Source organism: Cytobacillus sp. BC1816, assembly GCF_051353635.1.
Classification (GTDB): domain Bacteria; phylum Bacillota; class Bacilli; order Bacillales; family Cytobacillaceae; genus Cytobacillus; species Cytobacillus oceanisediminis_C.
In genome coordinates this window covers 1,573,076-1,630,746 of record NZ_CP195611.1, presented here as the reverse complement: position 1 = coordinate 1,630,746, position 57,671 = coordinate 1,573,076, and the positions used below count along the sequence as shown (strand labels likewise).

Here is a 57,671-nt window from a genome sequence, read left to right as displayed (position 1 = left end):
TTGTAAAATGCGGGAATTATTCTTTCCACCTTCCGCCTTCTAAAGAGGATTTCTCAGAGCTTCCCCATTTGGGCAAACTCGATTCCTTCGTCAGAAATCCAAAATCTTCTCTATCTCTTAATGCGGCGAAAAAATTGCTTATGTCATATACAGAGCTAAAAGAGCTTAATAGCATGCCAAATGCAAAAAAGCACCGCTATGAAAAACCTGTATTTAAGAAATTAGGGGAAAGTTACTTTTAATCACAAAAAAGCTGGAATGAAAATTCCAGCTTTTTCTTTGTGGTGGTTCTATAATGCATGCTGATCTATCAAAAGCACCAATTCTGCAATTTCAGGCTTGCTCACCTGCGCATTGGCTCCAACCATATGGCCCTTGTGGCGAAGATCTTCGGTAATCAATGAAGAAAAAATAATAACTGGAATTTTTGCCAGCACAGGGTGATCTTTAACTTTTTTAGTAAGGTGATGCCCGTCCATTTGCGGCATTTCGATATCAGTGATCATGAGCTGCACTTCCTTAGTGACATCGCGCCCCGACTTGGCTAAGGAATACAAATATTCATAAGCATCGTATCCATTTTCAAAAAATTCAATTTGAGAAAAGCCAGCTTCATTTAAAGTATCATTCAAAAGCTTTCTTAGGAGTGGAGAGTCTTCTGCAATAAGCAGCTTCTTGTCAGACCTTTCACGCTTTCCAAGTTTCTGCACCTTCTGAATGCTAATCCCTGAATCCGGATTTATCTCTGTGACCATTTTTTCAAAGTCAAGCAGCAGCACCATCTCATCTTCAAGCTTTATAATTCCAATAATCTGGCTTTCCTGCCCCTGATACATTTCAGAAGGCTTTTCAATTTGGTTCCAGGAAATGCGGTGAATTTTTGAAACATTATGAACATGAAAAACTATTTTCTGCTGATTAAACTCTGTCACAATAAACTTATCCTGCTGAGGGCTTTCTGAGGCCGGCATATTTAATGATGATGCTACATCCACTACTGGAAGAACCTCTCCCCTCAGTTCAATGATCCCTTCAATATTACGATGAGAATGCGGGACAGGAATGACTGGTACAGGATTAATAATTTCCTTCACTTTAATAACATTAATCCCAAATTTATTCCTTCCTATTGAAAACTCAACAATCTCCAGTTCATTCGTTCCGCTTTCCAGTAAAATGCCTTTTTTCTGTTCCACTTTATTCGCCCTTCCTTTTTCATATGCTTATATCTAAGTTCGCGGCTTCAATTTGTATGACGCTTGTTTTATGAGCAGCAAGACAGCACCGAGTATGAATCATGAATCTTTTTCTCTATTAATATACCATGAATGGATAAAATTTCTTATGAAAATTTTAGTTCATTATGAAAAAAGTCCTTATTTTGGGAACAGGAAGTCAGCTGCTTTGCTAAAACAACAAGAAGCAAGCCATTGGGGGCTTGCTTCTTCCTAGCACTATTGATGGATACCTAATCAGGAATGCTGTCGTCCTTAATTTTCGAATGAACAAACAGGCCAATTATCGTTAAAATCATCAATGAACCTAAAGCAAGTCTGCTTGCCAGGTTTCCATAGCTGGCAAAGATCAAAGTTATGCTTCCATAAATAACAGGTCCGATTATCGAAGATACTTTCCCTGAAAATGCAAACAAACCAAAAAACTGCCCTCTTTTATCTTCTGGAGTCAATTCCACAATATAAGTCCTTGTGGTAACCCACATGGAGCCCAGAGCGACGCCAAACATGCTGCCCGCAATCCAAAACATGGTTTCATTGACAGCCCCAACCGCAATTGCCAGAGCAACAAGAAGAAGGATCCCTACGTACTTAACCGCTTTGTAGGGCCCTTTCGCCTTGGTAATATAGCCAAATACAAAAGAACCAATTATACTGGATAATGTTGAAGCAAGATATAATAAAATGAATTGGCCAGTTGAAAAGCCGACAATCGTTTTTGCGTAAACAGCCATCATGGCAATCGTTGTGGCAATTGCATCATTTAAGAAAAAATAAGCAATCATGAAAGTGAAAATCGCCTTATAATGTTTCATATCTTTAAAAGTCTGCCAAATTTCCTTATAGCCTGATAAAAATTTTTGTTTTTCTTTTGCCTGGTAAGGCTTATCTTTTACTAAGAAAAACAGCGGCAAAGAGAACAGCAGAAATAGTAAAGCAGTTGGTATAAAAGATTCGTGAAAACCGTCATCTCCTACAAATAAATAAACTGTGAGGCCTACAAGGGTTCCGATATAGCCAACTGCCACCCCAAAGCCCGAAATCAACGGTATATCCTGCTTTGTTCCCAGGTCTGAAATCATGGCATCGTAAAAAACCAGACTGGAATGGAAAAAAAACTTTGCAATAATAAAACATATAATAACGAGTGCAAGATAAACTGGAAGCCCAAATATTTTCCCGCTAATCTGGCTTGATGCAAATACCCCCATTAAAATGGTCGCCATTACAGTAATAAGCGTAAAGATTACTATATATTTCTTTTTTCTTCCTGTCCTGTCTATCATAACCCCAAACAATGGAGAGAACAGGACAAGAAAAAAGCTTGCCAGCGCATTAGAATAAGAAATAAAGGTACTAGCTATCTGATTTAAAACTTCATTCTCTCCTATTACTTCCTGCAGGTAAAAAGGAAAGAAAATGGTATTAATATTTGAGGAAAAAATAGTATTAGCAAAATCGTAAAGTGCCCATGATACAATGGGCAGAGTCATATATAGCCTCCAGGAATTGAATTTCCCCTGTTTCTGCAGCTCCGTTTTTTCTATTTCCATGTCATCAGCTCCTTCAGGTAAAAAACACCTTATTCCTTATTCAAGACCTTTCTTTAAAACCCTTTTATTTTACCAAATTTTATTCAATGCAACTTTTTTTATAATTTAATGAATATTAAAACAACCTTTTTTATGCAACAATAGCAGAAATTAATTTAAAGTGGGGAAAAGCGAAAAGGTATGAACAAAGAGAATATAAAGCAATTAATCTACTTGTCTGATTGGTGAAGGCCAAAACAGGGGGGAATTTAATGAACAGGCAGAATTTTCCCGCATTTCCGCAATGATGGTGCCTTATTTCTTTGGCATCTTGTTTTATTGGGTCCATCATCCCGATCAGGAGCCTCTGCCTGTTTTGCTGCATGAAGTTATAGCATCGTACATTACAGAAAAATAGACTGTCAGCCGGTGTTATACACTAATGCCTGCTGACTGTATTATCTGCTTTTTATGGTGAATGTCATGTCCTATAAAGTCTGCAAAATAATCGCGCACAGTTAAGCTAGTGCTGCCGATTTTAAAAGCTGTATCCAGTTTCTCTTCTGACATGCCCTCAAGCATCTGAAGAAATTGTCTCCGCACTGATAAAAGTTCTTCAATAATCTCTAATTGTGCATGCTTTTTAGCGTATTCCAGTGCAGCATTATTAACACTTTGAAAATCAGGAAAGTTCTCAAGTACTGCACCCTCTTTAAAAAATGGGAAACGCTGTTCAATAGAATATCTATCCCAAAATAACAGATGGGCAACTACTGCCGCAACCGGCCATTTTCCAGCCGAGACAGGCTTTAGCCAATTTTCCCGGTCAAGATCTTTTATCGACTCAAGCCATACAGAAAAAGATTCATAGTGACTAATAATATCTTGCTTCTTCATTTTCATCCTCCCTTCCTAAAAATATATTCTGCATTCAGATAATAAATCCTTTTTATTGCTGACCCACAAAAAAAAGCTGCATTGCAACTCAGTGCCTGCAGCCCAATTAAAAATTATTATTGGTCCATATCTGCATAGAATACTGTTTTGATCATGATACAGCCCGTTGATCTCAGCACGGGACACTTGCTTTCCACAGGGAGGAATGAGAGCCTCCTTGGCTCCGCCTGCGGTTCTCCCACTCCCTCTCCTTGCGAGGACATTGAATAAGCTTCCTCTTAGGAACACCGGACAAAGAAAATGCGGAAGCTTTTTCGACGTTCAAGTGCCCACAGCGAAAATCAACTCATTATTTTTAACTTATTATTCAGTGATAAAGTAACGATTTTACTAATATACCTTATTTTTTTAATACAACTGTGCTTGCGATTAAATCATGCAAAGCCTGTTTTTTCTCTGTAAAGGCCGCAATGATATAGCCGATAAGGAAAATACCAGACAGGATGGCCATGGCCAAATATCTTCCAAGCGCCCTCCAGAAAGAAATGCGGTTTCCATTTAAGTCAGTCACTTTTAATCCCAGCAGCTTTTTGCCCACAGTTCCCTGCCATTTGGATGCATGCAGGCCTGCAAAATAGGCAACAGCAACGACAAGATTGACAAGAAAGGTTACTCCAAGTGCGCCAAAATAAGATCCCATGAATGCAATTGCTTCTTCATTGGTCATTTCTGTTTCCATATAAGATGGGTCGCTTATCATCGTATTAAAAGCGTCAGAAGTGCCAAAGAAAATCATAAAGATAACAATGCTTAGAATTGCAAGCGGAATTCCAACAATAATAGAATCGATTAAATAGGCCGCAAATCGGAGCCAGAATCCGCCATATTCCTTAGTGATTTCATAAGGCTGCTTCTCTAAAGATGTCTCCACTTTAAATCCTCCTTTATTTATTCAGCTGGAAAACTAACAAACTAAAAATATAGTTTCCACTATCTACTAATGTTAATCTCTACATGAATTATATTCAACTATTTGTAAATTTTTACACTCATTTATTTTTAACAAAAATTTCTCTAAAACGTTTTCATCTTGACTTTTTTGTGAACAGTCTTATAACAGTGTAGACACTGTTTTTCCCAAGTCATAAAATAAGTTTGTAAAGCTGAAAGCAAGTTTTATATAAATTAAAAAAGAGGTGCGATCAGGCATGAAAGGTACAGCAATCCTTTACCATGATGAACATAAAGTTACGATTTTGGAAAATGTGGAGCATTCTGTGTTTGAGGAAATGAAAGATCAATGCGGCGACAAACATTGCCGATGCCATATAGAAAATAAAGTAATCGATTTTGGTGCTGTATCCCCGGTATTATGGCATGAAGACGAAGTCGATTGGGATTACGGATACTAATTTTATTTTTACAGGCTCTGAAATATAATTCAGGCCTGTTTTATTTTTTTCTGTTTGCTCCCGCATCAAAGTGATAGAATATACATTATGATTATGCGAGGTGAACACATTGGAACATTTAATTAATCAAAGAGTGAAGGACATTGAAATTTCCGGAATCAGAAGGTTTTTCAATATGGTTGCCGGCACCAAGGACATGATTTCTCTTACAATTGGACAGCCAGATTTCCCGACGCCATTACATGTTAAAGAAGCAGCTAAACAGGCAATCGACGAGAACTTTACCTCCTATACACACAATGCGGGCGATATTCGATTACGGGAAGCTGCAGCTTCTTTTGTAAAATCAAAATATAACCTTACATATAACCCTGAATTAGAAATTATTGTGACAACGGGGGCAAGTGAAGCTATCGATATTGCATTCCGTACAATTCTGGATGAAGGATCGGAAGTAATTCTGCCTGGTCCTGTTTATCCCGGTTATGAGCCAATCATAAAGCTTTGCGGTTCAGTTCCGGTGCATACTGATATTTCCAGAAACAAGTTTAGATTTACTGCGGATTTAATTGCAGAACAAATGAGTGATAAAACAAGGTGCATTGTCCTTCCATATCCGTCGAACCCGACAGGTGTGAGTCTGAATTTGGAGGAGCTTGAGAAAATTGCTGCTCTTGTTAAAGGCAAAGATATCTTTATCCTTGCTGATGAAATTTACAGCGAACTGATCTATGATCAAATACACCACTCAATCGCTTCCCTTTTGCGGGAGCAAACTATAGTAATTAATGGACTTTCAAAATCCCATTCCATGACAGGCTGGCGCATAGGTCTTTTATTCGCACCGGAAAACCTGGCCAAACATATCTTAAAGGTACATCAGTATAATGTGACATGCGCAGCTTCTGTCTCCCAGATGGCAGCTCTTGATGCGCTGACAACAGGAATAAACGAGGCCATACCAATGAGGCATGAATATGCCAAACGCCGTGACTATGTATATGAACGACTAATACAAATGAATCTGGATGTAGTCAAACCGGATGGTGCATTTTATTTTTTCATAAAAATACCAGATGTATCAATGAACTCCTTTGAATTTGCCCTTTCTCTTGTTAAACATGCAGGAGTTGCAGTTGTTCCAGGCAGTGCATTCTCCTCATATGGAGAAGGTTATTTCAGGATTTCCTTTGCCTATTCCATGGACACATTAAAGGAAGGTCTTGACCGGATCGAAAAGTATCTGAAGGGTATATTGTAGCGAATCACTCAGTCAACAGCCCATTTCCCTTTTTAGGAGGAATTGCACTGTTTGTATATCCATTACTTCTAATTTCAATCTAAGCAAAAAGGCAGGCTCCCTGCCTGCCTTTTTCACCCTTACTGTCCCTGATATTGACCGCTGTTTTTCGATGCCTTTTCCTTTTTGGCTTTATCCTTATGAACTTTATTCGTGTCAGCACTTCCAAATTCGTGGGAGAATTCAGAATCAATGACAGCGGAATCGAAGCCTTTTTTGTTCTTTTGCTGAGGATCATTTTTCTTATTTCTTTTAGCCACCTGTCTAACCCCCCTTTTCACTTTCTTTATTAGTTTGAAGTGAAAAAAGGGGCTTTATTCATTAACAGGTGCAAATTACTTATCCCAATATTTATATAATGCCTGTGTACCGCTGTTTTCTTCCCCTTTTTCAGAAAGCCCGGCATACATTTTTTTTGCAAGAGCAAGCCCTGGAGTCATAATGCCCATTGCTTCTGCTTCATCTAAGGCGATATTCATGTCCTTAATAAAATGTTTTATATAAAAGCCTGGTTCAAAGTTGCCATCAATTATCCTCGGTGCAAGATTTGAAAGTGACCAGCTGCCTGCTGCACCAGATGATATGCTTTGAAGCACTGTCCTAGGGTCCAAACCTGCTTTTTCAGCATAAACTACCGCTTCACACACACCGATCATATTTGATGCAATCGCAATTTGATTACACATTTTCGTATGTTGTCCGGCTCCTGCTTTTCCTTGATAAACGATATTTGTTCCGAGAAGGTTGAAAATCGGCTCTACAGCGAGAAATGCGTCCCTGTCTCCTCCGGCCATTATTGAAAGCTTTGCATGCCTTGCGCCGATATCTCCTCCTGAAACAGGGGCATCTATTGCATGCATTCCTTTTTTGCCTGCTTCTTCGTATATCCTTTTGGCCAATGTAGGTGTCGAGGTGGTCATGTCAATTACATATGTATTTTCTCTGCCATTTGTAATAATGCCATTTTCCCCTAGATACACTTCCTCTACATCTGCCGGATAACCAACAATCGTAATTATTACATTTGCTTTCTTTGCAACTTCCAAAGGCGTCTCAGCCCACTCTGCCCCATTTTCTATTAGTTCAGAAGCTTTTTCTTTGGTTCTTGTATAAACAACTAATGGATAACCCGCTTTCAACAGATGTCCCGCCATGCTTTTGCCCATAACCCCTGTTCCCACAAAACCGATAACTGTATTTTCAGGTGAAATCAACGTACCCACTCCCTTTAAATAAATATCTGAATTTTTTATATTAATTCTACCATTCCTTTTCTTAGATTAAAAATATTAGATGTCCAAATAAAGACAAAAGACCAGGCAAATACCTGGTCCATCCCCAATTTTATGCGCGTAATTATTAATACCCAAATTAGATTAAAACAAAACTCCAATCATCACATTTGATTCCTTTTAAAGCTGTGATGAAAAGTTATTCAAGAATGCTCTAGCAATCACTTCATCCTCATTTAAAATTTCTACAGATACTGCATCTTCATTCACGATCATTTCTTCTATTTCGAAAACATGCAGGTCCTGTGTAAGAGGAATGGGATTCATAAAAATATAGTTTCCCTTTTCATTATTGACTTCTATATATTCCCCGTCAATTATCGTGTCCTCCCCATAAACAAACTCATCCGTACCCAGGGCAGCGGCCAGTTTTTCATTATGTATGGAAACCTTTACTTTGTATAATTCTTCTTCTGAAAGGATTTTATCATTAATTTTAAACCGGAACTGCAGCTCATTGTTTTTAGTAAGCAAGGCTTCAGCATGACTATTGACGATTGAGTCCTGGGCCCCCTGAATGCAGCCTGACATAGACATGGCTAATATGGCGGTAAGGATTAGGCAAATGAGCTTTTTATTCATAAGAATTCCTCCTTTTTCATCACCTTTTCCATTCTAGCCTTAAGATAAACCCCAATTAGAAAACTAAAACGTTACTTCAATTTAAGCGCACAAAATACAAAAGAAGCCCTTCCTGGCTTCTTTAGTGGAGGACACGGCTTAAAAATGAGCTCTGTATCTCATATAAGTCGTTTTTCTGCTTTTCTTTAATACACCTATATCGATCATGAAAGAGAAAGCTGATTATCATGGTAATCATTTCCCATCTCTCCTTTTTAAGTTGTAGCTTCATTATAGGAGAGTTTTAGATTCCGGATAACAATCGTAAGATGTGATTTCCATCATGCTTAAGGCTGAATAGCAGTTTTGACTGGAGAAGGATAAAAAATAAACCGGCCATTATTGGCCGGCTTAAAAGGGGGGAAAATGAGAATGATCAGCTTACTTAAGCCTGACCTAAGTGCTTACTTCTTATTTACCCGGGAAATTATATTTAAAACTCTTTAATTGTTTCAATTTGATTACAGTTTTGCTGCTTCTTTTACAGCTTTAACTACATCTTCTGCTGTATTCATATGAAGCGCTTTTTCAGCCAGTGCTTCCATGTCTTTTTTGTTTAGGCGACTTATTTGAGAACGAGCTTTAAGAATCGACGTAGCGCTCATGGAGAACTCGTCAAGTCCTAATCCCATCAGCAAAGGAATTGCGGTTTCATCGCCAGCCATTTCACCGCACATGCCTGCCCACTTTCCTTCCTTGTGTGCTGCGTCAATAACCATTTTAACTAAACGCAAGATTGCTGGATTATACGGCTGGTAAAGATAAGAAACACGCTCATTCATTCTGTCTGCAGCCATTGTGTACTGAATTAAATCGTTTGTGCCTACGCTGAAGAAATCAACTTCTTTAGCAAATTGCTCAGCCATAACAGCAGTTGAAGGAATTTCAACCATAATTCCAATTTCAATGTTGTCAGCAACCTCTGAGCCTTCGCTCATAAGCTTTTGTTTTTCTTCTTCAAGGATTGCTTTGCCCTGACGGAATTCATCAAGAGTTGCAATCATAGGGAACATGATTTTCAGGTTTCCATAGGTGCTTGCTCTTAACAAAGCCCTTAATTGTGTCCTGAACATATCCTGTTCTTCCAGACAGAGGCGAATCGCCCTGAAGCCCAGGAAGGGGTTCATTTCCTTTGGAAGGTTTAGATAAGGAAGCTCTTTATCCCCGCCAATATCAAGCGTGCGGACTACAACCGGTTTTCCGCCCATTCCTTCCAGGACAGCTTTGTAGGATTCGAACTGCTCCTCTTCTGTTGGAAGCTGGTCTCTTCCCATATATAAAAATTCCGTACGGTAAAGGCCAATTCCTTCTCCGCCATTTTCAACTACGCCCTTCAGATCTTTTGGAGTTCCGATATTGGCAGCCAATTCAACATGATATCCATCAGCAGTAACTGATTTTTCGTTGACTAGTTTTGCCCACTCAGTTTTTTGATCCTCGAATTTGCGATGTTCTTCTTTGTATTCAGCGATAGCCTCTGGGGTCGGATTAATATGTACCAGACCTTTTAATCCATCCACGATAACCAGATCGCCATTTTTAATTTGCTTTGTGGATTCCTTTGTCCCCACTACTGCTGGAATTTCCATGGAACGGGCCATAATGGCAGAGTGAGATGTTCTGCCTCCAATGTCAGTTGTAAACCCTTTTACGAACTGGCGGTTCAACTGAGCAGTATCGGAAGGAGTCAGGTCTTCAGCAATAATGATTACTTCTTCTGCAATCAAGCTGGGATTTGCAATTTGCACCCCAAGCAAATGAGAAAGTACGCGTTTTGTTACATCACGGATATCCGCTGCACGCTCTTTCATGTATTCATTGTCCATTTGTTCGAACATTGTAATAAACATATCTGCTGTCTCTTTTAAAGCAGATTCAGCATTTACTTTATCTGTTTTAATTTTATCTTCAATTGGCGAAATTAATTCCGGATCACTTAATACAAGAAGATGAGCATCGAAAATAGCAGCTTTATCAGCCCCAAGTTCTTTATGGGCATTATCGCGGATGACTTCCAATTCACCTTTAGATTCAGCTAATGCAGACTGAAAGCGTTCCACTTCCTGTTCAGCATTTTCTACTGTCTTTCTATCAAAAGAGAGATCCGGCTCAACCAAACGGTATGCTTTCGCTATTGCGATACCGCTTGACGCCGCAATTCCATTTAAAAAGCTCATTATTCAGCCAAACCTTCTTTTTTCAGTGTTTCTTCAAGGCTGTTAAGGGCATCCTGTTCATCGCCGCCTTCAGCAATAATAGTTATATCTGCACCTTGTCCAACACCTAAAGACATTACACCCATGATTGATTTTAGGTTTACCTTCTTTTCCTTGTACTCAAGGTGAATTTCTGAGTCAAATTTGCTGGCAGCTTGTACAAGCATTGTAGCTGGACGAGCATGAATTCCTGTTTCTGCAGTTACTTTAAATTGTTTTTGAACCATATGGGATCAATCTCCTTCTTATTAATGATTGTATTAAGATGTGCAAGGCGTTGCCTCACGAACTTAAAGACGGGAACTGGAACTTATTCAGCAAAATCAGCAGCAGGATGAAACAGTAATAATGCCGGGATATTTCGTCCTATATGCTGTTTTATTTTTTCCAACGCCCTATTATTCATGTATATAGTTGTTCAAAAAGGCTGAGAAAATTAATAAAATCACTTCGTCTTAAAGCTTCTCCGCACTTTGAAAACTTCCATAAAATCAGGAAATATTACCTGGCTGCAATTAAGTCATCGGACAACTTACATCTCAGACAAAAGAATAGCATTTCACATTCATTTAGACAATGAAAAACCCTTAATTTTTCACGTTTGTTCACACTTTTTTGAGTAAAACGCTTTCATTTTCCAATGATTTCTTCTTAATGTTTCAGATGCAATATTCCTTTTGATTTATGGCTGTGGATAATACTTATCTTGTTTTCTAACAAGTTTTGAAGTTTCTTTGTATTGAAGTACATTATAGCTGATTCGCATTTTTGAAATGATACCCTTTAGAGCCGCTTCATGATCGCCTTCCCGGTCCGTATACAATATGGCAAGATCCGATACGGATCGCGAAAGCATTTCTATGACATGTTTCAAGTCTTCATGATTATAAGAAGTGCTGTCTTCCATCAGATGTTCTAAAATATCTTGAGATAAGCTTTTCACTCTTAATGCTTTTTCAGATTCAACTTTCATTATTTTATCCCGCCTTTTTGATTGATTTTTCCATTATATGCGGGCCATAAGAGTGAAATGCTGTGAGCTTAGCCTAATAAGCTATTTAGTTCTTTCCTTCCGGAAAAAATTGGGCATTAAGATTGAAAAAATTCCTAAAAGCAAGAAGGATGAATAAGATTACTGATAAACCTACACTTCCCAATATCCCCAGCAGAATAACAATCTGATATTCAATCGCAAGCAATGGGCTGACTCCTGATAGAATCTGCCCTGTCATCATCCCAGGCAAAAATATGATGCCCATTCCCAGCATATTATTGATAGTCGGCAGAACAGCAGAATCAAAAGCATGATTAACATATGGCTTAACTGCAGCTTTTGGATCAGCGCCAAGCATAAGTGCACCCTCGATCATATCTTTTTGAGTTGTAAAGGACTTTAGAAGCTCCTTAACACTTAAAGTAATGCCGGTCATGGAGTTGCCAATTATCATTCCTGCTATTGGAATAAAGTAGCGGGGATCATACCACGGCTCAAAATGAATAACAACAAAATTAAAAAATACAAGACAAAAGGATGTACCGGCTATCATGGAAATCGCAATGGTTTTCTTAAGATTAACTGAAAGCCTGGTTCCAGCCTGCTTATATATTGTGTAAATAGCAAAACCTTCCATAGTTAAGATTACACCTAATGTTAACAGCGGATTTGAAAGTTCAAATAAATAGGTTAGTACATAGCCTGCAATTACGAGCTGAAGTGTCATTCTGAAAGCTGCAATAGCCAGCTTTCTCTCACGGGCGATTCCTCTCACTTTAAAGGTAATGATAAGAAGAAGCACAAATAGATAAGCTGATATTAGCCTCCAAAATTCAATATCAATAATGGAGCTATTTTCCATCATAATCCTCCTCGGGTATTATTATCCATCTCCTCTCTGAACGGCGGCTGTGATAAATCAATCCTTTCTTCTGCATATTGCTCACTGATTTTCCTGGAGTGAGTAATCATGATTAATGAAGCATGCTTCTTTTTAATTTCCGCCATAAAATGACCTAAAACCATTATTTCGGTGTCTTCGTCCAGTGCAGCAGTCGGTTCATCCAGGAGATAAACATCAGCTGCAAGAAGCAGAATTCTTGCCAATGCCAGCCGCTGTTTTTCACCGCCGGAAAGAGTCCCTGCACCTTCGTCAAGCTCCTTAGTCATTTGCATATTATGTATTGCCTGCTTAAGTACTTCATCACCATCAGGTTTAGATCCGTTGAGCATATAACCCATCATCAGGTTATCTTTTATTGTGCCAGGAAATATTAACGGAACTTGCGATAGCATGACTACTTTTCTTCTGTGCTTAACAGAATCTATATCTTTTAGAGGGGCGCCTTTATAGAAGATTTCCCCAGAATCCGGAGAAATCATTTTGTTCAGCAATTTCATGAGAGTTGACTTTCCAGCGCCGCTCTCGCCCGTAATACAAGTTACTTTTTCTTTTCTTATGTCAAGATGATCCACATTCAAAATATTATTAACCCTTACTCCTCTAATTGCGAATAGCAAATCTGTTGTCATATGCAGCTCCTTCTCCAGTTTCCGTATACCCTCTAGCTTATCCCTTAATCGCAATTGCTTGTATTGGGTTTTAAAAAAGGCCTTTCCCATAAGAGAAAAGACTTTACACATTATTTATTTAGAGTTTTTCTTTACCTGTTTCCTTTTCAAGTTGTCTTAATAAATCCTTTTTATTTCTTTTTTCATTTGATCCGCTGCATGTTTATATTTCTCAACGCTTTAAGCGGACATGTTATATCGGGCTATTTCATAGGTATCTACAATCTTAACAGGGTCTTTCCCTGATATTACAATTTCTGTCTTAAGCTTGTCCATTTATTCCATTTTTGCCCTCCTGGTCACTTCAAATGCTGCTCGCTGCCTTTTTAGATTAACTTGTATAATTTCACAAAAATATTTTATTTTCCGATTCTCCCATTAAAAAGAAAAACGCATTTTTCAGTATGTTCGAAATTTAAAATTCCCACCGCAAAGTATACGGATGAAATCTTAATCATAGCAATTCCCAATAGAATCCCTTCCTCTAATTGTTCTAAAGCATTTAAAGGATACGAGCCTTTAAAACATTTAAAACAAGGGCTTGTTCGTGTTGATAACATTTTTTTCATTTTTTCACAGTAAATTTACAAAGCACTCAATTCGATTTAACGAGGCTGTTTTAAAATGTCTATAAGACAGGAGGCGAGAATAATGATTAACATCCTTATATGCCTTATTTTCGTTGGTGCAGTTTTCGTGCTGAATATCGTATTATTAAGAAAATAGACAGTTATTATGGTTCATAAATCATTTTCCTTGTCATGCCACCATCTACTGTTATATTTTCTCCTGTTATAAAATCATTTTCTGAATCGGCTAAAAATAGACAGGTCCTTGCAATGTCCCCGGGTTTTCCAACTCTATTGGCAAAATGCTGTTTATGATCAATCTTCCTGAGACTTTCATAATCTCCTGTTTCGATCCAGCCGGGATTTATGCAATTAACTCTGATCCCTTTAACAGCGAGCGTGCTGGCCAACGCATGAGTGATTGCCATAATTCCGCCTTTTGAAGCTGAGTACGCCTCTGTATTGCTTTCAGACATTACAGCTCTCGTAGAAGAAAGATTAATAATGCAGGATCCTTGTTTCATCAATTTGGCAGCTTCCCTGCTGCACAGGAAGACACTTCTTAGATTCGTATTGATCACTTCATCCCACAAATCCACAGTCAGTTCAAAAAACGAATGAAACTTTGAGATGCCAGCGTTATTTATTAGAACATCGATTGCTCCAAATGAATCATAAGTCTTTGTTATAAGTCCCTTGATTTCTGCTTCATTCTTCACATCTGTTCTGATAAACATGCTTGTCATGCCATTTTTGTTCAAGCTTTCTTCTAACTTTTTTCCCTTCATCTCATCTAAGTCGGCGATGACCACATTGGCCCCTTTCTCTGCGAACGTCTCGGCAATTCCCTGGCCAATTCCGCTGGCTCCGCCTGTAACGATGACCGTTTTTCCTTTAAAATTACTCATGCGTTTTCAGTCCCTTCCAACTTATAATATTGCTTTTATACCCATCATGCTTATCCTTCTATTCAATGTTTTCATGATTATTTATGAAGGCATGCAGGAAAGACACCTGAGACTCTCAGGTGTCTTTCCTATGCTTTATATTTCAGCGTCATTCCTTTTTAGCTCCTGGGCGAGTCTAAATATTGATATATTACGTGTCCGCCTCTTTGGGCAACTCCGCGGAAGTGCTTAAAATCCTTCCTATTCACTATGACACTGCGAAAAGGAAGAAAGTCTTCTTTTGACACATGATACTCAGAAATGATTCCATTTTTTAATTGATCAAGCACTTCCTGAATTTGTTCAAGATTCATTACTCAGAACTCCTTTTATCTCTATTCTTTCTATATCATAAATAAAGTGCAGTCAATTTTGAAGTATCTAATATTATATCTGCATACCAATCATTTTTTTCTGAATATTAAATAATTTGAATGTACAAATTTCTTTTATCTGGTATAATATTACCAACCTAATGCTGTAATAAATTACCTAAGCATCAGTGAATTGCAAAATTCTTTACGCATTTCATAATATAGTGCAAACTGTTATTACCAGCGAAAGAAATGGACAAAAGGAGAGATGCTTTTTGAAGAAAGCAGAGGTTGGCAATATTATTGAGTTTCGTGACGGGTTACAGGGAATTGTAGAAAAAGTAAATGAGAATTCTGTTATTGTGGATTTAACGTATATGGATAACTACCGTGATTTGGAATTAGATCAAAGAACAGTTGTCAATCATAAAAATTATAAGGTTGTAAGAGAATCAGCAGTATAAAAAGAAAAAATGAAAGCGCATTCTTAAAAAAGCAGCTCTCTTGCTGCTTTTTTTATTTTTTTATCTTTTCCATTTGTGCCTTTTGATGCTTTTTGCTCCACAGTCCTCTTTTCAGTTTGCAAATTAAACAGGCGCACCCTTTGAGTTCTGCACATTTGCGGCCCCCTGAATAGGAGGCCATGATATTATTCCTTTTCCCCTGACAATTCTTTTAAGGATTTCACTTTACCATGAGGATGCTGATCCTGCTTTCTTACCGTCCAGGCACGCTCTTTTTCACTTTTTGATTTCGTCATTATACATACCTCCCTTCTCATGGGCTTATGATTCGCATTTCTGCATTATTTTATCTGAACATTTCCTAAGAAATCTTTTCCTTACTTTTTAGGATTGTTTTTTGTTAGAATAGTGTTTGGTTATTTTTAAAAGATACGAAGGTTTTTTATTCTTTGAGAACTGTCCAGCTGCAGCGCCTGCCCCCCCTCAAGGTCACAAGCTTGTCGGCGGTGGGCAGGGCGCCTCCGCTTTTCTTATTGAAAGGAGATTAAAAATTGAAGAGTGTTGCCGCAGATCTTCGCTTTATTGGCGGGATATTACTCGCTCATCTGCTTATGTATTTTACATTTCAGGATAAATCAATTTTTTGGTATATCTTTTCTGCCTCTTTACTGCTTCTAATCAGTTATTCCATCATAATGGAGGAAGTGGAAGACAAGGCATCATTTGGGACATTTATTAGCTATGGAGCTCTTTCGGGTTTTCTATTGTACGTTCTTTTTTGGGCCGGATACAGTTTATTTGAAATATTCAATTTACCACTTGTTAATCAGGTTGAAAAACTATACGGCCGTTTTTCGCCTTCCTTTATCTGGCACTATATTGTGCTGATTTTAATCATTGTTCCAGGAGAAGAAGTCTTTTGGAGAGGATTCGTTCAAAAGAGATTGATGAAACATACGACTGTTAAGTTATCCATCATACTTTCGTCTCTACTCTATTCTTCAGTTCATCTTTATTCAGGATACTGGATGCTAGCCTTTGCAGCGTTAATCGCAGGCCTCTTCTGGGGATGGCTATACGCATGGAAAAGAAGCATTCCGCTCGTAATCGTGTCACACCTGATTTTTGACTTATTGTTGTTTGTCCTGCTCCCCTTTTATTAAATGGACTCGTACAGATTCAATGTTGATTAGACAATCCTTAATGGATTGTCTTTTTTAGTTTTTGTTGAGTCTTGTCGATGTTTTACATAAATGGTAATGTACTAATTAATAGGAATTATATGTAACACTTTTATTCCACTTACGTCTAATTATGCAAAAGCGCTAGAAGTGACAACGGGAGGATGGAACATTAATGAAAATTATGGCGAAATTTATGTTGATTCTGAGTTTATTTGCTTCTATCCTGGCAGGCTGCGGCACGGCTCAGGATGATTCCGGCAAAGGAACAGATCCTGGGCAAAATGAAGAAGAAACTGCTTCAGAAGGACAGGATGGACAAGACCAATCTGAAGAACAGGATCCAGCAGAAGAGGGCACTGTGGATGAAGGAGACAGTGTTATCAGAATCCTTGAACAGAATATGACTTATACGGTTAACGGTGAAGCGAAGGAAGAGACTGCCTTCCTGAAACATAGTGATAATCAGAATTATTCTATGTACGTTTTGCCCGCCTATGAACTAACTGCCGAGGAGCCTAATAAGGATGTTTTATACCTTTCAGAAAATGATCAGGTATTCATGCGTATTGAACTTCTTCCGAATGATGCAGATTGGAACATGATCGAAGAAAACACTAAAGCGCAATTAGGAGCTGTTAGCGAAAATGTGCAGACATCTGAAGCACCTTCAGATGATTTTTACAAAGGTGCTAATGTAATGAAGGCTGAAGGAGACGGTGAAAAGGTTTCAGCCTATCTTGTGAAAAACGAAGAGCTTTCACTGAAGCTTACCTTATTCAATAAGGAAGAAGCTGATCATGAAGAGGCTTTCCTTCAGATGGCGAAAACCATTATGAAAGAGGAGCCGCAAAAATAATGGAATGAATAAGAGATCCGTGTAAAACGGATCTCTTTTATTTTGCTTTTATTAAGCTTTCTTGCCTTTACTTCCATCATCAAATGGCTTCATCCACAAAAGAATAATAAATGTCAAACTTACATATCCAAAAACCGGATATAAATAGGAAAGCAATGTTCCATAATTGATCAAACTGATAAAGTAACAAACTATAAAGATAAAGCCCACAATTATAATACTCGGCACGGAAATATATTTTTTTACCTGCCTCTCGATCCCAAACACATTCCCAATAACAGAGGTGAAAATTTCACCATAGATGACAAAAACAAATATCCAATAGAAGGATGATGCCAATGTCTTCACAATTGCAGCCATTGGGATATCATAGGCCTGCAGATTTGGGAGCATCATCAGTGTCAAATGGCTGGAAAGCAGGATAAGGGTCAATGCGGCTCCACCAAGGTATCCCCCCCACTTTATTGTCCGATCATCATTTATTTCTGAAGCCACAGGCACTAAGACTGCTTGTGCCAATGTCAAATTCAGAGCCGTATATGAAAACGGAGCCACAACTGCTTTCCATCCATCTTCAGCATATGGGATAAACAGAACCTGTTCTGCAAAACTAGGAAGCCTCATGCTTATGAACAATAAAATAAAGCTAAATGCAATCATCATCGGAACAACAAACGTATTCACAGCGAATAATCCGCGAATGCCCACTATCATTGTAATAATCGTTAACCCTATCGTTATGAGCAACCCTGCAGTTTTGCTGATGCCGATCTGTTCTTCAAACACTGCACCAGCTCCTGACAGCATGACGGCGCAAACGCCCAGCAGCATAAACAGCATCAATATATTAATGGCAGAACCAAAAAATCTTCCAAATAAATATTCATTTAATTCCTGATATGATGCAGCCTTTATTCGTGCAGAGATTCTCATTAGTTTGGAACCGAGAAAAATAAAGATATAGCCGCTCATTAAAATCCCAATTAATCCGATAAAACCAAATCGGGAAAAAAACTCCACAATCTCCCTGCCAGTGGCAAAGCCCGCTCCCACCACGGTTCCCACATAAACGGCAGCGATCTGGAAAGCTGCCCCCCAATTCGTCTTCACTTAATCTCCTCCTTCCTTTCCAATATATGTAGGCTAGTACAAACAAAGACGAGCTTTTTTGCATTACCGCTAAACTTCGGTTTTGGTTAAAAATAACAATACAAATTACTTGAAAGTCAAAGAAGGTCAAATTATAATGTGGATATTAGGTCAAATATAGTCAAAGTCAGACCAAACTATTAATGGAGGTATGCAAAATGCTTTGTCAAAAATGTCAAACAAAACAAGCAAATATACAATTAAGATTGAATGTGAATGGAAATGAACGTAATCTAAACCTTTGCCATGACTGTTATCAAACTGAAAAGCAACATAGCCTAACTTCCTTTGGGCCTGCTTTGAGCGGTTTTTCAGGTTTTGGCCAAATGCCTTTGGAGGATTTCTTCAAGAAAATGGCTGCAGCTCAAGGGAATGAAAACAATGCTCTAAACGAAGCAACGGGATACAGTCATGGCAACGGCGGATTTATAGATCAATTCGGTCAAAATCTTACGCAGCTTGCCAAAGCTGGTTTAATTGACCCAGTCATCGGACGGGACGATGAGGTATATCGTGTGATTGAAATATTAAATAGAAGAAGCAAAAATAATCCGGTCTTAATCGGTGAACCAGGAGTAGGAAAAACAGCTATTGCCGAAGGGCTAGCCATTAAGATTGCCGAGGGAAATGCACCAAAGAAACTTCAAAATAAAGAAGTCTATTTGCTTGATGTGGCATCTCTGGTTGCAAATACAGGCATCCGCGGCCAATTCGAGGAACGCATGAAGCAGCTGATCTCTGAGCTTCAGTCACGGAAGAATATTATTCTCTTTATAGATGAAATTCATCTGCTTGTCGGAGCAGGATCAGCTGAGGGGTCAATGGATGCGGGCAATATTCTGAAGCCAGCCCTTGCACGAGGAGAGCTTCAAGTGGTCGGAGCAACCACTTTGAAAGAATACCGCCAAATTGAAAAAGATCCTGCACTAGAACGCAGATTCCAGCCTGTACATGTAGATGAGCCGTCACCTGATGAGGCAATTAAAATCCTGTTTGGATTGAAACAAAAATATGAAGATTATCATGATGTATCTTTTACAGAAGATGCCATTAAGGCATGTGTGCAGCTGTCAAGCCGCTATATTCAGGACCGGTTCCTGCCTGACAAAGCCATTGATTTAATGGATGAAGCAGGTTCTAAAATGAATCTTCAATCAGGATATATACCAGCAGAAGATATTGAGAAACAGCTGAAAAAAATCAGCAGGCAGAAAGAACTTGTATTAAAAGAAGAAAAATATGAAGAGGCTGCAAAACTCCGTGAAGAGGAACTGAAACTCCAGCATGCTCTAAACGGGGACAACAAGGCAGAACGGCCAGTAATTGAAGTTAACCATATTCAGGAAATTATCGAAAAGAAAACAGGGATTCCTGTCGGCGAATTAGCGAAAGATGAACAGGAAAAAATGCAGAACCTTGAGGGAAGTCTTGCTGAAAAAGTAATCGGACAGGCGGAAGCCGTGCAAAAAGTGGCAAAGGCAATTCGCCGAAGCCGTGCAGGACTTAAATCAAAGGACCGCCCAATTGGCTCATTTCTTTTTGTCGGGCCAACAGGGGTCGGCAAGACTGAATTAACTAAAACACTTGCCCAAGAGCTATTCGGCTCAAAAGAAAGCATGATCAGGCTGGATATGAGTGAATATATGGAAAAACACAGTGTATCAAAAATTATCGGTTCCCCTCCAGGATATGTGGGTCATGAAGAAGCCGGACAGCTTACTGAGAAGGTACGCAGAAACCCGTACAGCATCATTCTGCTTGATGAGATAGAAAAAGCTCACCCTGATGTACAGCACATGTTCCTTCAAATACTGGAAGATGGACGCCTGACAGATAGTCAGGGCCGCACTGTCAGCTTTAAAGATACAGTCATTATCATGACTAGCAATGCAGGATCTGGGCAAAAGGAAATCCATGTTGGATTTGGCGCAGCTGACGCCGTCATGGAGTCAAATATTCTTGAATCGCTCGGCAGCTTCTTTAAGCCGGAATTCCTGAACCGCTTTGATAGCATTATTGAATTTAAAGCTTTGGAAAAAGAGCATTTATTGAAAATTGTCGACTTAATGCTTAACGAGCTTCAGGAAACATTAAATGAACGGGATATTGAATTGACTGTTACCCAGGAAGCCAAGGAGAAGTTAGCAGCAGATGGATATCATCCTGCTTTTGGCGCAAGGCCATTAAGAAGGATCATCCAGGATGAACTTGAAGACAAGATTGCTGATTTCATCATTGATCATGGCGGAAATAGCCAATTACAGGCCGATCTAGAAGACGAAGCAATTGTTATTAAACCTATCCTCTAAAAAGAACGAAAAGAGCCGGATTTAAAGAAATTCCCGGCTCTTTTTTATCTGTTTATAAACTTTTATCATCCACGGAATTCAGCCACTTCTCAATTTCCCCGATAACTGACTCGACACATCCCTCTTCAAAAGGAGAAATCAACCCAGCTTCTTTTACCAGTCCGGTAAAAGGTTTGCTGCCGCCAAGCTGGCACAGTTTCAAATAATCTTTCCATGCCGCTTCCTGATTCTCCCGGGACCGTTTCCAGAATTGGAATGCACAGATCTGTGCCAATGTATAATCGATATAATAGAAAGGTGAATTGTAGATATGGCCCTGCCGCTGCCAGAATCCTCCGTTCTCCAAATACTCATTGCCATCATAATCTTTATGCGGCAAGTATTTCTTCTCAATTTCTCTCCAAGCCTGTTTTCTTTCCTGAGGTGATGCATCCGGGTTCTCATATACCCAATGCTGAAATTCATCAACTGATACTCCATAAGGCAAGAATAGCAGTCCTCCGCTCAAATGGGAAAACTTGTATTTCTCAGTATCACCTTTAAAGAAGCCCTCCATCCATGGCCATGTGAAAAATTCCATACTCATGGAATGAATTTCTGCAGCTTCATAGGTTGGCCAGTTATATTCAGGTATCTCATAATGACTGCTTGAATACACCTGGAATGCATGGCCTGCTTCATGAGTAAGAACATCAATATCTCCTGACGTCCCATTGAAGTTTGAGAAAATGAATGGGGATTTATAGTTCTCAATATAAGTACAATAGCCGCCCCCTGCTTTTCCCTTTTTGGCCACCAGATCCATTAGATTGTTTTCTCTCATATAAGAGAAAAATTCACTGGTTTCTCCGGAAAGCTCATCATACATCTTTTGTCCGTTTTCAATAATCCATTCCGGATTGCCTTTCGGTACAGCATTTCCTGTTTTAAATTCAAATCCTTCATCGTAAAATTTCAGCTTGTCAATTCCAATTCGCTCTCTTTGCCGTTCCTTTAGCCTTGTGGCGATTGGGACGATGAAATCCTTCACCTGCTTGCGGAAATTTGCAACCATCTCTGCGTTATAATCAGTTCGGTACATACGGAAATAAGCCAGTTCAACAAAATTTGAATATCCAAGTTTATGGGCAATCTCTGTTCTAACCTTGACAAGCTCATCATAAATACGGTCCAGCTCATTCTCATTATCTGCCAGGAAGCCAAAGCGTGCCTCGCTTGCTTTTTTGCGCATTTCACGATCTGTAGATTCAGTAAATGGCTCCAATTGGGCAAGAGTGCGTTCTTCACCTTCAAAATCAATCTTGGCTGAAGCAATTAGCTTAGTATACTCTGATGAAAGCTTATTTTCTTTTTGCAAAAGCGGAACAATCTCTGGCGAGAACACCTTCAATTGGGCTTCCGCAAGTGCAAAAAGCTGATTCCCCCATTTTTCTTCGAGCTCTGCCCTGAACCTGGAGTTAACCAAAGCCTGATAATACTTTGTAACAAACCCTTCTACTTCAGGCTGAATCTCATCCATATAATCCTGCTCTGATTTGTAAAATTCATCATTCGTATCGACTGAATGACGGATATAACAAAGGTTGAACATCGTGCCGACATCATTGCGAATATCATTAATTTCTTTCATAGCTTGATTTTGCTGGTCTGCAGAAGCTGCATTTTCAAATTTCTCAAGCGCTGCTTCGAATTTCCCCTTTACTTTTTCAAGATCCGGACGAACGTATGTATAGTCTTCAAATCTCACATTATTGCCCCCTCGTGTATATGTAAATCGATTTTAATAAAACCACTAAACTATTTCGACAATATTTGGTTAATTCCTCCCCTGAACATATCTATAAAGCACAAAATAAAAAACAGCCAGTAAAGGCTGTTTTTGTTATTGTTCGCTATTTCTATCATTGGAGATAGACAGTCCAAGCTTCTTTAATAACTCAATGGCTGTGCCTTTTTCTTCTGGAGTAAGCTCGGACATTAAAGAATGGATATGCTTTTCATGGTCAGGAAATATGTTTTCGATAAAGTCTTTTCCCTTATCTGTTATTTGTGCAAAAGTAACTCTTCTGTCATTCGGGCATGCGACCCTTTTCAACAAGCCTTTCTGCTCTAGCTTGTCCACTACATAAGTGATGCTTCCGCTGGCCAATAGTATTTTCCCGCCGATCTGCTGCAATGGCTGGTCACCCTTATGGTAAAGCAGTTCCAGAACAGCAAATTCAGTTGGGTTCACTCCATATGTTTGTATTAGTTTATTTACGTTTTCATTTATTGCCCTATATGCCCTGGACAGGACAATAAACAATTTCAACGATTGGTCAATTTGTTCAGACCCCATTTTATCCAATCCCTTTTCCTTTTAATTAGTAGCGTATACATAAATTCAATTCTCAATCATTATAGAAAACAGGAAGAAAGCTGTCAATTTAACACATCCCGATCATTTGCCCGAAACAACCTCCCAATTGTGATTAAGAGTTGGAATTACCCTTTTCTTTTCTAAAAAATAGTCTGCAATCAATTCGGTCATATCGGTTAAAATTTCTTTCACCACCGGCTTATCCTTGAACATGTCGTAGCCTCCCCCGCCGGCAGCGCGGTAATTGTTCATTACTACATGATACTCGTCATCTTCCCCGATTGGATGCCCTTTATATAAAACCTTTGTGATCCGGCTGCCCATTTGTCGTGAAACATCTATTTTATACTCAATACCTTCCCACATATCGTAATTATAATGCTGTGGCTTTGGATTTGAAAAAGCAGGATTCACTATAATTTTTCCGTCACTATTCAATTCAAAATAAGCTGCAGACCGCTCCAAAGCATCTTTAATGTCCTTTCCTGCAACTCTGAGGACACATAATGAATTTGGATAAATATAGTTAGAAACAATTTCTCTCATGGTTACTTTAGACTGAAATCCGGGTGCCCCCTCATGAAATAAGGCAGTGCAGGAAATATCAGCACCTGACGCTTCCATCTGCACTTTATTAATGAATTCAATCAGCGGATGCTCCCCAGTACGTGCCTCAAATATATCATCAATCAGCATATCACCTTCAATTTCACCGATCTCCGTATCCAGCCATTTCTGGGTTTTGGATTCATAATACCCCACCAGCTGCAGAACCTCATTATCAGACGGTATTCCCTCGGGAAAGATTAACGCAGAGTGTTTATCATCAATCAGCCAATCATTGTGTTTCTTTCTGAATTTAACGGTGACCTTTGCAAGCGCTTGACCATTAAATCCCGGCTGAACAACAGCCACACCATTTACTTGTTCTCCTTCAATAAAACGGTGCTGATGCCCGGTAATCAGAACATCGATTCCAGGAACTTCTGTACAGATCCGGTATGCTTCATTTTCTCCTGTTTGTTCTTCCGTCTCTTCACCAGTTCTGATATCCTTTTCAAAGCCGCCATGATAAGAGACAATAATCACATCTGGTTTCTCTTCCTCCTGAATATATGAAACCCACCTTTTTAAGCTGATCACCGCAGATTCAAAAACAAGATGTTCAATATGCTGCCTTTTCTCCCAATTGGGAATATACTGGGTTGTGACACCTATGACCGCTGCTTTCAAGCCATTTGGAAAGGATTTTATTTTATAGGGGAGCCCGAAATACGTTTCCTTTGTTGAATTAAATAATATATTGGCTGACAGCCATGGGAAATTGGATTCACTGACAGCTCTTGCAAGTGTGTTCTTTCCATAATTGAATTCATGGTTTCCAATTACAGCTGCATCGTATTCAAGTTCATTTAATATTTGTATCATGGGATTTTTTTGGTTATTTAAGTATCTGGAATAATAATAAGTTAGAGGAGTTCCCTGGATCAGATCGCCGTTATCAATAAGAATGGAGATCTCAGATTGTTCCTTTTCTTTTTTTATTAATGCTGCAAGCTTGCCCAGCCCATGACCAGCATGCTCCCCAGTTCCATAATAATATGGATAAACATGTCCATGGACATCACTTGTAGCTAAAACCGTAAGAAAAACTTCTGATTTCATCAAACCCCTCCTTACATATAAAATATCATTCCTTTGATAGAAATAAACCTCTTTTAACACAAAATGGTATAATATTAATAATGTCAGTTAGATATATACAAATTAACCTAATTATGCTGGAGTTAACCTGATGAAAAGTCGAAAACGAAATTTACTACTATATTTAATCGCAGTAATTATTCCCACTTTGGCCGGCAGCATCTTTTTCTTTATGGACTCTGTTAAACAAAATGATGAGGAAAGACTGGAAGAAGCAAAATGGATTGGCTCCATACACCAAAGAAGCTGGGATCAGTTTATTTCCGAAACTGTCACCACCCTTGATATGTTATCACTGACTGCAGGAAGTGCTGACACGCCCTCTGATAAACTGGAACCTCTGCTCCAAAAAGCCAATCAGCTGGATCCGCGATATGGCGGCATTTACCTTCTAAACCCCAGCGGAGAGGTTCTTACAGGGTCCAATCAATTCTTAGCGAACTCCGATTTATCTAACAAGAAATATCTAAAAGAGGTTTCGCGCACGAAAGATATTGTTATCTCTAACTCCCCTGAAACACTAACCAATGGGCAAACAGTCGTTGGGATAGGAAAACCCGTATTCAATGACAATGGAGATGTAATCTCTATTATTGTGGCACATATGAGGGTGGATTACGTACAAAATATCATGAGACTTCTTACTCCAGAAGCAAGACTTTCTGTCCTTAATTCTGAAAAGGAAACGATTATGGATATCAACATGAATGGTGACTCATCGTTCTCCAGCCAGAATAGCATCTCAATTCCAATTGACAGGCTTCCCTGGAGTGTAAAAGTAGAATTGCCGCCTAGAGATATGCTTGCAATAGTCAAAGATGCTTTTAGGGCTATCCTTATATTAATGATTATAACCCATATTCTCTTTCTCTTAATTAAGTATTTAAGGCTTAAAAAGAAGAATGAAGAGGAAAAAAAGGAAAATGAGCTCCAAAAGCTGGAACTGGTGGGTACTCTGGCTGCCAGCACAGCTCATGAAATCAGGAACCCTTTAACAGGAATAAAAGGCCTTATTCAGCTATTAAGTGAAAAATATACGAATACAAATGACCAGTATTACTTTTCAGTTATAAATGATGAGATCAGCAGAATTAATGAAATTGTAAGTGAATTTTTAATTCTGGGTAAACCTGCAGCTCAAAAGATGGAAACACTTGATTTGAGAAATATCATAAAGGAATTGGAACCGTTGATAATCTCCGAAGCCAATTTACACAATGTCACTTTTGAATCTGCTATTTCAGATGAACCTGTCATGGTCGAATGTACGAAAGACCAGATGAAACAGGTTATTTTGAATTTAACGAAAAACGCTTTTGAATCGATGGAGGGCGGAGGAAAGCTGACAATCAAGCTAAATAAAATGCATTCCAAGTGTCAGCTTAAAATTGCGGACACAGGTTCAGGCATCTCTGAAGGTGAGATTGAAAAGATTTTCCACCCATTCTACACTTCAAAGGAAACGGGCACAGGCCTTGGCCTGGTAGTCTGCAGGCGCATTCTGCATTCTTTCGGCGGTGAAATATTTATTACAAGCAAAGAAACAAAAGGAACGCATGTAGATATTTTTCTGCCTGCCAAAAACGAAGCATAAAGAAAGAAGGTGCTCGCTGCGAGGCACCTTCTTTTTTAGCTCAAATAGATTGGGTCGTTTCTTTCAATTCTTTTCTTTATCGTCTCCATCATAAATAATAGCTGCGAATTTCTATCTTTTGGCGCGATTTTTTTATGCAGGACAGAATAAAGTGTGATATCTCTCAGTCTCAGAAATAAGGGCAGCTGCCGTCCCAAATCATCGGGAATTTCATTTTCCAGGCGATAGCCATCCAAAAAGGAGTCCAGGAATTGCTTGCCGAAGATTTTCATTTCTGATGGATCCCCCTCTTTAAACTTATATAAAAGTGAGTAATACAGCGGTATGGCTATATCTGATGCAAACCAATGATAGCAGCAGTCATCGAAATCAAATACTTGTATTTCTTTCCCATCGTAAAAGAAGTTTCCGGAATGTAGATCAGTATGAATAAGGCCATAATTGTTTATATGTTTTGGCAAGTTTTGAAGCAGATTCAATAAATCTTCCGTATGCTTAATGACTAATTGATCTTCTGCAGGTATATATTTCTCAACTGTAAGCAATTCTTCTTCATCCCATTGCATCCGCGGTACAATTCCATCTGATGGCACATATGATTTAGTGGCTGCATGCATTTTCCCCACCGTTCTTCCCCATGCTTGAAATAACTCGTTATTGAATTCCGGTGCCCTAACACTTATTGGTTTTCCCTCCGCTTTTGAAAACAGGCTGGCGTAAAAGGCAGAACCGTCCCCAGCTGTTAACCGCTCAACCAAATTCCAATTCTGTGATGAAAAAACTTCTGGAACCTTTAAATTCTTCGAATTCAGATAACTCATCCAGTCTGCTTCTGATAAAAGCTCCTCAAGCATGCGGTGAGATGAGTGGGTAATCCTCAAAATATGTGCTTTTCCATCTTTATGAACCTCATAAACATAGTTTTCAAAGTCACCCAGCTTTTTATAATTTTCTATATTCAAAGAATAGATTCTAAAGAAATTAGTAAGAATATCGTCCGTCATTAAAGCATCAACTGCTTTTTCCATTGGCTTCCCTGCCCTCTTATTTAATCTGAATAATGTAAATTATATAATATTTAATAGATTTCCAAAATAACTATTTTGAAAGTCTATTGAATAAGGTAAACTATATTTAGCTTTACGAAATGTTCAGGAAAAAAGGAGAATATACCATGAGTACTACCGCTGCTTCAGTCAGTCCAAGATATGAGCCGCAGCAGAAAACGGTCTATCGGATCTTATTCATTATTGGCCTCTGCCACCTATTGAATGACTCTATTCAATCTGTCATTCCAGCCATGTTTCCCATTTTAGAAAAATCTATGGGGCTTTCATACTCACAGCTGGGTATGATTGCCTTTTCACTTAATATCGTGTCTTCAATCATGCAGCCGGTTGTTGGAATGGCCACTGATAAAAAGCCGTTCCCCTTTGCCTTGCCAATCGGCCTGACTTCAACTTTATTTGGCATATTAGGATTGGCTTTTGCCCCGGATTATAAATGGATTATTATATCGGTATTATTCATTGGTCTTGGTTCAGCTGTATTCCACCCGGAAGGATCCAGGGTTGCTTATATGGCAGCCGGCCAGCGCAGAGGTCTGGCTCAATCAATTTATCAGGTCGGCGGAAACACAGGACAGGCACTAGCTCCTATCATTACGGCCCTTATTCTTGTTCCGCTAGGTCAAATGGGTGCTGCCTGGTTTACTGCAGTTGCCGCTATAGCAGTCGGGCTGCTGATTTATATAGCATTTTGGTATACTGGACGCCTTCAGGAAGAATTGATTGCCGGCAGAGCAAAAAAACAAGCTCGTGTCCATAATAATAAAAGGATATCAAAAAAAATATGGAGTGCACTAATCCTGGTTCTCTTTTTGATATTTGCCCGTTCATGGTATATATCGGGTATGACAAATTTCTATGCCTTTTATGCGATAGAAAAATACTCTTTCTCCATTAGTCAGGCACAGCTCTTCTTATTTGCATTTTTAGTATCAGGTGCATTGGGCACATTTTTTGGCGGGCCGCTCGCAGATCGGTTTGGAAAGAAAAAAATTATTTTTCTATCCATGATCCTGACTGTTCCGTTATCCACCATGATTCCTTTCGTTCCATCTCCTATTGCATTTTTAATGCTGGTGGCAAGCGGATTCATACTGATGTCAAGCTTCTCGGTGACGGTAGTATACGCTCAGGAATTAGTTCCCGGCAAAATCGGTACTATGGCGGGACTTACAGTGGGGCTGGCTTTTGGTATGGGGGCAATAGGCTCAATTGCACTGGGCTATATAGCCGACACTGTTGGTCTGATAAATATGATCATTTTTACCGGCTTTCTTCCCGTATTGGGGTTGCTGACATTATTGCTCCCGCCGGATGAAACTGTTTCAGAATGGAATAAATAGGTTAGAGGGGGGGCCTCCCTCCTTCTTATAAGGTATATAGATTTATTTTTATTAAAATTTTCTAAAAATTTTAATAATTATGTGCAATCTTCTTCTTTTTTGCCATATAATAAAGGTAAGATATTAGCTCTCTTTGGCGCAGCTAAATACCCTGTAAAATGTTAGGAGGGATTAAATATGCATCTGCCAAACTACTACGATTTTTATCAAAAATGCCTTATTCCTGCAAATGAAACTGATTCATTCCTTCCGGCCGGGCAAACCCATTGGCTAATCGCTCTGGAAGGACAGCTTAAAGAACAGGAAAAAGAATATTACCTCTGGAGAGTCACCCTATATCCATCCAATTCAGAAGGATGTTTTTCATGGAATAAGGCGCTTTATTCTTCATCTCTGTACGAATGCATCCATAAGGCTTTTGAACATGCTAAAGAACTTGAAGTCAATGTAAAAGACTCCCAGTTCAATTTTTTAAAGAGACAAGAGAAAATCAGCTAACCTCCAAATCCACTCCCCTATGCGTTACTCTTTTTTTACCCTCGAATGTGAAATAACATACATATAGGTAATTTCTACTTTTAATCAAAGTCCCCAAAAAAAAGTGAATTCTTAATTTATATTAAAAAAAGAGCCTAGACTTCTCTAAGCTCTCCAGATTATAGGGGGTCAACTATAATAGTCCGACCACATTTAGTTTAACAAATCCCGCCTAAAAAATTAAGATACTAAAGTACTATTACTTAAAAGCTTTAACGCGGTAACTAATAATAAAATTAGAATGACATGTTTGCTGCAGGATTAATAGTTTTGATATATGTTGTTAACAGTTTGTTAATATTTCTTATCTATAATAAGAAATGTACCGAAAGATAAAACCTTTTTCATTACCCCCCTTTTCAAACCGGCCAAATGTGGCCGGTTTTTGTATGAAATAGGGGTTAACTTTATGCAAGCCTGAATACTATTCCATGACCGCCTTTTGGGTATTCCCATTTAATATTCTGATATGGGCATCCAATTCTGCAGCTGCCGCACTCATGGCATCCTTCATAACCCACCTGCATTCTCAATCCTTCCCACTTGTACACCTCAGCCGGGCAGAAAATAGTGCATATTTTATCGGGGCATTTTGTCATGCAGATATCATGATCCAATACGGTAAGATGTGATTTTGTGTCTGCCTTAAAACGAACTAAATATTGCTTTTCTTCGATCGTTTTCGTTGACATTATTTCACCGCCTTCCATGCCCTGTACATGTCTTGAATCATACGAATGGTCCCGCGTTCACTGGTGAAGCTCTTCATAATTTCTTTTTGCTTTTCTTTCTTAGGAGTTCCATCAACTGTAAAGAATTTGCTCGCTGCCCTGTTAAGCATCGGAACATATTCTTTAAAATACTGAGGGTAGTGTTCAAACGTGTGAGTTGCATCTTTATATTTTTCCAAGTCTTTAATAATAAAGCTTTGATACAGTGTTTCCCTGTACTGATTCAAGCTTGTTTCGCTGAAATCACCCCGTTTTTTGGCGTCAATGATGGTTTCTGCAGCCATTGTTCCGGAAGCCATTGCCATATTGGAGCCTTCACGATGTATGGCATTAACCAGCTGTGCAGCATCACCTGCAAGAAGGACACCATCGCCGGCCACTTTAGGCACTGAATGGTAGCCCCCTTCAGGAATCAAGTGAGCCAGGTACTCGGCAGATTCTCCTCCTTCTATTAAGGGTCTTACCATAGGGTGTGTTTTTAAATAATCCAGCAGGTCATAAGGCTTAAGCTTCGCCTTAATCATACTTGACAGTGTGGTTCCCACACCAATATTAATACTATCTTTATTGGTGTAAATAAAGGCAGTTCCCAGATTGCCTTTCGTGGAGTCCCCGAATATTTCAATCGTACAGCCCTGGTTGTCTTCCAGGTTAAAGCGGTCATTAATTTTGTCTTTAGAGAGATTAATTACTTCCATTACCGTCAGTGCCACTTCATCAGGACGAAATTCTTTATGGTAGCCCAACTGTTTTGCCAGCAGTGAATTTACACCATCTGCCAAAACCACAACATCTGCAAATACCTCGCCATCCGGCCGGTCAGTTCTTACACCAACCACTTTTCCGTTTTCAGTCAAGCACTCAAGTACTACTGTTTCATTTATTAATAGAACGCCCTGTTCAATCCCTTTTTTTGCAAACCATTGGTCAAATGGCGCCCGGAGTACTGTAAAATTATTATATGGTTCCTTCCCCCACTCAAGACCTTTATAGCCAAAACTCACTGTCGATTCTTTATCCATCATCCAAAACCGCTGTTCTACGACCGGCCGCTCCAGCGGTGCTTCTTTCCAAAACTCTGGAATGATTTCCTCCATTTGCTTACGGTATAAAACTCCGCCCATTACATTTTTGCTGCCGGGATATTCTCCTCTTTCAATTTGCAGGACTTTGAGACCGTTTTTGGCGCATGTGTAAGCACAGGAAGTTCCTGCAGGCCCTGCTCCCACCACAATAACATCAAACTTTTCAGACATAACTTATTTCACCCCCTCTTTCCTTAGCTTCCTTTAACTCTTTAATCAGCTTCGGCACAATTTCAAGTGCATCACCCACGATTCCGTAAGTTGCTACATCAAATATAGGTGCGTCCGGATCCTTGTTAATCGCAATTATGAACTCTGAATTCTTCATGCCTACGATATGCTGGATTGCCCCTGAAATCCCAATAGCAAAATAGATCTTTGGGGTAATGGTTTCCCCGGTCTGCCCAACCTGCTGTTCATGCGGAAGCCATCCTGCCTCCACTACATCCCTTGTACCCCCTACGGTTGCTCCAATTGCATCGGCCAACTCATGGATCAGCTGGAAATTTTGAAAATCTCCCATTCCTTTTCCGCCCGCAACAACAACATGAGCATCTGCTAAATTCACTTTTTTTGTGACATCTTTCACAATTTTAATTACCTTTGTGCGCATTTCATCTTCACTTAGGGTAATCGCTTCTTCTATAACCTCGCCCTGTTTATCTGGATCTGGCTCCAGGGCTTTCATAACCTTAGGACGGACAGTAGCCATCTGCGGCCGATGCTTTTTACAAAGGATGGTTGCCATTATATTTCCACCAAACGCCGGGCGGCTAGCTTCAAGCAGCCTCTTATCCACTTCGACATCCAGCATGGTTGTATCAGCAGTCAATCCAGTGCTAAGATCTGTAGCAACAGCACTGGCCAAATCTTTACCATTGGAAGTGGCCCCATAGAGAAATATTTCAGGTTTATATTTTTCTGCAAGATCGATAACTGCCTTCATATAAGACTCCGTCCGGTAATCTTTCATCACTTCATGGTCAATGACATATACCTGATCAGCTCCATAAGCGATTACTTCCTGGCTTAAAGACTTTATCTCATATCCAAGCAGAACACCGGAAAGTGGCACATCCAGCTTATCTGCCAGCTTTCTGCCTGCACCGAGCAATTCAAGGGAAACCCCTTCGATTTTCCCATCATTTTGTTCTATGAATACCCACACTCCCCGGTACTCATCCATCATGTAAATCCCCCCTAATTATTCCAGTTATCGGCTAACAAATAGCTCTTTCTTATCATTAAGCAGCTCCATCAGCTGTTTAACCTGTTCTTCCGCATTTCCTTCAAGCCTCTTTCCGCCTTCCGGCTTTGGAGGGGTAAACATTTTTCCCACTATCGTAGGAGACCCTTTCAACCCGAGTTGTGTACGATCCACTTCCTCAAGATCATTTACAGACCAGATAACCGGCTCATACCTGGCAGCTTTTATCATGTTGGGCATAGGGGAGTATTCTATGCTATTAATCTCTTTTTCAACGGTCAGCAGGCAAGGGACTTGAGCTTGTATTAATTCATATCCGTTCGTAATTTTCCTTTTGATCTGTATCGTTTTTTCAACTTCATTAAGTTCGGTTACCTCAATAACATTTGTAACAGGCGGAATATCCAGCCTTCTTGCTATTCCTGGTCCCACCTGGCCGGTATCTCCATCAATGGCATGTTTTCCGCATATGATTAAATCCACAGGCATATCTTTTGAAATACGTTCCAATGCTTTAGACAGAGCATAGCTTGTTGCAAGTGTATCTGCGCCTGCAAATGCTCGGTCCGAGATTAAAAATCCGCGGTCTGCTCCAATTTCGATGCTTTTCTTAATAACAGCAACAGCCTGTGGAGGTCCCATGGATAAAACCGAAATGGTGCCTTTTCCTATGGTCTTTGTCAATTTCACTGCTTCCTGCACTGCATGGGCATCATAAGGATTTAAAATCGCAGGAGCACTGCGCCGGTCAAGGGTATTGGTTTTGGGATTGATTTTAATAATTTTTGTATCAGGCACTTGCTTGACACACACTACTATGTGCATTTTTTTCTTTCCCCCCTCTTAACTTAAAGCTTCTATGGGTATTGTTCGCTTTAAGAGATAGATAAAAAGCTTTGTATTACGATATGATTCTCGATACATGCATAGTACTGCAATGAAGAATTAATAAGAATTGTGCATTCAAAACCCCAAACTGGTGCCCACTAAAAAAAAGAATCCTCAACGGATCCTTTTTTTCTTCCTATTATATGTTCAATCTATATACTCGGAATTTTAAAATTATACAACTGCTTTCTTCCATGAGAGAATCATTTCCCGGAAGGAAATCCTCATTCTCTTCTTTTGTTCCTTCTCTCTTTTAACGACGCATTGATATTCAAAAATTAATTGATCAAGTTCCTGGCTGCAGCGCACCGTTTCCTGGCTCGCCATTCCATTTTTTTTGGCCGTTTCTATCATTGTTTCCCTTTTTTGCTGAATTTCAGTCAGCAGCTGTATTCTTTTATAGCGCAACTTTCTTCCTCCTACTCCTATCCCTTTATCCGATATAAATGTGTCTACTTGAAGCATTATTACAAGAATTTCTATAAATGTAAATAGATTCGCAATATTAGACAATCTTTTTCCGAATTTATTTTTATCGACATCAATTTCAATTCGCCCTCATGGAGGTTCGACACATTTTGCTAAATTTAATCGTGCGGCCTTAACGGGATTTGATAAAAAATTTGAAAGACTATAACATATAAAAAAAACATCCAATCTTTATATCAGGAAAATAAAAACCCAATGCCGGGGGCAATGGGTCATTGAATTATTGATGGACTTCCTTTTTTTCATAAATTGGCACCCATCCTTCTGCGGTAACAAAAATCCGGATGGCTACTACTTTTCGATCCTCCTGAAGAGTAAAATAATGACGGATATTTTCGGGTACGGATATTAAATCTCCAGGATTCAGGAATACTTCAAAGAATTCTCCATCTTTTCCTTGTATAATAAAAACTCCATGACCGCTGACAATAAATCTCACCTCATCATCTGTATGATGATGTTCCTGCTGGAAATTCTGAAGAAGCTCTTCCAAATTCGGCGTATTCTCTGAAAGGGAAATTACATCCTGTGCCTTATATCCTCTTCTATCTGAAATATCCTTAATTTCTTCAGCAAATGCATCCAGAATTTCTTGTTTTTCATTATCGGAAAGTAAATATTTTTCCTGCAGATTTTCAGGCAGTTTATCTATTGCCCAGTGCTCATAGATAACCTCCTGCTTTTCCAGAAAAGCAGCAACCTCTTCCTGATTCCTAATTTCTTTTTTTGAATTTTTCATTACGATATATGCCAAACCAATCATTCCTTTCTATTAAAATTTTTTTCTCGAATGGTTTAATAACAGCACTTATATATTAAACTACTTTAAATAGCTGATTGGGCTTATATTCCAGGAGCTTTAGCTGATAACGGAATAGAAATTCTGAAGCCTCAAGGATCTTTTTAGCCTCAAAAGAGGTTTTGCCCCATACCGTAATTCCATGATTTCTTATCAAAACGGCACCTGCATCTTCATGTATATGAGAAGAAAAACACTTTGCCAGCGTTGGAATATGCGCATGATTCGGAATAATTGGAATCTCGAGAACAGCATCTTCCTCCCATTTATCGAATGCTTTAATCAGCTCTTGCCCTTTAAATGTAACCGCCTCTTGATCACCATAAATTTCTGAAATGACATTATTGTCAATTGTATGTACATGAAGACTGCATTCAGCTTTCGTTCTTCGATATATCTCAGAATGCAGAAGTGTTTCAGCAGATGGCTTTAGATGTGTTTCCCCTGCCGGGTGTCCCAATTCATCAACAAGGAGAAAGTCTTCATCCGTGCGTTTCCTTTTATCCTTTCCGCTTGCTGTTACGAGGAATTGAAGGGGATGTGCACTGACCTTAATGGCCAGATTTCCGCTTGTTCCCATAAACCAGTCCCTTTCTGCAAGCTCTTCCTTAATATCTGCAAGCTCATTCCATTTTTCCTCAACTCTGCTCATACCCTCACCTCATTTAAACTTTTTAAAAGCTCAATGCAATCATAGAATGTTTCAAAGGCACAATGATTTAGGTTCATCTCTTTGCTTTTCTCCAGGAGCAGGTCTCTGGCAATGACAAAGTCTGCCTGTTTGGCAGCCTCCAGATCAGTTACTGAATCTCCGATCACCACTTTAAAGGTGTCCTCATCCTCTAGTTTCCTCATAATAGAAGGCTTGCAGCAGCCGCAATTATTATTGCATTTTTCATCGCAGCTATGAGGCCATAAGATTTTTATTGTATCACCGCTAAAATCAGAACTATTGCAGAATACCTCTTCAAAGGGTCCATACTCATTCAGTACAGGTGCCACAAAAAAGTCTATTCCTCCGCTGACTATATAAAGCGGTATTTTTTCTTTTGCCAGAAAATCGATAAATGGCTGAAATCCCTCTCTTACTCTCGCATTTTCTAAGATGAAATCGGTGATATCATCTTTCAGACTGCTTGGGAGAAGGGAAAACATCTTTCCTACTCCTTCTTGAATGGATATTTCCTGTCCCAAAACTTGATTTTTAATCCCTTCCCAATGGGAAGGAGCAAAGTGCTTCATGATATGAATGATGTTATCATTTTCGGTAATAGTTCCATCAAAATCACAAAAAACCGCCACTTTAGCCATTCTTTACAGCCACCTCTTTATATCCCCACAAATCAATCGCTTTTTTTAATTCAGGGAAGTTTGATGGAGCATCTGTCAAAGAAGCCCCCTTTAAAATTAAATCAATTGCCTGGCGGAATGCCAAACCTCCTCCTCTTGCCCCATCCGGATGCCCATGTACGCCACCTCCGGCATTAATTACACTGTCTATTCCGAAGTCTTCGAAAAGCAAAGGCACAAGACCCGGGTGGATGCCGGCCGATGGAACCGGAAAGGTTCTTTTGCAGAAATCATTCTTAGTCAGGGCATCCCCAATTGACAATGCCTGAGTTTTTTCAAGGGCAACCGATCCATAAGGTGATGGGAATAGAGACAAGTCGGTCCCTGCATACCTGAGGAGTTTGCCTAAAAGCAAAGGATAGGAAATCCCATAAACACTTGAAGCAGAAAGAGCTCCACTAACCGCAGGATGTGCCATGATAGGCAGCCCAATCTCATTATCTTCTCTTAGTGACTGCAAAACATCGAGCCCATAAGAAAATACATTGAACAGAAGAAGGTCTGCACCAAGGCTGGATGCTTTCCTTGCCTTATCTTTTAAATCAAAAGACCTCCCTGTTAAATTCACAGCATATAGGGTACGGTGGCCTGTTTCCTCATAAACCTGCCTTAGCACTTCTTTGCCTTCTGTTATCCGGTCTTCAAAAGGTGTAAGGCGGTTTTCAAATAGAATTTCATCATCTTTTACAAGGTCGATTCCACCAAGGGCCTGTTCCCTCAGCTGCGAAGTTAAAAAATCCATGTCTTTGCCAAGCACCCCTTTGAAGATACTCATCAAAAGGGGTCTATCATATACATTCAGTTTTTCCCTCAGTCCGTCAATCCCAAATCGAGGCCCAGGGAAAAAGCTTTTAAGTTCCTTGGAAAACTGTAAATCTAACAATTTAATCTTTCCATCCAATGATAGTTTTCCAAAGACTGTTGTCAATATTGCCGGTAAATCAGGACTGAAATTTACAGTAGGATAGGCAATCTTAATGACTGCAGCTGTTTCCTTTCTTTCTTCATCTTTAGTATGGTCTTCAACAGAAACGACCCTGCCTTTATGCTTTTCCAGCTGCTGTTTTTCAAGTTCGGGCAAATGGGTCCATGACCCGACCGTTAAGCCTAAAGCGATCTCCTCAGCCTTTTTCTCCGGGTTATGTTTTTCATCATGAACCAGATACGTTGCAATAATTTCACTCATGTATATCCTTCCTTTCAAAAATCAAAGAATGAGAACGATAAAAAACCTCTTCAAATAAGAAGAGGTTAGCATAGCCATCTAACATCTTCTTATCTATCAGCTATAAGCTGCAAGATTTAGCACCGTGCTCAGGTATAAGTCGGTTGCCGGGCTTCATAGGGCTAGTCCCTCCGCCTGCTCTTGATAAGAAAACGAAACAAGTATTCAGTTAATTTAGAATTAAAATTTAATTAAAATTATGACAGTGCTTAATATTTTTGTCAATTGAATTTTGAAATAAATTTAAAATAAATTTAATTTTTGTATTCGTGCCACCGCTTCTTTAAGTCTATCCTCAGATGTCAGTAAACCGGCTCTCACATACCCTTCTCCAAAATCACCAAATCCAATGCCAGGTGCAACCGCAATATGCGCTTTATCTAAGAGATAGTCAGCAAACTCTTCCGATGTAAATTGTTCAGGGACCTTAAGCCATGCAAAAAAGGAGCCTTTAGGAGCTTGTACATCCCATCCAATTTCCCTAAGGCCAGAGATGAATGAATTCCGTCTGGATTCGTAGATGGAATTCAATTCCTTAACACAATCCTGTGGTCCTGACAGAGCAGCTGCTGCAGCTTCCTGAACAGCACCAAACAAGCTGACATATAGATGATCCTGCATAAGGTTCAGTGCTGTGATGACACTTTCATTTCCAGCTGCAAATCCAACTCTCCAGCCTGCCATATTAAAGGTCTTTGAAAGTGTATATATTTCAATTCCGACCTCTTTTGCCCCTTCTGCCTGAAGAAAACTTTCAGGTTTTATGCCGTCAAAACCAATTCCTCCATATGCAAAATCATGGATAATGCAAATGCCATGGCTTCGGCTCAAATCAACTGTTTCTTGAAAAAAATCCTTGTTTGCCACTGCTCCAGTCGGATTATTTGGATAATTAAGGAACATCAGTTTTGCTGCATTTAGCTGGTCTGCTGACAATTCATTGTATACTGGCAAGAAGTTATTTTCCTCTCTTAGAGGCATTGTCACCATCTTTGCTTTGGCAAGTGCCACACCTGACCAATAATCAGGATATCCCGGGTCCGGAACCAATATGCTGTCCCCAGGATTTAAAAGGCATTGAGGGATTTCAACCAGGCCGGCTTTACCACCAAAAAGGATGGCTATTTCGGTTTCGGGATTCAATTCAACATCAAATTCCCTTTTATAAAAGTCTGCAGCTGCCTTCTTAAAGTAAGGGAAGCCCTGGAAAGGGGAATATTTATGATTTTGCGGATTATCGGCTGCACTTTGAAGACTCTTGACAATATGCTCTGGTGTAGGCATATCAGGGTTTCCTTGTCCAAGATTGATGACATCATGCCCTTGTTCGAGCTTTTCCCCCACTTTAGCTGTCAAAGATGCAAAGAACTGTTTAGGCAGACTTTTCAAAAGATCTGATTGCGGATAATTTACCAAATTGTTCACCTGCTTAAAAAAAGATTGAAAATATAGTCACAAATGATATAACGTAAATGGTAAGATGTAAAGTAAAATTTTGAAAATTTCCATCTATCGGACTAATATTACCATAAGGATATAATGATTGCGGGGGAGTTTTATGAAATTAAAGATTGCCTGTTTGCAAATGGATATTGCATTTGGAAAACCTGAGGAAAATTTTAAAGCAGCCGAAATTATGATTAAAAAGGCGATTAGGGATAATCCGGATGTTATTGTGCTGCCGGAACTTTGGACTACTGGCTATGATTTGACCAGAATGGGTGAAATTGCAGACCAGGATGCCGGATCATCGCTAGTTTTTTTGAAAGAGGCCGCACAGAGCAATCGGGTTCATCTGATTGGCGGATCTGTTGCAAAGAAAACACCCGAAGGCATTTACAACACTCTGCTGATTGTAGATAACAAAGGTGACCTTATACATGAATACAGCAAGCTGCACTTATTCAAGCTAATGAATGAACATCTCTATCTGAAAGGAGGGAAATCCAAGGGAGTATTTTCTCTGGAAAATAGGAAGTTTGCAGGGATGATTTGTTATGATATCCGTTTTCCTGAGTGGGTGCGGACCCATACAGCAGAAGGTACTGAAGCTTTATTTGTAGTAGCTGAATGGCCACTGGCCCGGCTGGCACATTGGCGGGCACTTTTGATTGCACGTGCCATTGAAAACCAATGCTACGTAATTGCATGCAACCGCTCTGGCTCTGATCCTGACAATGTCTTTGCAGGCCATTCAATGATTATAGATCCCTGGGGCGAAGTGCTTGCAGAAGGTTCTGAAACGGAAGAAATCCTATATGCTGAAATAGACCTGGATAAAGTGAAAGAAGTCCGCAGCATGATTCCTATTTTTACTGACCGCAAACCGGATTTTTACTCTTAATGGCATGCAGGGGCCCTGACTGGGGCCCTGCCCTGCTTTACCCTTCTATTTTTGCCCACATTTCCTGAGGATTTAATTCATAAATGCCATTTTCCCTGTACATATAATGATTTATAATAAATTCTCTGCGTATCGTCGCATAGTCTTCATGATACTGTTTAATATATTCGTTAAGCTCTTTTTCTTCATATTTTTTTCCCATTTTCAACCCTTTGATTAGATGCTCAAAAACCATGAGTTTCTTCTTCCTTTGTGCAGGAATATTCTTCAGCTTTCCATCTCTGGTAAAGAAATTTTCAATAACCTTCTGGCTTTCTAAGTTTTGTTCTTCCATTTTCTTAATCTCCTCTTTATCTGCCAATTTTGCAAGAACACCTGATTGATGTTTCAATACGGATTCATTTAAATAAAAGTAAACAGTATTTTTATCTCTTCTTTGATAAACGAGGTTTATTTCCCTCAGTTTATTTAAATGATGAGTAATGGTTGGCGGGGTTAAGCCGAGTTTCCCTGCTATCGCCTGTCCATGCAAAGGCCCTTTGGCAAGGAGAAAAACAATCCTGATTCTGGTTGGGTCTCCCATTGTCTTATAAAAAGCTACTAAACGATTTAGTTGCATAATTGCAGTGCCCTCATTTCGATTATCATCTAATTAGATGATAATCGAATTATACTCGTTCAGTCAACCATATATCGAATATCCCTATAAAAAAATCACCTAAGAGGTGATTGGTTTACACAGGCTATTTTATATAATTAGCCCCCTCGAGGGCTAGCAGCACTTCCTTAATTTCAGTCCGGGTTCCTGCATACCCGGTTAACGATTTATTTTTCCCAATCACCCGATGGCATGGAATAATGATCGGAAGGCGATTGGCCTTGTTTGCCTGACCAATGGCACGTACTGCTTTTTCTTTCCCTATTTTGAAAGCAATGTCCTGATAACTTCTTGTCTCGCCAAATGGGATTAAGCAAAGCTCTTTCCAGACGGCTTTTTGAAATTCAGTGCCATGAGGTTCTATAGGGATATCGAACTCTTTCCTTTGCCCATCAAAGTACTCCTCAAGCTGATTTGTGCACATTTTTATTAAAGAGTCGGAGGGATCCAATTGCAACGATAAAACATCTTCCCCTTCGAGAAAATCTTCTTCCCCCAAGTATAAAGCCGAAAGGATTCCATTTTCACTGACAATGTAAATGTCTCCTGCCGGTGTGTTTTTTTTAGAAAAAACTCTGCCTGTCATTTCATTCCCGCCTTTAAAACATAGGGTAAATAGATGTGGAATACAGTTCCTTCCCCCAATTTGCTTTCCACTTCAATTGTTCCCTTGTGTTCTTCAATAATTTTATATGTAACCATTAAACCAAGTCCAGTGCCTCTTTCCTTTGTAGTATAGAAAGGTTCACCAAGCTTTTTTATTTTATGCGCAGGTATTCCTGTCCCTTCGTCCCTTATAAATATGTGAACTTTATTATCTAGATCTTTCCGAATGGATACAGTAATATATCCTCCTTTAGGCATAACTTCAATGGCATTTTTTATAATATTGATAAAGACCTTTTTCATTTGATTGGATTCACAGAAAACATTGGGCAAATTCTTTTCATAATAAGTCCTGAATTGAACATTATGGAGCACAGCCTGAGCACTAAGGAGATCGACTGTTTCCTTCATGATTTGAGATATGTCTTTTTCCACAAATTTGACAGCTTGAGGCTTAGCAAGTATGAGAAATTCATTAATAATTGAATCAATCCTGCTAAGCTCAGTGGTAATCACATTGAAATACATAGTATGATCTTCCTTCACACTGTCCTCCAGCAGCTGTATAAAGCCTTTAAGTGCTGTCATTGGGTTTCTGATCTCGTGGGCAATTCCTGCTGCCAATTCTCCAATCACATTCAAAGTGTCTGATTTACGAAGCTGTTCTTCCATTTCCAGCTTCTCAGTTACGTCTTTAAATGTTGTCATACTGATATTAGAAAAAATATTCAGCTTGTTGGAAAACTCAAAGAACTTCTTTCTGCCTGATTTCAGAGTAAAGGATAGGTTACCGTCTGATTGCCCCGCAGAGTGAATGTTTTTTATCTGCTCCTTTAATTCATCTTCGGTTATATTGCAGTCATTTAAAATACTGTGCAGCGAAACACCGATAAGCTCCTTTTTTGTCATTTGAAGCATTCTCTGACCTGATTGATTAATATCGACTATTTCAAACTGATTGTTCCAGAGCAGAATCCCTTCAAGTGCTCCTTCAAATATCATGCGGAATTTTTGTTCGCTTTCCCTTAAGCTTTTTTCCATAGCGTGACGCTCACTGACATTTCTGAAGATTGTCATATGGTAGCCTTCAACGGAGTTCAATTTCACTGTAAACTCCAAAGATTTGAACTGGCCATTTGGCATAAGAAAAACAAGTTCATCCCGTATGCTGCCCTTAACGAACATCTCTTTAACAATGCTTTTGTATCTTTCCGATTTTTCATATACAAAATCTTTTATCTTTTTATTGAGAAGCTCATCATGGGTACATTCAAATATTCGGCAAGCAGCTTCATTCGCATCAATTATTTCACCATTCCCACGCCAAAAAATGATTCCATCCAGGGCTTCGGTAAATAGGTCAGCATACAGCTCTTCATTCTTTTTCACTTTCCGTTCGAGGAGCCGCTTACTCGTTACATCTCTTAATATACACATATAAAGGCCGCCTTCATTAAGGATGCTGGTAGTAAAATCAAACTCTATTATCGTTCTGCCGTTATATATTGGAAGAATACCCCGGACACTTTCCTTCTTCTTTAATATTTCCCTTTGCTTTTCAATCTTGAAATGCCAATTTTTTGGCACGAAGTCAGACAGGCTCCTGCCGATCAGGTGCTGTTTATCCATCTTTAGGCTTTCAGCAAATGATGGATTAACATCAACAATTCTCTCCAGGCAATCAAAAATTAAAATTCCATCATTTGAGCGTGAGAATATATTATATTTAGGTGAATTATCATTGGCCAAAATATTATTTTCCTTTTCCAAAGTCTCAATCCTGGCATAGAGTCTCCTGATTTCCTGATTCATAATGACCACTCTATTTCCTCCTATTGGGGTATGCAATTAATTAAATATTTCTACAAAATCTGACTAAAACCTTTAAATCTCCGAGAAAACTATCCTATTAATTTTTCATATCAAAGGGTTTGGGAGAGAAGAAAAGGCATACCCTGTCAAGAGTATGCCTGGATATTACAATTTGAATTTTGCAATCATCTCATTTAATTGTTCTGCCAATTCCGACAAGGACTGTGCGTTATCCGAGATCTCCTCCATTGAATGGTTAGTCTGAGCCATTGAGGCACTCGTTTGTTCGATTCCTGCAGCAGATTCCTCAGATACTGCGGCAATACTGCCAATGGACTGGTTCATATGGGCAGAATTAATGGATACCTGCTCGAGGCTGCGGGAAATGTCACTGACATTTGTGGACATTGAGTTAACTGCCTCATAAATTTTCTGAAATGTTTGTCCTGTCAATTGAATTTGCTCGGTTCCCTTTTCAACTTGAACATAGCCTGTTTGAAGTGATGTGGCCACACCGTTTGACTCCTTTTGAATACCACCGACAATCTTAGTGATATCTGAAACCGAGAATGATACCTGCTCAGCCAGTTTCCTAACCTCATCTGCCACTACTGCAAAACCTCTTCCATGCTCACCGGCCCTGGCTGCTTCAATTGCTGCATTTAATGCCAGAAGGTTGGTCTGGTCTGCAATTTCCTTTATAACCTTAACTAATCTGGAAATTTGTTTTGTCTGATCATCAAGTCCATTTACCTTGTCAACAGAAGACTTCATTATTTGGTTAATTAATCTCATTTGTTCCTGGGATTCTTTCATTAGCTTGTTTCCATTTTCAGTAAGCGATAGCACCTCTGTGGAAGCACTCTTTATTTCATTGCCGCTGTATGAAGCTTCTTTCACTTTTTCCAGATACTCGTCCATCATTAAAGATAAACGCGTTGCAGAACCCGCCTGATCCTCAGCTCCTCCGGACAGTTCCTGCATGGTTGAAGCCACCTGCTGGCTGGCTGCCTTTACTTCATTTGCAGTAATATTCAGTTCTCCGCTTCTTTCTGTCACATACCCTGAAACCGCATTAATTTCCTGAATCATGGTCTGCAGTTTTATTTTCATGGAATTCATGGCTCTGCTAAGCTGTGCTACTTCATCATCACCCTCATATTCCACTGAATCCGCATTGAGGTTTCCTCCTGAAATCTCATTTGAGAATTGGACAATGGCATTTAGTTTTTTAGAAATTATACCTCCGATAAAAAGGATGGTTGTGATTCCCAGGATAGCAGAGATAATGATTGAAATACCAAGTACTATTAAAGTAAGGATAAGACCAGATTTAGCAGAAGACACAGCCTTTTGCTGATCCTCTTTCATCATGCTGCTAAGGGTATTTAATTTATCAACCGTTTCAGTAATAATATTATCTGCCTGCAGTTTCCCCAGCCTATATTCTCTTGCATGCTGCAGTTTCACTTCAGGTTCAATGACATCATGAAATAAACTGGTGATTTTTTGATCATTTTCATCGATTTGTCTAAAAAGGTCTTTTAATTTTGAATCGCTCAGTTCTGGAGAAATTTCCTCTTTCAATTTATTAAAATCCTCCGTCAGCTCATCAAATGTTTTTAAATGTTTGGGGTTGGAGTCAATGATAAAGTTTCCAATCGTACTCCCTTTATGATGAAAAGTGGCCGCTGATTCAGTAATCTTAATGGCCTTTTCCCCAGACTCCTTAACAATCTCCAGTTTTGAATTGGCAATTGTCAGCAAGAAGAAAGTAAGAACGGTGGAAACCGTGAATAGTCCAATGGTCACAAAAAGCGCAACCCCATATTTCTGGCCAAGCTTCAGGTTCTTCCACCACTTCGTGCTAGCCATTTTATTTAAATACTTGCCTATTTTAAACTTTTTTGACTTGGACGATTCTTTTCTTTCCTTCTTGCCAGGTATAAATTTTCTTACCCCTTTCAACATAACTTCCCCCTTTATGATTGAACCAGATGCGAACAATTGAACTAGTATATATCTAATTCTTTTTTACTATTCTTTCAATTCATTATAATAGAACAAAAAAGACATTTGAAGATTATTTTTCCAATTTTTTATTTTAGTACAGCTTTCCCTTCCCCTTTTCCCTTTAAGTTCTTACCTTTAAAAGCCTGATTTCTACACGTCAGCATCAGGTATGACATACTAATCGAACTAATCCCTTTTATCTGCGACAAAAATGATCTTCTTTAAATAAAATTTGAAACAGATTTTACATTAACCTTTCAACCCATATAATATATGAGCTAACAAGCAAGTTTTCTTTGTATAACAGAAATTTTTTAGTAGTATTACAGCAATTTCAGAGTTCGAAACCTTTACTTTTTCTGTAAATTAAACCTTCTATTTACACGAGAAAAGAAGTTTCCTTCATGTTAAAGTGGGTAAAGAAAGAAAGAGAATTTATGGGGGTCTTTAATAGAGGAGGACTTATGAAACAACGTGACTATTACTTCGACAACACGAAGTTTATCTTAATCTTCTTTGTCGTTTTCGGACATTTACTCCGCTCTTTTATTGAAGATAATGAAACAATCTATACTTTATATAAGGTAATCTACACGTTCCATATGCCTGCATTTATACTGGTATCCGGCTTTTTTGCAAAAGGCTTTTATAAAAAAGGCTATATAAAGAAAATTGCAAAAAAGCTCATACTGCCATATATTATTTTTCAGGTTATTTATTCGATCTTCTTTTATTTTTTATATAATAAAGGTACCTTTGAGTTGGATCCTTTTAACCCGCATTGGTCTTTATGGTTCCTGATCAGCATGTTTTGCTGGAATATCATGCTTCTATTCTTTGCAAAGTATAAAGCTGTATATTCCCTGGCAGCTGCTTTTATTATCGGGCTTGCTGTCGGATATGCCGATTGGATCTCAAATTATTTAAGTTTATCCAGAACATTTGTGTTCTTTCCTTTATTCCTATTGGGGTATTATTTAAAGAAGGAGCATTTTTATGCGCTATTCCAGCCAAAGTTCAGAATTAGTGCATTAGCTATTTTTGCTGTAGTTTTTATAGGTTTTTATCTCTATCCGGAAGTGGATTATAAGTGGCTGCTTGGCTCAAAGCCATATACTGAAATGGGGGCAGCTTCGATTGGGGCGGTCTTAACGAGATTGGGCTTTTATGTCCTAAGTTTAATTATGGTCTTTAGCTTCTTTGCTTTTGTTCCCCGCAAACAATATTTCTTTACTGATTTAGGGAAAAATACACTTTATGTCTATCTGCTTCACGGATTCTTTGTACGAGTATTCAGGGAAAGTGATGTACAGGGCTTTTTCAGCAAACCGGAAAACTTCCTGCTGCTTGCCGGAATATCGCTGCTGCTGACTTTGCTTCTCTCAAGCAAACTGATTACTTCATTTGCCCAGCCTATTATAGAACTGAAAACATCACAGCTAAAGAAGCTAAAAGATAAATCAAAGGCATATGCCAGATTTTACCGTAAAAAACTTACAAGCTAGGATAGAAACCGGTCAGGTATTACTGGCCGGTTTTTAATTTAGGCATAACCATTGACCATTTTTGATTATGGGATTATAATAAGTAACTGTGTTATATTATTTTGTCTCAGTAGCTCAGCTGGATAGAGCGACAGCCTCCTAAGCTGTAGGTCGTGAGTTCGAATCTCGCCTGGGACGCTACAAAAGAAAAGCGCAAAACCCTTTTATATGAAGGGTTTTGCTTTTTTTATTTTATTCAATTTGAGTAGTCATAAACCTTTGAATTCCAAGTTTGGGGTCGGTTTGGGGTCGGAACGAAATTTTTTCCTAATTAACTGCTCCAGGCCGCTTAATTTCTACAGTTATATTTGGCTTTATCTTTAGTGCAGAATACTTCTCACTTAATTCTCCATTGCTTAAATGAGAATATTTCCTTAAACTTTTTATTTTTCTTCCAATTCCTATGGGATCTGTTTCTAAGATTTTTAATTCCTCAAGAATTTTCTCGAATTCATTTTTAAGTTCTTCACCAATCAAGCGCTCTAATTTTCTTGTTGATTCTTTATCAATTATGGAAGCGGATGGCTGAGTTTCTAATATTGAAACTGAAATAGACGCGTTTAAGTTTACTATTTCATTATTGACTACCTCAATTTTCCCGTGATAATTGATAGGGTGTAAGGTAATTTTATACTTTTCATTTTCTGCATTCTCAGAGATAAGTACTCCAGTTTTCTCTAATTTATCAGAAGGTATCGTTAAGGTTAAATCCCCTAAGAAAGCATTTTTGTTAGTGAATAATTTTATGTAGAAGGTTTTGATTAAAGAAATAGAACCAACCATTTTATCATCCCTGAATAATGCTACTGCTTCTATAAAAGGTGCTTCACCTTTAATATTTTTTATAATAGGCAGCGTAGGATCAATGCCACTCTCATATAATGCGGAAACAAAGTCATGCAAGTTAGAGTTTATTAACATTTCTTTTTTCTCATGTTTGTCCAGTAACTGATACATATAGGAACCCATTTCAGGAAACTCTTCATATTCTTTACTATTTATCGTTTCCTCCGATTTGTCTGTGATCGCTAAGAATATGAGGGGATTTATGCTGGTGTCTCTTAGCATCGTATCAAGAAATGAAAATATCCCTTCCTCAGCCATTTTTTTATCAAATAAGATGGTTCTTAATTGTCCAGAGGAAATGTCATGACTTGTTTGCTGCTCCAGCCTTTGTCGAATTTCTTTACTGGTAGAACCCTCAGCAGAAATGGTAGTACTTGTCTTTCCCTGTGAACCGTCAAATTGCAAAAGACTTATTGTGCCTTTGTAAGTCTCATCATCCAGTAAGTCAAAACCAAGAATAGTTGAAATACCCTGCATCTCGATTATTTTGCTTGGAGGGACACATGAAGTACAGATAAGGGTACAAACAAAAATAAAGAATCTTAATTTCATTATTTCAACTCCCCTTATGAACGACCAACGATTTTTGATTTAATGGTAATGATGCCATATAAAACTACAGGGTATACAAACCATAAATAAAATCCAATTTGAGCAACTTTATCTATAAAATAATCATTATCAACTCTTTTGGTGATAAAAAAACTGCAGATAAAAATGATAATTGAAATTATCCATATTCCATATTTCTGCTTTATGCGAAAAATCTGTTTAACACCATTGGAAGATAAAAATAACGATATACACAAGTTAGGAAAAATTACGATTATCCATATTGAAACTACTAAAAATTCAAAGCGCTCAATAAACGGAAAACGCATAGTACTGATAATGCTGACAAATGGCCAGATATTTACCTCTAATTCTTTTGAGCTAAAAAACAATATAGAGAAAATGGTAATGATTAAAACAAGAAATGTTGTAAACCATATTGCCAGTTGACTATATAAGTGAACTTTATTTTTCTCCTTGAAAAATGGAAAAAGAAAAAGTAACGCCTCGAAGCCCAACATTGTATAGCTACTTTTGTAGACTCCATTCATAATTTCAGTCGGACTAGTCGATAAAATGGGTAATATTCTATCGAGATTTAAACTTTGAAGAGGTTGATACAATACGAATAACATCCATATGACAATAATAAAAGATAAAAAACAAATACCAGCAACAACTCTGAATCCGCCAGACACACCATAAATTGTTATCAAAACTAATGATAGAACACCGACCCATTCATAGAGACCTTCATAACCCCACGTAAGTGATAGTTCAACATAACTTATGGTGATTGAATAATGAACTGCCATAAAGTAAACGACAATTACGACATTAATGAGGCTGCCAAAAATACGTCCAAATAAATTTTCATGTATTTCAAATAGCGTACGATTTTCATTCTGTTTAAGTATGGATATCATTATCCAAGTTATAAAGCTAATAGCTATACCAGACAGTAAAACCGAAATCCAGGCATCTTTCTTAGATTCTAAATACACGATCCTTGGAGCTCCAAGGATACCCATACCAAATTGAGATGTGTGTATAATAAAAAAGGCCATAAAGGCATTGACAATGGCATTTGACTTCATTTTCCACCTCAAATTTCATGTGAATTTGAACTTTTTATTACCTCTCCCTTATTCGAATTGTATCTTTTGTGCGATTGACTACAGGGCGTTTGGTATAAAAATGGTGGGGGAGCCGAAATAGAAAGTATTTTAAATCCTCCTTTCTGAACGGATATAATGGCGCAAGATAGGGCTTATTTAAAGACGTAAGCTTTAACAAATGAACCATTAGTATACAAACACTAATCATAATCCCATTCAAACCCCATAAACCAGCCAAAATAATACATGGAAATCTTGCTATTCGAATCGCAGTACCCATTTCATAAATAGGAGCCAGAAAAGCCCCTAGTGCACTGAAGGCAACTATAATAATTAAAATATTACTTGTTAAACCTGCCTCAACTGTAGCTTGGCCTACAACAATTCCTCCAACAATCCCCATTGTTTGACCTACTTTAGAAGGGAGTCGTGCACCAGCTTCTCTAAGTAATTCAATTAATAATTCAAGTAAAAGAGCTTCTAATAAAGGTGGAAAAGGAACTTGTGAGCGCGATTGTCCTATTATAATCAACAATTTAGAAGGTATCAGTTCAAAATGATAGGTCATTGTAGCTACATAGAATGCAGTTAAAAATAAAGATACTATCATAGCAAAAATTCGAGTAAATCGTATAAATGTACTTAGCGACCATCTTAAATAGATATCTTCTGTTGATTCAAAGAACGAAAAAAAGTTAGCTGGCCCAATAATAGCTACTGGACTGCCATCCATAAATACACCAATTCTTCCGTTCAAAATCGAGTAAATAAATCGATCGGGTAATTCTGTTAATAGAAGCTGCGGAAAAAATGTATAGTGATCGTCTTCTAGGCATTGCGCTAAAACTGAACTGTCATTAATATTATCTGGTTTTATTTTTTCTAATCTTTCTTTAAGGTTATTTAGTGTTTCATCATTTGCTATATCTTTTATATATACGATTCTTACTTCCTTCTTAACACGTTCCCCAATTGTTAAGCTATCAGTACACAAATTATAATCATTAAGGTTTTGCCTGATAATCTTGATATTTGATGATAATGACTCTGTAAAGGATATCTTAGGTCCATATACTAATGATTCTGTTTCTGCCTTCTCAATTGATCTTTCAAGAGTATTATTGCAATTTACCATAAAACCTTTTTTCTCATTTAAGAAATAAATATAAGAAAATCCTTTTAAAAGAGATGAGATGAACTCATTCTTTTCGATTTCAGTTTTTATTTCCTCAATTGGTATGTTATTAACCAAATAAGTGTAATTTAAGTGTTTTTCTGGAATTGTTTGCATGTATTTAATAACATATTCATTTAGGACTTCCTGATTAATTAAATTCTTCATAAAAACGATTTGAATAGTTTGCCTTCCCAATTCCATTTTTCTACACATCAAATCTGGCGAGTCATTAAGCACGGTTCTTATTTCCTGATAATCTAGGAAGTCATTTTTGCTTTTCATTTGTGACCTACCCTTTAATCATTTCTTTTAGTTTTTGTTTCTGGGAAGAATTTATACGCAACATTGAAACTTGGGTTAAAACATTGATATTATTTGAAATTTTTCACAAATTAGACACAAGGACTTTTCTCCTATTAGCTGAATTGTTTAGCTGAAGGGAGGGATAAAATTGAAAACCAAAAATAACATTAATCCGCATTGCCATGTTTGTATGGAAGAATTTATGGTGGGTGTAGATGTAGTAATGGATGGTACCTTTAAAGGGATCATACATGCAGATTGTAATTATCTGCCGCCGGGTGAGATTGAAGATAGAGGGAAATTTGAGGCTGTTGTCAAGAGGAACCAAAAGTGGTTTAGCCAATTTAATCATGTTATAAGGCACTGAAATTAACGCCCCTCTCGATTGAGAAGGGCCTTTATATTTATACTTCTTTTGCTAATTCACTTCTATTTGGAGCAAGTGGCGGCTGTTCTAACCATTTATTCTTAACCATAAGATCAAACCATTTCTTTGTAACCATGAGATTTTTGAGAATTGTGGCTTCATAAGTAGTTACAAGGTCTGTTCGCATAGCCGAAGCTAGTCCTGCCCCATGGTAGTTTTGAGAAGCTTGATATAGGAATCCTATGTGATACAGCATTAGCTTATCGGAGAAAGGAGAATCCGTTGAAGTTGTCACTTCTGTTTCCCAAGATTTCGGAACGGGTAAATTATCTCCTTGCATGATCTTTGAAAATGTTTTTATTTGGGCATCAGCTGTTTTCTCTGAATCGGTTAAAAACTTCCTAACATCTTTCGATTGAGCAACTTGACTGAAAGCGATAGAAAGGGTTTTAGCCATAATGCTTTTTTTAAGATTTAATGAAATGCTAATGATTTCTGTAGAGGCTAATTTTCTGCCCTTTCCGAAATATCCATCAGTAAAATCTTGGCTTGTTACATATTCAGGGTTTTTAGCAGGATAAAACAAAGGATCTCTTTGGAAGTTTCCTTTCTCAAGCAATAACTCAATTGTTCGATGATACATTATTTTTGCATCGGTATCACAAGAATCATAAAAGTCCCTTAAGTCTTTTCTAACGGAAACACCTAATGCAGTGCTGTGTCCTAGCAATCCATGTAACGTCATGATATGTAAATAATTCAAGCAAAAAATATCAGTGAACAATCTTTGTTTGCCTTCATAGAGGTCAGATTCAGTAAATCCTATTGGTATTGGGAACCCCTCTTTCTCCAAAAAGGTTACGACTTGATTCTTCTGTTTTTCAAATGTATTAATAGCATCCTCAAAAATGTTTTTTATTGTTTCATCGTCAATAATAGTGACCATATATCGATTTACCACGTCTACCAATGTACCATTCACATATTCTCCCCATAGTGTACCTATCTCGGAAGATGTGAGTTTTAATTTATTCTCTTCCACAAAATCACCTCATGTATCAAATACTTATCCTATTTATTCCTTTTTTGAGTTTCATAAATGCACTTTACCATCTGCATGGTTTTAAGACCTAAAACTGTAATAATGATGGTATATATTGTTGTTAAAATTATCGCAGAATATCCTAAATATGTAATGTTGCCTGTTGTTTTAGAAAATCTCAAAAGACTCACTTCCTTTGAATGAACTTGTATAATATTGTTCCCAATCTAAAAGCTTCAATGTATTATGAATTCCTTTTATCAAAATTTCCATTTGATTAAGAAGCCCCTCTCGATTGAGAAGGGCTTTATACATTACTTCACTCGAAGTACTTGTCCTACATAAATGGTGTAATTATCATCAAGGTTGTTCCAATCTTTAATTTGTTTCATAGTGCTTCCGTAAGTTCTGCTCAGTGAATAAACAGTATCACCAGACACAACAGTGTGATAAACTGCTGAGTTCTTCTTAGGAAGATTAAAGCTTCTTACAATTCCATTGACATGACCGCGGGCAAGATTTTCGATAAAAGTGGCTGATTTTAACTTAGCTGCATCATTAGCATTATCGATAAACCCATTTTCAGTTAATAGGGCAGGCATGTTCGTTTCCCTTAGAACATGGAAGTTTGCCTGCTTTTTTCCACGATCATTAAAGTCAGCCAGCTTAATTACTTCAGCATGGATATTATTTTGGTATGTTGTTGTTGGTGCCCCGACTCCTGGATAAACATAATCTTCATATCCTGTTCCTCCACCAGCGTTAATATGGACTGACAAAAAGAAATCAGCTCCCCATGCATTAGCAGCATTTGTACGCTCAGATAAAGATACTGTTTGGTCACCAGTTCGGCTCATGCGGATGGAAACATTATCATATTCAAGGGTTAAAATATCTTTTATACGTGTGGCGATTTGAAGTGTTAAATTCTTTTCCTGAAGACCATTTCCTACCGCACCTGGATCTGTGCCGCCGTGACCTGGATCAATAAAAAGTTTGACCATATTTAATCACCTCTAATAATATTTTTATTCACAAATCTATTAACTGCTTGTACTACTGCCCTCCTTCTCACATACCAATCACCCCCTCAAGAAATAAGAATAGCCACCCAAACTGGCAGCTTATTTTGGCCATTGATAGCGTTTAGCTTGTTGACTATCCTCGATTCCTTTCGTTGTAGGATCATTCAAGGCATTCCACACACTGACCACTATCAGCAATAAAACATATGGATTAGAAAAAGCTCCTACTAGCAAATTAAAAACAGAACCCCACGTAGTGAGGTCCTGTGCGGTTAAGCCATAGTATCCTAATATTGGTGCAAAAAAAGCTAGAAATAACTGTGCTAGAAATACAGGATTTTTAAAGCGAATCTTCCAGTTGATCATGTCATTGTCCCCCTCTTAAAACATTATAAAAAATAGCAATTGCTCCCCCAATGATTCCAGTACTGATTGCTGTGATAATGGCTGCTGTAATTGTTCTTTTTATTTTATCCATGTTGTATTTTCGTCAATTTTATTTAGCTTTTCATTTATTGAAATAATTTGTTGATCCTGTCGAGTTGTAATTTTTTCAAGATTGTTCACCCGATTCTCAATATTTCTAAGATCCCCTTTTATTTCTGCAATTTCTTTGTCGTATAAATTTTCATTAACCGGCTCCTTCAAGATAACCACCCTCCTTATAAGGATATCTTGTGCTTGTCCAGCTTCATGGACTTAAGTGGCTAAAATTTATATTCTTTTCCACATTGAGCACTCTATAAGGTAGTAAATGAAAACCTTCTGTATCAAGTAACGGCAACTATCTCCATTTTGCTTTAATAGTTCTTCTACAAAGTAATTTATTTCTCTACCCTTTAAACACTGTAAAGATAACTGCAATACCGCCGCCGATTATAGCAGTGAAAACGGACATAATAATGGCATTTGTAATTGTTCTTTTTAGCCATTTAGTATCTTCTTTAATTTCCTTTAGGTCACCTTGGATGTTCTGGATTATTTGGTCTTGTAAGAGTGTTTTATCCTGTAGCCGGCGAATATCACCTTTCATTTCTTCAATGTCTTTCTTTACAGATGTCTTCCATAAATCCATTGTTTCCGCCTCATATGTCACTTACAATACCTCCTTTGAAGGTAATAAAAAGAACCCTTAAATCTTAGGTTCTTTTATACCATCTGAAACCTTTAATTCAATTAGTTTATTTTCAAGTTCCTGGATTTTCTGCTGCAATTCTTTATTTTGAGAAACCAAATTATCATGTTGTGCCTTCAAGATGATATTTTCGTATTTTAGTTTTCCAAGTTCACTTTGAAAATAGGGGTCTATAGAAATTGTTTGTTTCTGTTCGCTCATTGAATATCCTTCCTTTCAAGTTTCAGTCTTAATTCTTCAATCTCAGCAAAAGCACCTAACAATTTTTCGTTGATTTCCTGAACAGCTTTCCAAAGCATAGAAGACATTTGATATAGATTGATTCCGTCAGGTATATCAGGTGTTTCCCCTTTTATAACAATATCTTCTGGGGCTTCATCGGCAATCATACCCATGAAAAGTTTAGAATCCTCATGACCTATCATGTTGTAAGTATAAATAGGAGTAACAAGTACTTTTTCCAATGCTGATTCTTCATAAGGATTAATGTTTCTTTTTAACCGCCTATCAGAAGCATCAGAAATAATGGCCTGCATAGTTCCATATGCGCTATCAGAGTTATTCCTTACCTGAATGGTGCTTGAAGATGAAAGCCATTTTAAAACAGCCCCGCTTGCCATTCTCATTCCATCATGACTGCCAAGGCCCATAAACTCAGCGCTCCCACCGTCAGAAGTACTGATAAAAACCCTGCCGATTTCGTTGGAAATGGTCAAATTGTTGTTATTTAAGCTTCCGAATCCAAACCAACCACTTCTCGATACATGAGTTCCTTTGAAAAACTCGATGTATACATGATTCTGAGATCCCCCCACCAATTGAAGCGCATCAGAACCGGAATCTATAACGGTTTTGTTATGGAGATAAATATATTTTTTGTTGCTTCCAATAAGTCTGAAGTGCATTCCGTCTTGAGCTGAAATCATAGCTTCTTTAATTGACAAATCATCATGTCCACGAATATCAAGCAAAAGCCCGGCTTCTGGATCCTGAGTGTCATGTGTACCGATTCCGACACGATCAGCATAGATGTATTGCGGGTATGCCGTTGTGAAAACAGGTGTTGACCCATCAAGCAACGGCATCATGTCGTATTCGTGCCCGTCAAAATCAGTAAAGCCTGATTGAATAACCCCGTTTGTCATACTTGTTCTTGCTGCGTTGTATTTGTATTCATAAGGAAGTTTGCTTAAATCATTTCCCGATCTTAATGTGCTCACAAGTGGCAGAGATACTTCAGAACTGATAAAACCGTTATATATAGAGGTTTCTATTCGTTGGTTATAATCTCCCGGCACAGGGTAACGGGATTGCATAAAAAGACCGTCATTTATAACAGCCCTTTGGCTTGGATCCCCTGAAACATCTGCGCAATATATTTGGGCAGTTGTTCCGATAAGGTTTATATTCCCTGAATTGATTGTTGGGGAATTAATTGAAATCCCGGCTTCAAGGGTTCCTGAAAATGACACATTTCCGTTTGCATCAACAATAAATTGGTCATTGATGTTCAAACCTTCCCAAGCTTTAAGGTTTTTTGCTTCAATATCACCTTGCACAATGAGATTGCCCCGGATCCTGATCCTTACATCTGTATCCCTTACATAAAGTTTTGTCGCTGATGTATTGCTGTAAAAATAGCACTCCCAATAAGTAGGTTTTTTTCCTGAATAAGCATTTTGAGGAATAACCCTTGAGAACCGCACCCTTGTAACAGTATTGGCAGGAACAGCCACAATGCTATGCAGGAAGAAGGTGTCTATATATGAAGTTCCATCTTCAAAGTAAACCCTTATTCCCATAGTCAAGGAAGGCGCTGTGCCTGAGTTTTGTGCATATAGCAAGAAATCAAAGGCAATTTCATCCCCATCCTCAGGAACAGGCCTGTTATATTGGGTTTCATCCGTATCTTCCATGAGATAAACCCAATCATTTAAAACGCTCCATTGGAACCACTTTTCCCCGTTAAGGGTAACAGGTCTCATATTACCATAAAGCCCTTCCTCAACAGTTGAAATGTTGGCCCCTAGCTGCGCCCTAACATCAATTCTTGCTGCGTTTAAAATGCCTGTGTCGATAACGTCAGCATTCACGCTGCCGATCTTGGCCCTGCCTATTGAAGCATCAGCCATTTTCGCCCCGTCAATATTGGCATTTAACGCAATGAGATCATTTGTTATCACTTGGGGAGTTATATCTCCTGCAACAATTCTTGCTGTTGTGGCTGTTTTTTGATCAGAAAACGGCCCGGCAGTTCCCGCCCTGTTCATCCCTCTAACCCTGATGTAATATTGCTGATTTGGCTCACCTTCATAAACAAATACGCTTGTCGTTGCCCTGGCCACAAGATTTGATATGTCAGGTGTGAAGTTAGGAACTGTTGAAACGTAAACTTCATACTCTTTTACATAGCTACTTAAATCGGCATCCCATTCAATAATGACTTTTGAAAAGGCTCCTGAAGCCGTTATATTTGGTTTTGCAGGGAGTATATCCGCAAAATCAGTATCATCAATAGGGCCAATTTCTCCGGGATTATCCCAAACCCCGGTTCTTCCATCGACCTTACTTTCAATGTTTTTCAGCCTTGAAGCAAGATCAGTAAACAAGGGAAGGAAGTTCCCAAGGATTATTTCAGTGTTTTCAGGATTTACTAAATCCTGTTTGATTTCTATAACTCTGGATTCAACCCTTAATTCAGGAGTGAATTCTTTATCAACGACAAAAACAGTATCGCCTAGTCTAACTTTTTCATGGGAAAGCCCGGCAACCTGCTCCAAGTCCAGAACGTTCATTTCATAAGTGATCCTTGGTGTATTTGTGCCTTGAAGGGCATCCCATGTTTTATCCAATAAAGCTTCTGAATCCGTTTCTTCTCCATCTTCAAAGATTCCGAACCTGTGTATTTTCTTCCCTGTGTCTGGATCAATGCGCCCAAATCGTTCAAGGGCTACCGGATCCCCAACCCACTTTTGGCCTAAAGGCTTATCAACAGGATCAAGGCCTGAACCATTCCAAACTACATCCGCAAAGTCAATGCGCCTTGTATATCCTCCTGCTTCTGTTTCCTCACCTTTTCCCCGCCCATAAAGTGCCGTTTTAAGGTTAGAAGTATCCACAGTTCTTTTAATGGAAACCAGATCTTTTGTGAATTCAAACCGCTTCCCAGTATCAGCTCCCCGCCTTGCAAGGAGATCCACAAAACGCCCTGTAATGGCTGAACCGTCAAAGTTTATGCGTTTCTTTAGTTCCCCGCCCCATGTACTGATTATCTTCTGAATTGAAGAAATGGCAGATTCATAGTAAAAATTTGTTGTTCTTAGGCCAAGATCCGCAACGGTTCCTTTTTTGAACCGGCTATTTGAAAGGGCATCATCCAGGGCACTGTCTGCTGTACCATTAACAGTTCGCAAGTCTTCTATTATGTCGTCATTCATTTCAAAGTAAGCATGTTCCGCATTAGCCCTTGTGACTATTTCAGTTCCATTATGTTCTTCCTCGATTTTGTAAATCTGGAATAACTGAAAATCTCCATCTTCGTCTTTGAATGCTACAAGATTGTTTTCTTTAACATGTGCAGCCGCTTCATGATCTGCGGGAACTGAAAACTCAAATGTATGATCTTTATTTAATTGTTCTGTGTGAACGGCATCAAAAAAAGGGCATTTCCCGCTGTTGTCGTTTTGCAAAACAGCAAGAAGCCCTTCTGATTGACCTTCCAGTATAAAAAGTTTGTTCATTTATAGCCACCTTCTTACATAAACAAGGCTTACTGTACTAACCCCGGCAGGCGTAACAGTTAAAGTTGTATCTCCTGGATTCAAAGAGAAAAAATCTGAATTAATATCAAGTGCAGTAATTAAGTTTGTTGTGCCGTTATAAGTAATT

58 protein-coding genes, 1 tRNA gene, 1 pseudogene and 1 riboswitch (2 of these 61 running past the window's edge) are annotated in these 57,671 nt (G+C 38.5%); of the genes and pseudogenes, 14 read left to right on the top strand and 46 right to left on the bottom strand.

Annotation, left to right across the window (positions count from 1 at the left end):
• A protein-coding gene (locus ACR42H_RS08625; protein ID WP_436375578.1) for a YkyB family protein crosses the window boundary here: on the top strand, positions 1 to 242 show its 3' portion. The gene continues 226 nt to the left of window position 1, outside the view; the window shows 242 of its 468 coding nt (coding positions 227-468); its start codon lies off the left edge, out of view; the stop codon is at positions 240 to 242.
• 48 nt (positions 243 to 290) lie between these two features.
• On the opposite strand, the gene ACR42H_RS08620 is transcribed toward ACR42H_RS08625, so the two are convergent.
• From ACR42H_RS08620 to ACR42H_RS08605, 4 genes are all read right to left on the bottom strand, one after another.
• Positions 291 to 1,196, bottom strand: coding sequence for a chemotaxis protein (locus ACR42H_RS08620; protein ID WP_113881764.1), 906 nt, complete (start codon positions 1,194 to 1,196; stop codon positions 291 to 293).
• 272 nt (positions 1,197 to 1,468) lie between these two features.
• A complete protein-coding gene (locus tag ACR42H_RS08615) occupies positions 1,469 to 2,788 on the bottom strand; it encodes an MFS transporter (protein ID WP_113881762.1) in 1,320 nt (439 codons plus the stop codon).
• Between the two features lie 411 nt (positions 2,789 to 3,199).
• Positions 3,200 to 3,664 carry a DinB family protein gene (locus tag ACR42H_RS08610; RefSeq protein ID WP_243856133.1) on the bottom strand — a complete coding sequence of 155 codons (465 nt, stop codon included), beginning with the start codon at positions 3,662 to 3,664 and terminating at the stop codon, positions 3,200 to 3,202.
• A gap of 400 nt (positions 3,665 to 4,064) precedes the next feature.
• A complete protein-coding gene (locus ACR42H_RS08605; RefSeq protein ID WP_113881760.1) occupies positions 4,065 to 4,595 on the bottom strand; it encodes an RDD family protein in 531 nt (176 codons plus the stop codon).
• A gap of 277 nt (positions 4,596 to 4,872) precedes the next feature.
• Between ACR42H_RS08605 and ACR42H_RS08600 the strand changes: the two genes are divergently transcribed.
• Positions 4,873 to 5,076 carry a hypothetical protein gene (locus ACR42H_RS08600; protein WP_009331014.1) on the top strand — a complete coding sequence of 68 codons (204 nt, stop codon included), beginning with the start codon at positions 4,873 to 4,875 and terminating at the stop codon, positions 5,074 to 5,076.
• A gap of 109 nt (positions 5,077 to 5,185) precedes the next feature.
• A complete protein-coding gene (locus ACR42H_RS08595) occupies positions 5,186 to 6,337 on the top strand; it encodes an aminotransferase A (RefSeq protein WP_436375574.1) in 1,152 nt (383 codons plus the stop codon).
• 119 nt (positions 6,338 to 6,456) lie between these two features.
• On the opposite strand, the gene ACR42H_RS08590 is transcribed toward ACR42H_RS08595, so the two are convergent.
• The 10 genes from ACR42H_RS08590 to ACR42H_RS08545 all read right to left on the bottom strand — a co-directional run bounded on the left by ACR42H_RS08590 (position 6,457) and on the right by ACR42H_RS08545 (position 14,901).
• Positions 6,457 to 6,636 carry a hypothetical protein gene (locus ACR42H_RS08590; protein ID WP_113881758.1) on the bottom strand — a complete coding sequence of 60 codons (180 nt, stop codon included), beginning with the start codon at positions 6,634 to 6,636 and terminating at the stop codon, positions 6,457 to 6,459.
• Between the two features lie 75 nt (positions 6,637 to 6,711).
• On the bottom strand, positions 6,712 to 7,590 hold the full coding sequence (locus ACR42H_RS08585) for an NAD(P)-dependent oxidoreductase (protein WP_436375571.1): 879 nt from the start codon (positions 7,588 to 7,590) through the stop codon (positions 6,712 to 6,714).
• A 198-nt stretch (positions 7,591 to 7,788) separates the two neighbouring features.
• On the bottom strand, positions 7,789 to 8,250 hold the full coding sequence (locus ACR42H_RS08580) for a hypothetical protein (protein ID WP_113881756.1): 462 nt from the start codon (positions 8,248 to 8,250) through the stop codon (positions 7,789 to 7,791).
• Positions 8,251 to 8,750: 500 nt separating this feature from the next.
• Positions 8,751 to 10,466 carry a phosphoenolpyruvate--protein phosphotransferase gene (gene ptsP / locus ACR42H_RS08575; protein WP_436375568.1) on the bottom strand — a complete coding sequence of 572 codons (1,716 nt, stop codon included), beginning with the start codon at positions 10,464 to 10,466 and terminating at the stop codon, positions 8,751 to 8,753.
• A complete protein-coding gene (locus tag ACR42H_RS08570; RefSeq protein WP_113881754.1) occupies positions 10,466 to 10,732 on the bottom strand; it encodes a phosphocarrier protein HPr in 267 nt (88 codons plus the stop codon). Before ACR42H_RS08570 ends, ptsP begins: the two co-directional genes overlap by 1 nt.
• Positions 10,733 to 11,187: 455 nt before the next feature.
• Positions 11,188 to 11,478: a hypothetical protein gene (locus ACR42H_RS08565; protein ID WP_436375565.1), complete on the bottom strand. Its 291-nt coding sequence runs from the start codon at positions 11,476 to 11,478 to the stop codon at positions 11,188 to 11,190.
• A gap of 85 nt (positions 11,479 to 11,563) precedes the next feature.
• Complete coding sequence (locus ACR42H_RS08560; RefSeq protein WP_436376883.1) at positions 11,564 to 12,361, bottom strand: ABC transporter permease; 798 nt, start codon at positions 12,359 to 12,361, stop codon at positions 11,564 to 11,566.
• The gene (locus tag ACR42H_RS08555; protein ID WP_436375563.1) at positions 12,361 to 13,032 is read right to left on the bottom strand and encodes an ABC transporter ATP-binding protein; all 672 of its coding nucleotides are present in this window, start codon (positions 13,030 to 13,032) and stop codon (positions 12,361 to 12,363) included. Before ACR42H_RS08555 ends, ACR42H_RS08560 begins: the two co-directional genes overlap by 1 nt.
• 772 nt (positions 13,033 to 13,804) lie before the next feature.
• Complete coding sequence (locus ACR42H_RS08550) at positions 13,805 to 14,548, bottom strand: glucose 1-dehydrogenase (RefSeq protein ID WP_113881750.1); 744 nt, start codon at positions 14,546 to 14,548, stop codon at positions 13,805 to 13,807.
• 158 nt (positions 14,549 to 14,706) lie between these two features.
• Positions 14,707 to 14,901 (bottom strand): hypothetical protein, encoded by a 195-nt coding sequence (locus ACR42H_RS08545; RefSeq protein WP_113881749.1) that lies wholly within the window; start codon positions 14,899 to 14,901, stop codon positions 14,707 to 14,709.
• A gap of 275 nt (positions 14,902 to 15,176) precedes the next feature.
• Here ACR42H_RS08545 and ACR42H_RS08540 point away from each other — a divergent pair, with 275 nt between their 5' ends.
• Complete coding sequence (locus ACR42H_RS08540) at positions 15,177 to 15,365, top strand: YkvS family protein (RefSeq protein WP_009331029.1); 189 nt, start codon at positions 15,177 to 15,179, stop codon at positions 15,363 to 15,365.
• A 23-nt stretch (positions 15,366 to 15,388) separates the two neighbouring features.
• On the opposite strand, the gene ACR42H_RS08535 is transcribed toward ACR42H_RS08540, so the two are convergent.
• The gene (locus ACR42H_RS08535; RefSeq protein ID WP_436375560.1) at positions 15,389 to 15,520 is read right to left on the bottom strand and encodes a hypothetical protein; all 132 of its coding nucleotides are present in this window, start codon (positions 15,518 to 15,520) and stop codon (positions 15,389 to 15,391) included.
• A gap of 30 nt (positions 15,521 to 15,550) precedes the next feature.
• Complete coding sequence (locus ACR42H_RS08530) at positions 15,551 to 15,661, bottom strand: DUF6254 family protein (protein ID WP_220182005.1); 111 nt, start codon at positions 15,659 to 15,661, stop codon at positions 15,551 to 15,553.
• Between the two features lie 255 nt (positions 15,662 to 15,916).
• Here ACR42H_RS08530 and ACR42H_RS08525 point away from each other — a divergent pair, with 255 nt between their 5' ends.
• Both ACR42H_RS08525 and ACR42H_RS08520 read left to right on the top strand, forming a co-directional pair.
• A complete protein-coding gene (locus ACR42H_RS08525) occupies positions 15,917 to 16,528 on the top strand; it encodes a CPBP family intramembrane glutamic endopeptidase (RefSeq protein ID WP_436375558.1) in 612 nt (203 codons plus the stop codon).
• A 202-nt stretch (positions 16,529 to 16,730) separates the two neighbouring features.
• Positions 16,731 to 17,405, top strand: coding sequence for a hypothetical protein (locus ACR42H_RS08520; protein ID WP_436375555.1), 675 nt, complete (start codon positions 16,731 to 16,733; stop codon positions 17,403 to 17,405).
• A 51-nt stretch (positions 17,406 to 17,456) separates the two neighbouring features.
• On the opposite strand, the gene ACR42H_RS08515 is transcribed toward ACR42H_RS08520, so the two are convergent.
• Entirely contained in the window at positions 17,457 to 18,515 is a 1,059-nt protein-coding gene (locus ACR42H_RS08515) for a YkvI family membrane protein (protein WP_113881746.1), read from the bottom strand.
• 197 nt (positions 18,516 to 18,712) lie between these two features.
• On the opposite strand from ACR42H_RS08515, the gene ACR42H_RS08510 reads away from it, so the two are divergent.
• Complete coding sequence (locus ACR42H_RS08510; protein WP_436375553.1) at positions 18,713 to 20,863, top strand: AAA family ATPase; 2,151 nt, start codon at positions 18,713 to 18,715, stop codon at positions 20,861 to 20,863.
• A gap of 52 nt (positions 20,864 to 20,915) precedes the next feature.
• Here the strand turns inward: ACR42H_RS08510 and ACR42H_RS08505 are convergent, their stop codons facing one another.
• The 3 genes from ACR42H_RS08505 to ACR42H_RS08495 form a co-directional block, all read right to left on the bottom strand.
• Positions 20,916 to 22,610 carry a M3 family oligoendopeptidase gene (locus tag ACR42H_RS08505; protein ID WP_436375551.1) on the bottom strand — a complete coding sequence of 565 codons (1,695 nt, stop codon included), beginning with the start codon at positions 22,608 to 22,610 and terminating at the stop codon, positions 20,916 to 20,918.
• Between the two features lie 135 nt (positions 22,611 to 22,745).
• Positions 22,746 to 23,201 (bottom strand): MarR family winged helix-turn-helix transcriptional regulator, encoded by a 456-nt coding sequence (locus ACR42H_RS08500; RefSeq protein ID WP_113881743.1) that lies wholly within the window; start codon positions 23,199 to 23,201, stop codon positions 22,746 to 22,748.
• A 102-nt stretch (positions 23,202 to 23,303) separates the two neighbouring features.
• The gene (locus tag ACR42H_RS08495; protein WP_436375549.1) at positions 23,304 to 24,887 is read right to left on the bottom strand and encodes a bifunctional metallophosphatase/5'-nucleotidase; all 1,584 of its coding nucleotides are present in this window, start codon (positions 24,885 to 24,887) and stop codon (positions 23,304 to 23,306) included.
• Between the two features lie 130 nt (positions 24,888 to 25,017).
• Between ACR42H_RS08495 and ACR42H_RS08490 the strand changes: the two genes are divergently transcribed.
• Positions 25,018 to 26,520 (top strand): ATP-binding protein, encoded by a 1,503-nt coding sequence (locus ACR42H_RS08490; RefSeq protein ID WP_436375547.1) that lies wholly within the window; start codon positions 25,018 to 25,020, stop codon positions 26,518 to 26,520.
• 35 nt (positions 26,521 to 26,555) lie between these two features.
• Here the strand turns inward: ACR42H_RS08490 and ACR42H_RS08485 are convergent, their stop codons facing one another.
• Positions 26,556 to 27,548, bottom strand: a complete 993-nt coding sequence (locus tag ACR42H_RS08485; protein WP_436375545.1) for a phosphotransferase enzyme family protein — start codon at positions 27,546 to 27,548, stop codon at positions 26,556 to 26,558.
• Between the two features lie 146 nt (positions 27,549 to 27,694).
• Between ACR42H_RS08485 and ACR42H_RS08480 the strand changes: the two genes are divergently transcribed.
• Both ACR42H_RS08480 and ACR42H_RS08475 read left to right on the top strand, forming a co-directional pair.
• On the top strand, positions 27,695 to 28,930 hold the full coding sequence (locus tag ACR42H_RS08480; protein ID WP_436375543.1) for an MFS transporter: 1,236 nt from the start codon (positions 27,695 to 27,697) through the stop codon (positions 28,928 to 28,930).
• A gap of 177 nt (positions 28,931 to 29,107) precedes the next feature.
• Positions 29,108 to 29,428, top strand: a complete 321-nt coding sequence (locus tag ACR42H_RS08475; RefSeq protein ID WP_113881738.1) for a hypothetical protein — start codon at positions 29,108 to 29,110, stop codon at positions 29,426 to 29,428.
• A gap of 446 nt (positions 29,429 to 29,874) precedes the next feature.
• On the opposite strand, the gene ACR42H_RS08470 is transcribed toward ACR42H_RS08475, so the two are convergent.
• The 10 genes from ACR42H_RS08470 to ACR42H_RS08425 form a co-directional block, all read right to left on the bottom strand.
• Positions 29,875 to 30,159, bottom strand: a complete 285-nt coding sequence (locus tag ACR42H_RS08470; RefSeq protein WP_019381639.1) for a ferredoxin family protein — start codon at positions 30,157 to 30,159, stop codon at positions 29,875 to 29,877.
• Entirely contained in the window at positions 30,159 to 31,454 is a 1,296-nt protein-coding gene (locus ACR42H_RS08465) for an FAD-dependent oxidoreductase (protein WP_113881737.1), read from the bottom strand. Before ACR42H_RS08465 ends, ACR42H_RS08470 begins: the two co-directional genes overlap by 1 nt.
• Positions 31,447 to 32,472 carry an electron transfer flavoprotein subunit alpha/FixB family protein gene (locus tag ACR42H_RS08460; RefSeq protein WP_436375539.1) on the bottom strand — a complete coding sequence of 342 codons (1,026 nt, stop codon included), beginning with the start codon at positions 32,470 to 32,472 and terminating at the stop codon, positions 31,447 to 31,449. The genes ACR42H_RS08465 and ACR42H_RS08460 overlap by 8 nt, the downstream gene beginning before the upstream one ends.
• A 24-nt stretch (positions 32,473 to 32,496) precedes the next feature.
• Complete coding sequence (locus ACR42H_RS08455; RefSeq protein WP_113881735.1) at positions 32,497 to 33,315, bottom strand: electron transfer flavoprotein subunit beta/FixA family protein; 819 nt, start codon at positions 33,313 to 33,315, stop codon at positions 32,497 to 32,499.
• 237 nt (positions 33,316 to 33,552) lie between these two features.
• The gene (locus ACR42H_RS08450; protein WP_113881734.1) at positions 33,553 to 33,786 is read right to left on the bottom strand and encodes an aspartyl-phosphate phosphatase Spo0E family protein; all 234 of its coding nucleotides are present in this window, start codon (positions 33,784 to 33,786) and stop codon (positions 33,553 to 33,555) included.
• Positions 33,787 to 34,087: 301 nt separating this feature from the next.
• A complete protein-coding gene (locus tag ACR42H_RS08445; RefSeq protein WP_113882137.1) occupies positions 34,088 to 34,606 on the bottom strand; it encodes a 1,2-dihydroxy-3-keto-5-methylthiopentene dioxygenase in 519 nt (172 codons plus the stop codon).
• Positions 34,607 to 34,682: 76 nt separating this feature from the next.
• Positions 34,683 to 35,318: a methylthioribulose 1-phosphate dehydratase gene (locus ACR42H_RS08440; protein ID WP_113881733.1), complete on the bottom strand. Its 636-nt coding sequence runs from the start codon at positions 35,316 to 35,318 to the stop codon at positions 34,683 to 34,685.
• On the bottom strand, positions 35,315 to 35,977 hold the full coding sequence (locus ACR42H_RS08435; RefSeq protein ID WP_113881732.1) for a 2-hydroxy-3-keto-5-methylthiopentenyl-1-phosphate phosphatase: 663 nt from the start codon (positions 35,975 to 35,977) through the stop codon (positions 35,315 to 35,317). Before ACR42H_RS08435 ends, ACR42H_RS08440 begins: the two co-directional genes overlap by 4 nt.
• The gene (locus ACR42H_RS08430) at positions 35,970 to 37,202 is read right to left on the bottom strand and encodes a 2,3-diketo-5-methylthiopentyl-1-phosphate enolase (RefSeq protein ID WP_436375533.1); all 1,233 of its coding nucleotides are present in this window, start codon (positions 37,200 to 37,202) and stop codon (positions 35,970 to 35,972) included. The genes ACR42H_RS08435 and ACR42H_RS08430 overlap by 8 nt, the downstream gene beginning before the upstream one ends.
• A gap of 86 nt (positions 37,203 to 37,288) precedes the next feature.
• A riboswitch (SAM riboswitch) is annotated at positions 37,289 to 37,392 on the bottom strand.
• Between the two features lie 92 nt (positions 37,393 to 37,484).
• Entirely contained in the window at positions 37,485 to 38,657 is a 1,173-nt protein-coding gene (locus tag ACR42H_RS08425; RefSeq protein WP_436375530.1) for a pyridoxal phosphate-dependent aminotransferase, read from the bottom strand.
• Between the two features lie 142 nt (positions 38,658 to 38,799).
• Here ACR42H_RS08425 and ACR42H_RS08420 point away from each other — a divergent pair, with 142 nt between their 5' ends.
• Positions 38,800 to 39,585, top strand: coding sequence for a carbon-nitrogen family hydrolase (locus ACR42H_RS08420; RefSeq protein ID WP_436375528.1), 786 nt, complete (start codon positions 38,800 to 38,802; stop codon positions 39,583 to 39,585).
• Between the two features lie 37 nt (positions 39,586 to 39,622).
• On the opposite strand, the gene ACR42H_RS08415 is transcribed toward ACR42H_RS08420, so the two are convergent.
• From ACR42H_RS08415 to ACR42H_RS08400, 4 genes are all read right to left on the bottom strand, one after another.
• Positions 39,623 to 40,204 carry a metalloregulator ArsR/SmtB family transcription factor gene (locus tag ACR42H_RS08415; RefSeq protein WP_436375526.1) on the bottom strand — a complete coding sequence of 194 codons (582 nt, stop codon included), beginning with the start codon at positions 40,202 to 40,204 and terminating at the stop codon, positions 39,623 to 39,625.
• Positions 40,205 to 40,328: 124 nt separating this feature from the next.
• Positions 40,329 to 40,829 carry a methylated-DNA--[protein]-cysteine S-methyltransferase gene (locus ACR42H_RS08410; RefSeq protein WP_436375524.1) on the bottom strand — a complete coding sequence of 167 codons (501 nt, stop codon included), beginning with the start codon at positions 40,827 to 40,829 and terminating at the stop codon, positions 40,329 to 40,331.
• Positions 40,826 to 42,661: a PAS domain-containing sensor histidine kinase gene (locus ACR42H_RS08405; RefSeq protein ID WP_243856154.1), complete on the bottom strand. Its 1,836-nt coding sequence runs from the start codon at positions 42,659 to 42,661 to the stop codon at positions 40,826 to 40,828. The genes ACR42H_RS08410 and ACR42H_RS08405 overlap by 4 nt, the downstream gene beginning before the upstream one ends.
• A gap of 165 nt (positions 42,662 to 42,826) precedes the next feature.
• A complete protein-coding gene (locus ACR42H_RS08400; RefSeq protein WP_436375522.1) occupies positions 42,827 to 44,632 on the bottom strand; it encodes a methyl-accepting chemotaxis protein in 1,806 nt (601 codons plus the stop codon).
• 506 nt (positions 44,633 to 45,138) lie between these two features.
• Here ACR42H_RS08400 and ACR42H_RS08395 point away from each other — a divergent pair.
• Both ACR42H_RS08395 and ACR42H_RS08390 read left to right on the top strand, forming a co-directional pair.
• Positions 45,139 to 46,179 (top strand): acyltransferase family protein, encoded by a 1,041-nt coding sequence (locus ACR42H_RS08395; protein ID WP_436375520.1) that lies wholly within the window; start codon positions 45,139 to 45,141, stop codon positions 46,177 to 46,179.
• Between the two features lie 103 nt (positions 46,180 to 46,282).
• Positions 46,283 to 46,356, top strand: a tRNA-Arg gene (locus ACR42H_RS08390).
• Positions 46,357 to 46,485: 129 nt separating this feature from the next.
• Here ACR42H_RS08390 and ACR42H_RS08385 read toward each other — a convergent pair.
• From ACR42H_RS08385 to ACR42H_RS08375, 3 genes are read right to left on the bottom strand one after another with little or no spacing between them, the layout of a single operon-like run.
• A complete protein-coding gene (locus tag ACR42H_RS08385; RefSeq protein ID WP_071160344.1) occupies positions 46,486 to 47,616 on the bottom strand; it encodes a Ger(x)C family spore germination protein in 1,131 nt (376 codons plus the stop codon).
• A gap of 14 nt (positions 47,617 to 47,630) precedes the next feature.
• Positions 47,631 to 48,713, bottom strand: coding sequence for a GerAB/ArcD/ProY family transporter (locus tag ACR42H_RS08380; RefSeq protein ID WP_163142893.1), 1,083 nt, complete (start codon positions 48,711 to 48,713; stop codon positions 47,631 to 47,633).
• Between the two features lie 37 nt (positions 48,714 to 48,750).
• Positions 48,751 to 50,193, bottom strand: coding sequence for a spore germination protein (locus tag ACR42H_RS08375; protein ID WP_206835769.1), 1,443 nt, complete (start codon positions 50,191 to 50,193; stop codon positions 48,751 to 48,753).
• Between the two features lie 169 nt (positions 50,194 to 50,362).
• Here ACR42H_RS08375 and ACR42H_RS08370 point away from each other — a divergent pair, with 169 nt between their 5' ends.
• Positions 50,363 to 50,581: a hypothetical protein gene (locus ACR42H_RS08370; RefSeq protein WP_206835766.1), complete on the top strand. Its 219-nt coding sequence runs from the start codon at positions 50,363 to 50,365 to the stop codon at positions 50,579 to 50,581.
• Positions 50,582 to 50,618: 37 nt separating this feature from the next.
• Here the strand turns inward: ACR42H_RS08370 and ACR42H_RS08365 are convergent, their stop codons facing one another.
• The 8 genes and pseudogenes from ACR42H_RS08365 to ACR42H_RS08330 form a co-directional block, all read right to left on the bottom strand.
• Positions 50,619 to 51,623, bottom strand: a complete 1,005-nt coding sequence (locus ACR42H_RS08365) for a DUF3231 family protein (RefSeq protein WP_436375516.1) — start codon at positions 51,621 to 51,623, stop codon at positions 50,619 to 50,621.
• Between the two features lie 314 nt (positions 51,624 to 51,937).
• Entirely contained in the window at positions 51,938 to 52,627 is a 690-nt protein-coding gene (locus ACR42H_RS08360) for an N-acetylmuramoyl-L-alanine amidase (RefSeq protein WP_071160354.1), read from the bottom strand.
• 120 nt (positions 52,628 to 52,747) lie between these two features.
• Complete coding sequence (locus ACR42H_RS08355; RefSeq protein WP_071160356.1) at positions 52,748 to 53,014, bottom strand: phage holin; 267 nt, start codon at positions 53,012 to 53,014, stop codon at positions 52,748 to 52,750.
• Position 53,015: 1 nt separating this feature from the next.
• Positions 53,016 to 53,296: pseudogene (locus tag ACR42H_RS08350) on the bottom strand (hemolysin XhlA family protein).
• A gap of 184 nt (positions 53,297 to 53,480) precedes the next feature.
• Positions 53,481 to 53,744 carry a hemolysin XhlA family protein gene (locus tag ACR42H_RS08345; protein WP_071160359.1) on the bottom strand — a complete coding sequence of 88 codons (264 nt, stop codon included), beginning with the start codon at positions 53,742 to 53,744 and terminating at the stop codon, positions 53,481 to 53,483.
• Positions 53,745 to 53,780: 36 nt separating this feature from the next.
• Positions 53,781 to 53,984 carry a hypothetical protein gene (locus ACR42H_RS08340; protein WP_071160361.1) on the bottom strand — a complete coding sequence of 68 codons (204 nt, stop codon included), beginning with the start codon at positions 53,982 to 53,984 and terminating at the stop codon, positions 53,781 to 53,783.
• Positions 53,981 to 57,523: a phage tail spike protein gene (locus tag ACR42H_RS08335; protein WP_206835756.1), complete on the bottom strand. Its 3,543-nt coding sequence runs from the start codon at positions 57,521 to 57,523 to the stop codon at positions 53,981 to 53,983. The genes ACR42H_RS08340 and ACR42H_RS08335 overlap by 4 nt, the downstream gene beginning before the upstream one ends.
• Positions 57,524 to 57,671, bottom strand: the 3' portion of a protein-coding gene (locus ACR42H_RS08330; protein ID WP_206835753.1) for a distal tail protein Dit. 599 nt of this gene lie beyond the right edge of the window; only the last 148 of its 747 coding nucleotides appear in the window; its start codon lies beyond the right edge, outside the window — the gene reads right to left on this strand; it ends in the stop codon at positions 57,524 to 57,526. It lies immediately after the preceding gene.

Coding starts and splice junctions, on each gene's coding strand:
- ACR42H_RS08510 (WP_436375553.1), top strand. CDS start 18,713: ATGCTTTGTCAAAAATGTCAAACAAAACAAGCAAATATACAATTAAGA.
- ACR42H_RS08465 (WP_113881737.1), bottom strand. CDS start 31,454: ATGTCTGAAAAGTTTGATGTTATTGTGGTGGGAGCAGGGCCTGCAGGA.
- ACR42H_RS08415 (WP_436375526.1), bottom strand. CDS start 40,204: ATGCAACTAAATCGTTTAGTAGCTTTTTATAAGACAATGGGAGACCCA.
- ACR42H_RS08490 (WP_436375547.1), top strand. CDS start 25,018: ATGAAAAGTCGAAAACGAAATTTACTACTATATTTAATCGCAGTAATT.
- ACR42H_RS08615 (WP_113881762.1), bottom strand. CDS start 2,788: ATGGAAATAGAAAAAACGGAGCTGCAGAAACAGGGGAAATTCAATTCC.
- ACR42H_RS08420 (WP_436375528.1), top strand. CDS start 38,800: ATGAAATTAAAGATTGCCTGTTTGCAAATGGATATTGCATTTGGAAAA.
- ACR42H_RS08440 (WP_113881733.1), bottom strand. CDS start 35,318: ATGAGCAGAGTTGAGGAAAAATGGAATGAGCTTGCAGATATTAAGGAA.
- ACR42H_RS08340 (WP_071160361.1), bottom strand. CDS start 53,984: ATGAGCGAACAGAAACAAACAATTTCTATAGACCCCTATTTTCAAAGT.
- ACR42H_RS08535 (WP_436375560.1), bottom strand. CDS start 15,520: ATGTGCAGAACTCAAAGGGTGCGCCTGTTTAATTTGCAAACTGAAAAG.
- ptsP (WP_436375568.1), bottom strand. CDS start 10,466: ATGAGCTTTTTAAATGGAATTGCGGCGTCAAGCGGTATCGCAATAGCG.
- ACR42H_RS08555 (WP_436375563.1), bottom strand. CDS start 13,032: ATGACAACAGATTTGCTATTCGCAATTAGAGGAGTAAGGGTTAATAAT.
- ACR42H_RS08435 (WP_113881732.1), bottom strand. CDS start 35,977: ATGGCTAAAGTGGCGGTTTTTTGTGATTTTGATGGAACTATTACCGAA.
- ACR42H_RS08400 (WP_436375522.1), bottom strand. CDS start 44,632: ATGTTGAAAGGGGTAAGAAAATTTATACCTGGCAAGAAGGAAAGAAAA.
- ACR42H_RS08480 (WP_436375543.1), top strand. CDS start 27,695: ATGAGTACTACCGCTGCTTCAGTCAGTCCAAGATATGAGCCGCAGCAG.
- ACR42H_RS08580 (WP_113881756.1), bottom strand. CDS start 8,250: ATGAATAAAAAGCTCATTTGCCTAATCCTTACCGCCATATTAGCCATG.
- ACR42H_RS08520 (WP_436375555.1), top strand. CDS start 16,731: ATGGCGAAATTTATGTTGATTCTGAGTTTATTTGCTTCTATCCTGGCA.
- ACR42H_RS08495 (WP_436375549.1), bottom strand. CDS start 24,887: ATGAAATCAGAAGTTTTTCTTACGGTTTTAGCTACAAGTGATGTCCAT.
- ACR42H_RS08485 (WP_436375545.1), bottom strand. CDS start 27,548: ATGGAAAAAGCAGTTGATGCTTTAATGACGGACGATATTCTTACTAAT.
- ACR42H_RS08405 (WP_243856154.1), bottom strand. CDS start 42,661: ATGAATCAGGAAATCAGGAGACTCTATGCCAGGATTGAGACTTTGGAA.
- ACR42H_RS08560 (WP_436376883.1), bottom strand. CDS start 12,361: ATGGAAAATAGCTCCATTATTGATATTGAATTTTGGAGGCTAATATCA.
- ACR42H_RS08460 (WP_436375539.1), bottom strand. CDS start 32,472: ATGATGGATGAGTACCGGGGAGTGTGGGTATTCATAGAACAAAATGAT.
- ACR42H_RS08530 (WP_220182005.1), bottom strand. CDS start 15,661: ATGACGAAATCAAAAAGTGAAAAAGAGCGTGCCTGGACGGTAAGAAAG.
- ACR42H_RS08610 (WP_243856133.1), bottom strand. CDS start 3,664: ATGAAGAAGCAAGATATTATTAGTCACTATGAATCTTTTTCTGTATGG.
- ACR42H_RS08395 (WP_436375520.1), top strand. CDS start 45,139: ATGAAACAACGTGACTATTACTTCGACAACACGAAGTTTATCTTAATC.
- ACR42H_RS08475 (WP_113881738.1), top strand. CDS start 29,108: ATGCATCTGCCAAACTACTACGATTTTTATCAAAAATGCCTTATTCCT.
- ACR42H_RS08545 (WP_113881749.1), bottom strand. CDS start 14,901: ATGAATCTTGAACAAATTCAGGAAGTGCTTGATCAATTAAAAAATGGA.
- ACR42H_RS08360 (WP_071160354.1), bottom strand. CDS start 52,627: ATGGTCAAACTTTTTATTGATCCAGGTCACGGCGGCACAGATCCAGGT.
- ACR42H_RS08565 (WP_436375565.1), bottom strand. CDS start 11,478: ATGAAAGTTGAATCTGAAAAAGCATTAAGAGTGAAAAGCTTATCTCAA.
- ACR42H_RS08410 (WP_436375524.1), bottom strand. CDS start 40,829: ATGACAGGCAGAGTTTTTTCTAAAAAAAACACACCGGCAGGAGACATT.
- ACR42H_RS08470 (WP_019381639.1), bottom strand. CDS start 30,159: ATGTCAACGAAAACGATCGAAGAAAAGCAATATTTAGTTCGTTTTAAG.
- ACR42H_RS08445 (WP_113882137.1), bottom strand. CDS start 34,606: ATGAAAAATTCAAAAAAAGAAATTAGGAATCAGGAAGAGGTTGCTGCT.
- ACR42H_RS08375 (WP_206835769.1), bottom strand. CDS start 50,193: ATGAAAAGCAAAAATGACTTCCTAGATTATCAGGAAATAAGAACCGTG.
- ACR42H_RS08380 (WP_163142893.1), bottom strand. CDS start 48,713: ATGAAGTCAAATGCCATTGTCAATGCCTTTATGGCCTTTTTTATTATA.
- ACR42H_RS08385 (WP_071160344.1), bottom strand. CDS start 47,616: ATGAAATTAAGATTCTTTATTTTTGTTTGTACCCTTATCTGTACTTCA.
- ACR42H_RS08500 (WP_113881743.1), bottom strand. CDS start 23,201: ATGGGGTCTGAACAAATTGACCAATCGTTGAAATTGTTTATTGTCCTG.
- ACR42H_RS08600 (WP_009331014.1), top strand. CDS start 4,873: ATGAAAGGTACAGCAATCCTTTACCATGATGAACATAAAGTTACGATT.
- ACR42H_RS08550 (WP_113881750.1), bottom strand. CDS start 14,548: ATGAGTAATTTTAAAGGAAAAACGGTCATCGTTACAGGCGGAGCCAGC.
- ACR42H_RS08430 (WP_436375533.1), bottom strand. CDS start 37,202: ATGAGTGAAATTATTGCAACGTATCTGGTTCATGATGAAAAACATAAC.
- ACR42H_RS08570 (WP_113881754.1), bottom strand. CDS start 10,732: ATGGTTCAAAAACAATTTAAAGTAACTGCAGAAACAGGAATTCATGCT.
- ACR42H_RS08335 (WP_206835756.1), bottom strand. CDS start 57,523: ATGAACAAACTTTTTATACTGGAAGGTCAATCAGAAGGGCTTCTTGCT.
- ACR42H_RS08455 (WP_113881735.1), bottom strand. CDS start 33,315: ATGCACATAGTAGTGTGTGTCAAGCAAGTGCCTGATACAAAAATTATT.
- ACR42H_RS08355 (WP_071160356.1), bottom strand. CDS start 53,014: ATGATCAACTGGAAGATTCGCTTTAAAAATCCTGTATTTCTAGCACAG.